The sequence below is a fragment of the Arthrobacter sp. MDB1-55 genome, assembly GCF_059092925.1.
The window spans coordinates 565,510-620,299 of record NZ_JBNHID010000002.1 but is presented as its reverse complement, the minus strand read 5'-3'; the positions used below and the strand labels follow the sequence as shown (position 1 = coordinate 620,299).

The 54,790-nt window shown below is 63.7% G+C and carries 56 protein-coding genes (2 of these 56 running past the window's edge); 23 read left to right on the top strand and 33 right to left on the bottom strand.

Annotated features, from left to right (window positions below; all coding sequences use genetic code 11):
- The 3 genes from AC5RU3_RS10230 to AC5RU3_RS10220 all read left to right on the top strand — a co-directional run.
- A protein-coding gene (locus tag AC5RU3_RS10230) for an alkene reductase (protein WP_493965439.1) crosses the window boundary here: on the top strand, window positions 1–566 show its 3' portion. The gene continues 508 nt to the left of window position 1, outside the view; only the last 566 of its 1,074 coding nucleotides appear in the window; its start codon lies beyond the left edge, outside the window; its stop codon occupies window positions 564–566.
- Between the two features lie 129 nt (window positions 567–695).
- On the top strand, window positions 696–2,351 hold the full coding sequence (locus tag AC5RU3_RS10225) for an FAD-dependent oxidoreductase (protein ID WP_493965438.1): 1,656 nt from the start codon (window positions 696–698) through the stop codon (window positions 2,349–2,351).
- Window positions 2,351–3,736, top strand: a complete 1,386-nt coding sequence (locus AC5RU3_RS10220; protein ID WP_493965437.1) for an ATP-binding protein — start codon at window positions 2,351–2,353, stop codon at window positions 3,734–3,736. Before AC5RU3_RS10225 ends, AC5RU3_RS10220 begins: the two co-directional genes overlap by 1 nt.
- 18 nt (window positions 3,737–3,754) lie before the next feature.
- Here AC5RU3_RS10220 and AC5RU3_RS10215 read toward each other — a convergent pair whose 3' ends face one another.
- From AC5RU3_RS10215 to AC5RU3_RS10190, 6 genes are all read right to left on the bottom strand, one after another.
- Window positions 3,755–3,970 carry an AsnC family protein gene (locus tag AC5RU3_RS10215; protein ID WP_493965436.1) on the bottom strand — a complete coding sequence of 72 codons (216 nt, stop codon included), beginning with the start codon at window positions 3,968–3,970 and terminating at the stop codon, window positions 3,755–3,757.
- Between the two features lie 66 nt (window positions 3,971–4,036).
- Window positions 4,037–4,849, bottom strand: coding sequence for a bifunctional allantoicase/(S)-ureidoglycine aminohydrolase (locus AC5RU3_RS10210; protein WP_458115996.1), 813 nt, complete (start codon window positions 4,847–4,849; stop codon window positions 4,037–4,039).
- 10 nt (window positions 4,850–4,859) lie between these two features.
- Window positions 4,860–6,125 carry a DUF6986 family protein gene (locus AC5RU3_RS10205; RefSeq protein ID WP_493965435.1) on the bottom strand — a complete coding sequence of 422 codons (1,266 nt, stop codon included), beginning with the start codon at window positions 6,123–6,125 and terminating at the stop codon, window positions 4,860–4,862.
- A complete protein-coding gene (aceB, locus tag AC5RU3_RS10200) occupies window positions 6,126–7,724 on the bottom strand; it encodes a malate synthase A (protein WP_493965434.1) in 1,599 nt (532 codons plus the stop codon).
- Between the two features lie 9 nt (window positions 7,725–7,733).
- Window positions 7,734–9,155, bottom strand: coding sequence for an NAD-dependent malic enzyme (locus tag AC5RU3_RS10195; protein ID WP_493965433.1), 1,422 nt, complete (start codon window positions 9,153–9,155; stop codon window positions 7,734–7,736).
- Between the two features lie 107 nt (window positions 9,156–9,262).
- Window positions 9,263–9,952, bottom strand: a complete 690-nt coding sequence (locus AC5RU3_RS10190) for a TetR/AcrR family transcriptional regulator C-terminal domain-containing protein (protein WP_493965432.1) — start codon at window positions 9,950–9,952, stop codon at window positions 9,263–9,265.
- Window positions 9,953–10,019: 67 nt separating this feature from the next.
- On the opposite strand from AC5RU3_RS10190, the gene AC5RU3_RS10185 reads away from it, so the two are divergent.
- The 5 genes from AC5RU3_RS10185 to AC5RU3_RS10165 all read left to right on the top strand — a co-directional run bounded on the left by AC5RU3_RS10185 (window position 10,020) and on the right by AC5RU3_RS10165 (window position 14,988).
- Window positions 10,020–11,048: an NAD(P)-dependent alcohol dehydrogenase gene (locus AC5RU3_RS10185; protein ID WP_493965431.1), complete on the top strand. Its 1,029-nt coding sequence runs from the start codon at window positions 10,020–10,022 to the stop codon at window positions 11,046–11,048.
- A 410-nt stretch (window positions 11,049–11,458) separates the two neighbouring features.
- Window positions 11,459–12,220, top strand: coding sequence for an IclR family transcriptional regulator (locus AC5RU3_RS10180; RefSeq protein WP_309072811.1), 762 nt, complete (start codon window positions 11,459–11,461; stop codon window positions 12,218–12,220).
- A gap of 30 nt (window positions 12,221–12,250) precedes the next feature.
- A complete protein-coding gene (locus AC5RU3_RS10175; RefSeq protein ID WP_458116019.1) occupies window positions 12,251–12,838 on the top strand; it encodes a GNAT family N-acetyltransferase in 588 nt (195 codons plus the stop codon).
- Window positions 12,839–12,870: 32 nt separating this feature from the next.
- Window positions 12,871–13,458, top strand: coding sequence for a DinB family protein (locus AC5RU3_RS10170; RefSeq protein ID WP_493965430.1), 588 nt, complete (start codon window positions 12,871–12,873; stop codon window positions 13,456–13,458).
- A gap of 141 nt (window positions 13,459–13,599) precedes the next feature.
- Window positions 13,600–14,988 carry a glycoside-pentoside-hexuronide (GPH):cation symporter gene (locus AC5RU3_RS10165; RefSeq protein WP_493965429.1) on the top strand — a complete coding sequence of 463 codons (1,389 nt, stop codon included), beginning with the start codon at window positions 13,600–13,602 and terminating at the stop codon, window positions 14,986–14,988.
- 19 nt (window positions 14,989–15,007) lie between these two features.
- On the opposite strand, the gene AC5RU3_RS10160 is transcribed toward AC5RU3_RS10165, so the two are convergent.
- The 6 genes from AC5RU3_RS10160 to uraD form a co-directional block, all read right to left on the bottom strand.
- Window positions 15,008–15,373: a VOC family protein gene (locus tag AC5RU3_RS10160; RefSeq protein ID WP_493965428.1), complete on the bottom strand. Its 366-nt coding sequence runs from the start codon at window positions 15,371–15,373 to the stop codon at window positions 15,008–15,010.
- 64 nt (window positions 15,374–15,437) lie between these two features.
- The gene (locus AC5RU3_RS10155; RefSeq protein ID WP_309072502.1) at window positions 15,438–16,787 is read right to left on the bottom strand and encodes an 8-oxoguanine deaminase; all 1,350 of its coding nucleotides are present in this window, start codon (window positions 16,785–16,787) and stop codon (window positions 15,438–15,440) included.
- 136 nt (window positions 16,788–16,923) lie between these two features.
- Window positions 16,924–18,498: a nucleobase:cation symporter-2 family protein gene (locus AC5RU3_RS10150; protein ID WP_309072501.1), complete on the bottom strand. Its 1,575-nt coding sequence runs from the start codon at window positions 18,496–18,498 to the stop codon at window positions 16,924–16,926.
- A gap of 111 nt (window positions 18,499–18,609) precedes the next feature.
- Window positions 18,610–19,572, bottom strand: a complete 963-nt coding sequence (gene pucL / locus AC5RU3_RS10145; RefSeq protein WP_309124614.1) for a factor-independent urate hydroxylase — start codon at window positions 19,570–19,572, stop codon at window positions 18,610–18,612.
- Between the two features lie 2 nt (window positions 19,573–19,574).
- Window positions 19,575–19,916 carry a hydroxyisourate hydrolase gene (gene uraH, locus AC5RU3_RS10140; protein ID WP_309072499.1) on the bottom strand — a complete coding sequence of 114 codons (342 nt, stop codon included), beginning with the start codon at window positions 19,914–19,916 and terminating at the stop codon, window positions 19,575–19,577.
- A complete protein-coding gene (gene uraD, locus AC5RU3_RS10135; RefSeq protein ID WP_493965427.1) occupies window positions 19,913–20,407 on the bottom strand; it encodes a 2-oxo-4-hydroxy-4-carboxy-5-ureidoimidazoline decarboxylase in 495 nt (164 codons plus the stop codon). Before uraD ends, uraH begins: the two co-directional genes overlap by 4 nt.
- 243 nt (window positions 20,408–20,650) lie before the next feature.
- Here uraD and AC5RU3_RS10130 point away from each other — a divergent pair, with 243 nt between their 5' ends.
- Window positions 20,651–21,667: a PHP domain-containing protein gene (locus AC5RU3_RS10130; protein ID WP_493965426.1), complete on the top strand. Its 1,017-nt coding sequence runs from the start codon at window positions 20,651–20,653 to the stop codon at window positions 21,665–21,667.
- A 77-nt stretch (window positions 21,668–21,744) separates the two neighbouring features.
- On the opposite strand, the gene aceE is transcribed toward AC5RU3_RS10130, so the two are convergent.
- Entirely contained in the window at window positions 21,745–24,459 is a 2,715-nt protein-coding gene (gene aceE, locus AC5RU3_RS10125) for a pyruvate dehydrogenase (acetyl-transferring), homodimeric type (RefSeq protein ID WP_493965425.1), read from the bottom strand.
- Between the two features lie 99 nt (window positions 24,460–24,558).
- On the opposite strand from aceE, the gene AC5RU3_RS10120 reads away from it, so the two are divergent.
- The 3 genes from AC5RU3_RS10120 (at window position 24,559) to AC5RU3_RS10110 (ending at window position 26,182) form a co-directional block, all read left to right on the top strand.
- Window positions 24,559–25,323 (top strand): SDR family oxidoreductase, encoded by a 765-nt coding sequence (locus tag AC5RU3_RS10120; RefSeq protein ID WP_493965424.1) that lies wholly within the window; start codon window positions 24,559–24,561, stop codon window positions 25,321–25,323.
- Between the two features lie 116 nt (window positions 25,324–25,439).
- Window positions 25,440–25,616 carry a hypothetical protein gene (locus tag AC5RU3_RS10115; protein WP_309124173.1) on the top strand — a complete coding sequence of 59 codons (177 nt, stop codon included), beginning with the start codon at window positions 25,440–25,442 and terminating at the stop codon, window positions 25,614–25,616.
- A gap of 182 nt (window positions 25,617–25,798) precedes the next feature.
- Complete coding sequence (locus AC5RU3_RS10110; RefSeq protein WP_309124172.1) at window positions 25,799–26,182, top strand: helix-turn-helix domain-containing protein; 384 nt, start codon at window positions 25,799–25,801, stop codon at window positions 26,180–26,182.
- On the opposite strand, the gene AC5RU3_RS10105 is transcribed toward AC5RU3_RS10110, so the two are convergent.
- Window positions 26,162–27,376, bottom strand: coding sequence for a PucR family transcriptional regulator (locus tag AC5RU3_RS10105; RefSeq protein ID WP_493965423.1), 1,215 nt, complete (start codon window positions 27,374–27,376; stop codon window positions 26,162–26,164). The two genes, AC5RU3_RS10110 and AC5RU3_RS10105, sit on opposite strands and share 21 nt — an antisense overlap.
- Before the next feature lie 294 nt (window positions 27,377–27,670).
- On the opposite strand from AC5RU3_RS10105, the gene ald reads away from it, so the two are divergent.
- The gene (ald, locus tag AC5RU3_RS10100) at window positions 27,671–28,783 is read left to right on the top strand and encodes an alanine dehydrogenase (RefSeq protein WP_309071008.1); all 1,113 of its coding nucleotides are present in this window, start codon (window positions 27,671–27,673) and stop codon (window positions 28,781–28,783) included.
- Here the strand turns inward: ald and AC5RU3_RS10095 are convergent.
- Window positions 28,780–29,802 (bottom strand): Gfo/Idh/MocA family protein, encoded by a 1,023-nt coding sequence (locus AC5RU3_RS10095; RefSeq protein WP_493965422.1) that lies wholly within the window; start codon window positions 29,800–29,802, stop codon window positions 28,780–28,782. The two genes, ald and AC5RU3_RS10095, sit on opposite strands and share 4 nt — an antisense overlap.
- Before the next feature lie 137 nt (window positions 29,803–29,939).
- Between AC5RU3_RS10095 and AC5RU3_RS10090 the strand changes: the two genes are divergently transcribed.
- Window positions 29,940–30,440: a helix-turn-helix domain-containing protein gene (locus tag AC5RU3_RS10090; RefSeq protein WP_458116034.1), complete on the top strand. Its 501-nt coding sequence runs from the start codon at window positions 29,940–29,942 to the stop codon at window positions 30,438–30,440.
- Between the two features lie 133 nt (window positions 30,441–30,573).
- On the opposite strand, the gene AC5RU3_RS10085 is transcribed toward AC5RU3_RS10090, so the two are convergent.
- The 3 genes from AC5RU3_RS10085 to AC5RU3_RS10075 form a co-directional block, all read right to left on the bottom strand.
- Window positions 30,574–30,765 carry a hypothetical protein gene (locus tag AC5RU3_RS10085; RefSeq protein ID WP_309071011.1) on the bottom strand — a complete coding sequence of 64 codons (192 nt, stop codon included), beginning with the start codon at window positions 30,763–30,765 and terminating at the stop codon, window positions 30,574–30,576.
- Window positions 30,766–30,814: 49 nt separating this feature from the next.
- Entirely contained in the window at window positions 30,815–31,774 is a 960-nt protein-coding gene (locus tag AC5RU3_RS10080) for a lantibiotic dehydratase C-terminal domain-containing protein (RefSeq protein ID WP_309071012.1), read from the bottom strand.
- 96 nt (window positions 31,775–31,870) lie between these two features.
- Window positions 31,871–32,005 (bottom strand): hypothetical protein, encoded by a 135-nt coding sequence (locus tag AC5RU3_RS10075; RefSeq protein WP_309124169.1) that lies wholly within the window; start codon window positions 32,003–32,005, stop codon window positions 31,871–31,873.
- 392 nt (window positions 32,006–32,397) lie between these two features.
- Here AC5RU3_RS10075 and AC5RU3_RS10070 point away from each other — a divergent pair, with 392 nt between their 5' ends.
- Window positions 32,398–33,366: a LuxR C-terminal-related transcriptional regulator gene (locus AC5RU3_RS10070; RefSeq protein ID WP_309071013.1), complete on the top strand. Its 969-nt coding sequence runs from the start codon at window positions 32,398–32,400 to the stop codon at window positions 33,364–33,366.
- Between the two features lie 46 nt (window positions 33,367–33,412).
- Complete coding sequence (locus AC5RU3_RS10065) at window positions 33,413–34,714, top strand: aminotransferase-like domain-containing protein (RefSeq protein WP_493965421.1); 1,302 nt, start codon at window positions 33,413–33,415, stop codon at window positions 34,712–34,714.
- A 44-nt stretch (window positions 34,715–34,758) separates the two neighbouring features.
- Here AC5RU3_RS10065 and AC5RU3_RS10060 read toward each other — a convergent pair whose 3' ends face one another.
- From AC5RU3_RS10060 to AC5RU3_RS10045, 4 genes are all read right to left on the bottom strand, one after another.
- Window positions 34,759–36,153, bottom strand: coding sequence for a dihydrolipoamide acetyltransferase family protein (locus AC5RU3_RS10060; protein ID WP_493965420.1), 1,395 nt, complete (start codon window positions 36,151–36,153; stop codon window positions 34,759–34,761).
- 10 nt (window positions 36,154–36,163) lie between these two features.
- Window positions 36,164–37,138, bottom strand: a complete 975-nt coding sequence (locus AC5RU3_RS10055) for an alpha-ketoacid dehydrogenase subunit beta (RefSeq protein WP_493965419.1) — start codon at window positions 37,136–37,138, stop codon at window positions 36,164–36,166.
- Window positions 37,138–38,310, bottom strand: coding sequence for a pyruvate dehydrogenase (acetyl-transferring) E1 component subunit alpha (gene pdhA / locus AC5RU3_RS10050; protein WP_309071017.1), 1,173 nt, complete (start codon window positions 38,308–38,310; stop codon window positions 37,138–37,140). The genes AC5RU3_RS10055 and pdhA overlap by 1 nt, the downstream gene beginning before the upstream one ends.
- A 109-nt stretch (window positions 38,311–38,419) precedes the next feature.
- Complete coding sequence (locus AC5RU3_RS10045) at window positions 38,420–39,571, bottom strand: histidinol-phosphate transaminase (RefSeq protein ID WP_309071018.1); 1,152 nt, start codon at window positions 39,569–39,571, stop codon at window positions 38,420–38,422.
- A 104-nt stretch (window positions 39,572–39,675) separates the two neighbouring features.
- Between AC5RU3_RS10045 and AC5RU3_RS10040 the strand changes: the two genes are divergently transcribed.
- Window positions 39,676–40,080 (top strand): phage holin family protein, encoded by a 405-nt coding sequence (locus tag AC5RU3_RS10040; RefSeq protein WP_493965418.1) that lies wholly within the window; start codon window positions 39,676–39,678, stop codon window positions 40,078–40,080.
- Here the strand turns inward: AC5RU3_RS10040 and AC5RU3_RS10035 are convergent.
- On the bottom strand, window positions 40,042–41,283 hold the full coding sequence (locus AC5RU3_RS10035) for a hypothetical protein (RefSeq protein ID WP_493965417.1): 1,242 nt from the start codon (window positions 41,281–41,283) through the stop codon (window positions 40,042–40,044). The genes AC5RU3_RS10040 and AC5RU3_RS10035 overlap by 39 nt on opposite strands.
- Complete coding sequence (locus tag AC5RU3_RS10030) at window positions 41,280–41,573, bottom strand: SgrR family transcriptional regulator (protein WP_309124165.1); 294 nt, start codon at window positions 41,571–41,573, stop codon at window positions 41,280–41,282. The genes AC5RU3_RS10035 and AC5RU3_RS10030 overlap by 4 nt, the downstream gene beginning before the upstream one ends.
- A 164-nt stretch (window positions 41,574–41,737) precedes the next feature.
- Here AC5RU3_RS10030 and purB point away from each other — a divergent pair, with 164 nt between their 5' ends.
- Together purB and AC5RU3_RS10020 are read left to right on the top strand one after the other, a co-directional pair.
- On the top strand, window positions 41,738–43,177 hold the full coding sequence (purB, locus tag AC5RU3_RS10025; RefSeq protein ID WP_493965416.1) for an adenylosuccinate lyase: 1,440 nt from the start codon (window positions 41,738–41,740) through the stop codon (window positions 43,175–43,177).
- A 29-nt stretch (window positions 43,178–43,206) separates the two neighbouring features.
- Window positions 43,207–44,127 carry an AEC family transporter gene (locus AC5RU3_RS10020; RefSeq protein WP_493965415.1) on the top strand — a complete coding sequence of 307 codons (921 nt, stop codon included), beginning with the start codon at window positions 43,207–43,209 and terminating at the stop codon, window positions 44,125–44,127.
- Here AC5RU3_RS10020 and AC5RU3_RS10015 read toward each other — a convergent pair.
- The 6 genes from AC5RU3_RS10015 to AC5RU3_RS09990 all read right to left on the bottom strand — a co-directional run bounded on the left by AC5RU3_RS10015 (window position 44,116) and on the right by AC5RU3_RS09990 (window position 49,782).
- Complete coding sequence (locus AC5RU3_RS10015; protein ID WP_493965414.1) at window positions 44,116–44,637, bottom strand: 2'-5' RNA ligase family protein; 522 nt, start codon at window positions 44,635–44,637, stop codon at window positions 44,116–44,118. The two genes, AC5RU3_RS10020 and AC5RU3_RS10015, sit on opposite strands and share 12 nt — an antisense overlap.
- Before the next feature lie 2 nt (window positions 44,638–44,639).
- Window positions 44,640–45,551: an FHA domain-containing protein gene (locus tag AC5RU3_RS10010; protein ID WP_493965413.1), complete on the bottom strand. Its 912-nt coding sequence runs from the start codon at window positions 45,549–45,551 to the stop codon at window positions 44,640–44,642.
- 2 nt (window positions 45,552–45,553) lie between these two features.
- Complete coding sequence (locus AC5RU3_RS10005) at window positions 45,554–45,799, bottom strand: hypothetical protein (protein WP_309071026.1); 246 nt, start codon at window positions 45,797–45,799, stop codon at window positions 45,554–45,556.
- A 116-nt stretch (window positions 45,800–45,915) separates the two neighbouring features.
- Window positions 45,916–47,382 carry a cryptochrome/photolyase family protein gene (locus AC5RU3_RS10000; RefSeq protein WP_493965412.1) on the bottom strand — a complete coding sequence of 489 codons (1,467 nt, stop codon included), beginning with the start codon at window positions 47,380–47,382 and terminating at the stop codon, window positions 45,916–45,918.
- 79 nt (window positions 47,383–47,461) lie between these two features.
- Window positions 47,462–48,187: a response regulator gene (locus AC5RU3_RS09995; protein WP_493965411.1), complete on the bottom strand. Its 726-nt coding sequence runs from the start codon at window positions 48,185–48,187 to the stop codon at window positions 47,462–47,464.
- On the bottom strand, window positions 48,184–49,782 hold the full coding sequence (locus AC5RU3_RS09990) for a sensor histidine kinase (RefSeq protein WP_458116049.1): 1,599 nt from the start codon (window positions 49,780–49,782) through the stop codon (window positions 48,184–48,186). The genes AC5RU3_RS09995 and AC5RU3_RS09990 overlap by 4 nt, the downstream gene beginning before the upstream one ends.
- Window positions 49,783–49,957: 175 nt before the next feature.
- On the opposite strand from AC5RU3_RS09990, the gene AC5RU3_RS09985 reads away from it, so the two are divergent.
- Genes AC5RU3_RS09985 through AC5RU3_RS09970 form a run of 4 tightly spaced genes read left to right on the top strand, consistent with a single transcriptional unit; the run spans window position 49,958 to window position 53,448 of the window.
- Window positions 49,958–50,953, top strand: coding sequence for a Bug family tripartite tricarboxylate transporter substrate binding protein (locus AC5RU3_RS09985; protein WP_493965410.1), 996 nt, complete (start codon window positions 49,958–49,960; stop codon window positions 50,951–50,953).
- Between the two features lie 5 nt (window positions 50,954–50,958).
- Window positions 50,959–51,507 (top strand): tripartite tricarboxylate transporter TctB family protein, encoded by a 549-nt coding sequence (locus AC5RU3_RS09980; RefSeq protein WP_309071031.1) that lies wholly within the window; start codon window positions 50,959–50,961, stop codon window positions 51,505–51,507.
- Window positions 51,500–53,059, top strand: a complete 1,560-nt coding sequence (locus AC5RU3_RS09975; RefSeq protein WP_309071032.1) for a tripartite tricarboxylate transporter permease — start codon at window positions 51,500–51,502, stop codon at window positions 53,057–53,059. The genes AC5RU3_RS09980 and AC5RU3_RS09975 overlap by 8 nt, the downstream gene beginning before the upstream one ends.
- On the top strand, window positions 53,056–53,448 hold the full coding sequence (locus AC5RU3_RS09970) for a universal stress protein (RefSeq protein ID WP_309071033.1): 393 nt from the start codon (window positions 53,056–53,058) through the stop codon (window positions 53,446–53,448). Before AC5RU3_RS09975 ends, AC5RU3_RS09970 begins: the two co-directional genes overlap by 4 nt.
- A gap of 153 nt (window positions 53,449–53,601) precedes the next feature.
- Here the strand turns inward: AC5RU3_RS09970 and AC5RU3_RS09965 are convergent, their stop codons facing one another.
- The 3 genes in view from AC5RU3_RS09965 to AC5RU3_RS09955 are tightly spaced (at most 56 nt apart) and all read right to left on the bottom strand, a layout consistent with a single transcriptional unit that may run on beyond the window.
- A complete protein-coding gene (locus AC5RU3_RS09965) occupies window positions 53,602–54,102 on the bottom strand; it encodes an SRPBCC family protein (protein WP_309071034.1) in 501 nt (166 codons plus the stop codon).
- A 26-nt stretch (window positions 54,103–54,128) separates the two neighbouring features.
- Entirely contained in the window at window positions 54,129–54,461 is a 333-nt protein-coding gene (locus tag AC5RU3_RS09960) for an ArsR/SmtB family transcription factor (RefSeq protein WP_493965409.1), read from the bottom strand.
- Window positions 54,462–54,517: 56 nt separating this feature from the next.
- On the bottom strand, window positions 54,518–54,790 hold the 3' portion of the coding sequence (locus AC5RU3_RS09955) for a dihydrofolate reductase family protein (protein ID WP_309123960.1). 267 nt of this gene lie beyond the right edge of the window; the window shows 273 of its 540 coding nt (coding positions 268–540); its start codon lies off the right edge, out of view — the gene reads right to left on this strand; the stop codon is at window positions 54,518–54,520.

Here is a 54,790-nt window from a genome sequence, read left to right as displayed (position 1 = left end):
TGCACGGCGCCAACGGTTACCTCCTGCATGAGTTCCTTTCCCCCGCCGCCAACCAGCGCGAGGACCAGTACGGCGGCTCCCCTGAGAACCGCGCCCGGTTCGTCATTGAGGTCGTGAAGGCGGTTACCGAGGCTATCGGAGCCGAGCGCGTGGGTATCCGGATCTCGCCGGAGCACAATGTGCAGGGAGCGATCGAGCCTGATCAGGACGACCTCCGCCGCACCTACTCCGCCCTGACCCGAGCGATTTCGCCTCTGGGCCTGGCTTTCCTGAGCGTTCTACACAACGACCCTTCGGGCGAGGTTGTCCGCGAGCTCCGCGAGCAGTTCAACGGTGCATTTTTGCTGAACACAGGGTTCAGCGTCATGACCACCCGCGACGAGGCGATCTCACTGGTCGAGAACGACCTGGCGGACGCCGTCGTCGTCGGCCGTCCGGCCATCGCGAACCCCGACCTGGTGCGCCGCTGGAAGGAAAACCTGCCCGAAAACGAGCCGGACATGGCCACCTTCTACACCAGCGGTGCCGAGGGCTACACGGACTATCCCGTGTACCAGTCCGTCTAGTTCGATCCATGGGTCCGCCGACCGATTCAGCGGACCCATGGACTCGCTGACCCGCTCTGGATAGGCTTTCCGCTAGGTCTCCTGAGCAGATGGGTCGTGCCACATGGCTGTAACCAGGGACATCCGGTCATGACAAAGCCGAACATCCTGACGGTCGACGATGACCCCCAGGTTTCGGCGGCGGTTGCCCGCGACCTTCGTAACAGATATGGGTCGGAATTCAGGATCCTCCGCGCAACCTCCGGTGCCGAGGCCATGGACGTCCTGGCAAAGCTGGCACTGCGGGATCAGGAGATTGCGCTGATCGCAGCGGACCAAAGAATGCCCCAGATGACCGGGATCGAGTTGATGGAGCGCGCGCGGCCGCATGCTCCAGGCGCGAAGCTCCTTCTTCTGACGGCTTACGCGGACACCGACGTCGCAATCAGGGCGATCAACGATATAGGGCTCGATCACTATCTGCTCAAACCCTGGGATCCGCCCGCTGAGCGGCTGTATCCGGTGGTGGACGACTTGCTCGATGACTGGCGCCGGGCTAACCCCGATCACACCTCCGACGTGCGGGTGATCGGTGCCCGCTGGTCGGACCGTAGCCACGAGATCAAGACGTTCCTGGCCCGCAATTATGTGCCCTACCGCTGGCACGACGTCGAAAGGGACCCTGAGGCCGCGCGCCTGCTGGATCTTGCGGGAGCAAGTACAGCCGATATGCCCGTGGTGATCCTGCCGGACGGGTCCGTGCTCTCATCGCCGTCGACCCTTGATCTGGCCTCCGCCCTGGGTCTGCGGACCGTTGCTGAGCGCCCTCTCTACGATGTCTGCATCGTAGGAGGTGGACCCGCCGGTATGGCCGCGGCCGTTTACGCAGCGTCCGAGGGGCTCAGCACCGTCGTCGTCGAGCGCGAGGCACCGGGTGGACAGGCAGGTCAGAGCGCCGCCATCGAGAATTACCTCGGCTTCCCGAAGGGCCTGAGCGGCTCCGATCTGACGCAGCGCGCCATGGCACAGGTGTCACGCTTCGGCGCAGAGGTGATACTCGCGAACGATGTGGTGGGCTTCGAGTCGCGAGGCCCGGTGCGGGCAGTGCTCTTCGGCTCGGGCGCGTTGGAGGCACGGGCCATTATTATCGCCACCGGCGTTTCCTACCGGAGGTTGGAGGCTGAAGGCGTGGATACCTTCAGCGGCCGGGGAATCTACTACGGTGCCAACGCCAGCGAAGCGAACCAGTGCGCGGGCGATGATGTCTACATCGTCGGAGCCGCCAACTCGGCCGGTCAGGCCGCCATCAACTTCTCGCGTTTCGCAAAGCGGGTGATACTCCTCGTGCGGTCAGGCACGCTCGAGACCACCATGTCCCAGTACCTCGTGCAGCGGATCCTCGCAACACCTGTGATCGAGGTCCGCTATCGGAGCGAGGTTGTAGCCGCCCGCGGAGATGGACACCTCGAGTTCCTTGAACTTGCCGACCGGGACACGGGACTGACGGAGGAAGTGGAGGCCAGTTGGCTCTTCATCTTCATTGGTGCATCTCCTCGGACCGACTGGCTGGGCGAGGAGATTGTCCGTGACAAGTTCGGTTTCATCGTCACCGGCCACGACCTGGTGAATTCCGGTAATCCCATACCCTGGCCGCTGACCCGGGCACCATTCGCGTTGGAGACGAGCGTGCCCGGTGTCTTCGCCGCCGGTGATGTCCGGCTTGACTCCATGAAGCGTGTGGCGTCAGCGGTGGGTGAGGGCGCGATGGCTGTTTACCTCGTGCACCGCTACCTGGGAACGATCTGATGCAGGCCAGCGAGCTCCGGGGAATCAGTCTCTTCAAGGGCCTCAGCGATCAACAAATTTCCGATCTCGTGGAAACGGGCACCGAGGTCCGCATTGAACCCGGCGTCATCCTGTGGAACGAAGGTGAGCCTGCAGATTGCTGGTGGGTCCTCGTTGACGGCGCCCTCGAACTGCTTCGCCACGTAGGACGCGAAGACACCGTCGTCGGGAAAATGGACGTGCCTGGACGTTGGGCCGGCGGATTCCGGGCCTGGGATGAAAGCAGCGTCTACCTGGCCACCGGTCGAGGGAGCGAGGCCGGCCGGGTCCTCCGGGTACCAGCCCCCGGATTGCGTGTGCTCTTCGCCGAGTGGTTCCCCTTCGCGGTGCACTTCATCGAGGGGTTGTACGGGACGGTACGCCGGGTCGAATCGACCATCCGGCAGCGCGAAGCGCTGGCAACGCTCGGCACGCTTTCAGCCGGACTCGCCCACGAGATCAACAATCCGGCCGCGGCGGCAACCCGCGCGGTGGAGGCTCTGGAGGATGCCTCGCGGACGATGTTCGCATCCGTGGGCAGCCTCACCCGCACAGGGATAACACCGGCCCAGTTCGCCGCTCTGGAAACCCTCCGTGCCGAAATCACGACGACGGCGGTCGTACCGGATGCGCTGACGCTCGCCGATCAGGAAGACCTCCTGATCGAATGGCTCTCCGACCGGGGGGTGGAACGTGACTGGGTTATCGGGCCGACCCTCGCCGCTGCAGGGGTGGATCTGGAGTGGTGCGAGCGCGCAGAATCCTTGTTGGCAGGACCTTCCCTGGAACCGGCACTGGAATGGGTAGCCGCTGCCCTGTCCATGGAAAAGCTGCTCTCAGAAGTAAGGGAATCCACGCGGCGGGTCTCGGAACTCGTCGCGGCGGTGAAGTCCTACTCGCAGATGGACAGGGGTTCGCGCCAGAATATCGACGTGGTCGAAGGCCTCGAAAGCACGCTGGTCATGCTGGGGCACAAGCTCCGTGATGGTGTGGAGGTTGTGCGCGAGTACAGCGATGACCTCCCCTCTATCGACGCGTACCCCGGCGAATTGAACCAGGTGTGGACCAACCTCATCGACAACGCAGTGGACGCGATGGAAGGGGTCGGGACCTTGCGCGTCGCCACCCTTCGGAACGAAAGCGGCGTGACGGTTGAAATAGGTGACACTGGTCCCGGCCTTGCTCCGTCAGTAGCCAAACGTGCTTTCGAGGCGTTCTATACAACCAAGGACGTCGGCAAAGGGACCGGCCTTGGCCTGGACATTGCCCGACGAATCGTTGTCGAACGGCATGGCGGAACAATCGACGTCGATTCCGAACCGGGCAGGACGGTATTCCGGGTCTGCCTTCCACTCGTCCAGGCTTGACGCTCAACCCCCGCCTGCTTAGCGCTTCCCGTATCTGCGGTGGACGGCCTGCTTGCTGACGCCCAGGCACTGCGCAATTGCTTCCCAGGACAGACCGGCCTGCCGAGCCGACCGAACCAGCGAGGCTTCGGTGCGGGAGACTTCCTTCTGCAGTTCCGCGACGGCATGCAATGCGTCGGCGGGACCTTTCCCATCCATTGACGCCACCAGTGTCTTCATTCGATCCACCTCCATGCGTCAACATTAGTTGACGCATGGAGGGCCGTCAACAAATGTTGACTTGCAAACGGCAACCCGGAATCAGGTCAGCTTGATCTGGCGGTTCACGTCCTTGTACAGGAGGTAGCGGAAGTTCGACGGTCCACCCGCGTAGCAGGCCTGGGGGCAGAAGGCGCGAAGTGACATGTAGTCGCCCTCCTGGACCTCCACCCAGTCCTGGTTCAGCCGGTACACGGCCTTGCCCTCGAGCACATAGAGCCCGTGCTCCATGACGTGCGTTTCAGCGAAGGGAATAACGGCGCCGGGTTCGAAGGTGACGACGTTGACATGCATGTCGTACGCCATGTCATCCGTGGGCAGCATGCGGGTGGTGCGCCACTTGTTCTCCGTCCCGGGCATGGCGCCGGGCTCAATGTCCTGTTCGTTACCGACGCGGGCCTTGGGCGTGTGCCCTGCAAGCGGCTGGTACGCCTTCCGGATCCACTGGAACTTCGCGGGCTCCGGTGCAGAGTTGGATACTTCCCATTCGGCTCCTGGGGGGATGAAAGCAAAACCGCCGGGCGTCAGATCGTGGAGTTCACCCTCGAGCTTGACGGTCAAAGCTCCCTCAAGAAGGAACACGAAGGATTCGACACCGGCTTCGGGCTCGGGGTTGGTCGAGCCGCCGCCCTGTGACACCTCAACGAGGTACTGGGCGAACGTCGTCGCGCCGCCGGCAACCGGCCGGTTCAGGATCCAGGTGCGGGTTCCGGTCCATTCGGGGAGTTCGCTGACCACAATGTCGCGAAGAACCCCGCGCGGGATCACGGTGTAGGCCTCGGTGACGACGGCGCGTCCTGTCAGCAGGTCCGTCTGCGGCGGCAGGACGGATTCGGGTGCGAAGTAATTGCTCAAAGTTCGGTCCTTAGATGTTTTCAGCTGTTTCAGGAAGTTTCCGCGGGTGCGCGAGCGCTTCCAGGTCAGGCAGGGAAATCCCAGCAAGTTCATTGACTTCTGCCTCGGTCACAGCGCCGCACAGCACGCCGCGGTGGACGAACCGCGCCAACGCGCGGGCCGTTGCAGGTTCGTCGAGGATCGAGCTCTCGATCCTGTGCACATAGTTGCGAAGCCGCGTAGCCGCGGCGGAAAGCCCTTCGCGGTAGAACGCGTACGTGGCGATGAAGCGGCTCGGCAGCTGCGCAGGGTGCAGATCCCAGCCCTGGTAGTAACCGCGCTCCAGCGAGCGCCTGACCAACCGGGCGTGCAGCGCCCACGCCGCAGACACCTGGTCGTCGCTACCGACCGGAAGGATGTTCGTGGACCCGTCCGACAGCCGGACCCCCGTACCGGCAACCGCCACCTGCATGACCTGCTTCGCATAGTCCGCGGCGGGATGCTCCATCGACTGGTACGCGGCGGCGATCTGCAGGGAATCACTGTAGTCGTACGTGCCGTAGTGCAGTGCGGACACCCGGCCCTCCGCCCGGTGGAGCAGTTGCGCAACGGGCACTGTGCCATCAGCGGCCAGGATGAGCTGCGGCGTTTCCATCTGCACCTCGAACCGAAGCCTGCCCGAAGGCAGCCCGTGCACCGCCTCGAGCCGCTGGCACGCGAACACCATGGCCTCTACCTGCGCCACCGTGGAGACCTTGGGAAGCGTCAGCACCAGTCCCTCAGGCAGCGGTCCCTCTGCAAGCAGTCCGCCGACAAAGAGGTCCAGCGTCCTCAGCGCACGACGGCGGGTCGGCTCCTCGAAGCACTTGAAACGGATTCCGATGAACGGGGGCGCGATGCCGTCCCGTACCGCCCGTGCCACCGCGATGGCGGCGCGTGCGGCGTCGGCATCCTCTTCATCGTCGGGCCGGTTGCCGTATCCATCCTCGAAGTCGAGGCGCAGGTCCTCGATCGGCTCTGTGGTGAGCTTCGCGCCCACCAGCGTGCCGACGTCGTCGTTCACGCCAAGCGCCGCGCACAGCGCGCCCATCCCGCCGGCACGTTCGACGGCGGCAACCGCTTCCCGTCCCCAGTCTCCGGGGAGCGACGGCTGGTAGCGGTCTGCGGGAACGTACACGGTATGGACGGGCTGGCGCGTTCCGCTGTCGCCCGGGTACCCGGTGCGGAGGAGCCTGTCGGTGTCCGTCAGCTTCGAGTCGATTGCGGCGTAGTCGTCGAAACCGAGCGCGAACTCCATTCAGCTCACCAGCTCATACGCGGGAAGGGTGAGAAAGTCGGTGTAGTCCTCGGAAACACAGATGTCCGCGATCAGCCGGCTGGCCGGTTCGTAGAACTTCTCGAACGCCTCATCCCCGACCTCGCCGTGCAGCCGCTCGGTTTCCTCGGCGAGGATGGTGTTCACAAGCTCCGGCGTGACCGTATTGCCGGTATCCGCGAGCACCACCTTGTTCCGGATCTGCTGCCACACCTGTGAACGGGAGATCTCTGCCGTCGCCGCGTCTTCCATGAGGTTGTGAATGGCCACGGCACCGTTCCCGGAGAGCCAGACGGCGACGTACGCGACGGCGACATAGAGGTTGGCGCGCAGGCCCACCTCGGTCACGTCGCCGTCGGCGGACTCGACGTCGAGCAACTGCTCCGCGGTCACCTCAACGTCGGGCCGCTGCCGGTCAAGCTGGTTCGGTTTGTCGCCGAGGACGGCGTCGAACACCTCCTGACAGACGGGCACCAGATCGGGGTGTGCAACCCAGGAGCCGTCGAAGCCGTCGTTGGCCTCGCGGGTCTTGTCCGCTCGGACCTTCTCGATGGCCTGGGCCGTCACTTCGGGCTCACGGCGATTCGGGATGAACGCCGCCATGCCGCCCATCGCGAAGGCACCGCGACGGTGGCAGGTCTTGACCAGAAGTTCGGTGTACGCACGCATGAACGGTGCGGTCATCACCACGGAGGCGCGGTCGGGAAGGATGAAGGATTCACCGCCGTCGCGGAAGTACTTGATGATGCTGAAGAGGTAATCCCAGCGGCCGGCGTTCAGGCCGGAAGCATGCTCGCGCAGTTCGTAGAGGATCTCGTCCATCTCGAAGGCGGCGGGGATCGTCTCGATCAGGACGGTGGCCCTGACCGAGCCCTGCGGCACTCCCACGTAGTCCTGGGCAAACACAAAAACGTCGTTCCACAACCGGGCCTCGAGATGGCTCTCCAGCTTGGGCAGGTAGTAGTACGGGCCGCTTCCGGTCTCCAGCAGGTGCTTCGCATTGTGGAAGAAGTGCAGTCCGAAGTCGACCAGGGCACCAACGGCCGGCTGCCCGTCGATAATGATGTTCTTCTCCGGCAGGTGCCAGCCGCGCGGACGGGCGACGACGACGGCGAGCGGCGCGTCCGTCCGAAGGGCATACTCCTTGCCCTCGGGGGAGGTGAAGCTCAGCGAACCGCGGGCGGCCCCGTAGAGGTTTAGCTGGGAATCCAGAACGTTGTGCCAGGTGGGAGCGCTTGCATCCTCAAGGTCCGCCAGCCATACCTTTGCACCGGAATTGAGGGCGTTGATGGCCATCTTGGCCGGTGACGCCGGTCCAGTCATCTCCACGCGGCGGTCCTGCAGTTGCGCAGGGGCCTCGGCTACGGTCCAGTTACCGCTCCGGATCTCAGCGGTCTCCGGAAGGAAGTCGAGCCTGCCGGTCTGCGCCACTTCTTCCCGCCTCACCGCGCGCGCGGCCAACCGCTCGTCACGGGTTGTGCGGAAGGTCTGGTGAAGCTTCTCCAGGAACTGGAGTGCCTCGGGGGTGAGGATCGTTTCCGAGCCGGCGACCGGCGTCGTACCTGTGAGCTCAATGGACATGTCCTGCTCCTACTCTGCTGATGCTGTGGCGGGATGCTGGGATGCCGTCGCAGCGTGGGCTGCGGCGGCAACCGCTGCAGCGACGTCGCTCGCCACGTGCGGATCAAAGACGCTGGGAATGATGAAGCTGGCGTTGAGTTCATCATCATCCACGCGAGCGGCGATTGCATCAGCTGCCGCGACCAACATTTCAGGCGTGATGTCGGAGGCGCCGGCGTCGAGCAATCCGCGGAAGAAGCCCGGGAAGGCGAGGACGTTGTTGATCTGGTTCGGGAAGTCGCTGCGGCCGGTTGCCACCACGGCAGCGTGGCGGGCGGCAACGATCGGATCGATCTCGGGATCCGGGTTTGCCATGGCGAAGACGATTGCCTGGTCCGCCATCGACGCGACCTGTTCCTCGCCGAGAATGTTGGGGCCGCTCACGCCGATGAAGACGTCCGCGCCAACCAGAGCCTCATGCAGCGATCCCGCGAAGGCGTCGTGGTTGGTGTTCTCGGCGATCCAGCGGCGATGCTCGTCAGTGTGGGTCTGCCCGCTGTGAATCGCACCCTTGCGGTCGCACGCGACGATGTTTTTCGCGCCCTGCGCCTGCAGCAGCTGGATGATCGCCGAGCCGGCGGCGCCGACACCCGAGACGACAATCCGCACGTTCTCGATCTGCTTGTCAACGACGCGCAGAGCGTTGGTCAAGGCTGCCAGGGTGACGATCGCAGTGCCGTGCTGGTCATCGTGGAACACCGGAATATCCAGTTCCTCCCGGAGCCGGTTCTCGATCTCGAAGCAACGGGGTGCAGCGATGTCCTCGAGGTTGACTCCCCCGTAGACCGGTGCGAGGGCCTTGACGATGCTGATGATCTCCTCGGTGTCCTGCGTATCGAGGCAGACGGGCCAGGCATCGACGTTGGCGAACTGCTTGAACAGCGCGGCCTTGCCCTCCATGACGGGCAGCGCGGCGGCCGGCCCTATGTTCCCCAGCCCAAGTACGGCCGAGCCGTCGGTGACCACCGCAATGGTGTTGCGCTTGACCGTAAGGCGGCGGGCGTCTTCGGGGTTTTCAGCAATCGCAAGACAGACGCGTGCGACGCCGGGAGTATAGGCCCGGGAAAGATCGTCGCGGTTGCGCAGCGGAACCTTGGGGACGACCTCCAGCTTCCCGCCGAGGTGCATCAGGAACGTACGGTCGCTCAGCTTCTTGACGTTGACGCCGTCGAGGGCGTTCAACGCGTCGCGGACGCGTTCGCCGTGCGCGGCGTCCGTGGTGTTGCAGCTGACATCGACGACGATGCTGTCGTGATGGGACTCGGTGACGTCGAGAGCCGTGATGGACGCACCCGCGGAGCCGACGGCAGCGGCCAGCTCTGCGGTAGCGGTAAAGCTCGACGGCGCCTGGACGCGCAGGGTGATGGAGTAACCGGGGCTAGGACTCGCCATTGAAGATCCTTCTGGTTATGGCCGTTCCCGGCCGCTTCATTGTTTCCGTAATACGGATATTATTATCTGTCTGATGGAAACACAAGTGCGCCGCTCAGGTAGGCGCGCTAGAGGAGAGTGCCTTCCAGGGCATCAAGGATCAGTTCGAGCCCGTAGCCGAACTCGCTGCCGTAGTCGTAACCGGGCTGCAGAACCACTTCGGTTGCGATTTCAACCATGTACGGATACTGGCCACCGGAGAACCGCTCCAGAATGGGCCCGGCTACGTCGGCAGCGGCACCGTCTCCAGCTACGGGCAGGGCCGCCTCCTGAAGTGCGAAGCCGTAGATGTAGCTGTCGAGCAGGGAATAGGCGTGCGCCGCCTGCCGGACTGAGAACCCGCCGGCACGCAGGGTGGCCAGCGTTGCCTCGTGATGCGCAAGCGTCGCCACCCCCGGAGCCTTTCGCGATTCTAAAAGACCTACGGCCCAGGGGTGCCGCTGCAGCGCGTCGCGGACGGAATAGCCCCGGAGCCGCATCTCTTCCTTCCAATGCTCCCCCGGCTTCGGCAGCTCAATCTCCGCGAACACCTGATCCACGAGGCCATCCAGGATCTCCTCCTTGTTGGCCACGTAGTAGTACAGCGACATCGGCTTGGCTCCCAGCTCCTGGGCGAGCGAGCGGATGGACAGCTTGCCGATGCCAACCCGGTCGGCGAGCGCGAGGGCTGCCGTCAGCACCCCGTCCCTGCTGAGCCGGCCTCGGGTCTGTATACCCGCGCCGTCCTTGTCAGAATCCGCATTCCTGCCTCTATCCATGTCGTACATCGTACGATACCCTCTTCGTACAGCGTACTAAACGCATAGTTCCCGGAAGGAATCCGCCATGGAAGCTCGGAAGCACCTCTCAGATCAAACATTCGAAACGCTCGGAGATGACAACACCATGCGCGCGGTGGTTCAGAACATCTACGGTGGGGCAGGCGTGCTTCGCCCTGACCGGACGCCGATTCCTGCCCCGGGGCCAAAGGCGGTACTCATTCACGTGAGCGCGGCCGGTGTTGACCGGGGTGTGTGTCACATGATGACGGGCACCCCGTATCTGGGTCGTCTGGCCTTCGGGCTTCGCAAGCCGCGCAACAGGGTGCCCGGCATGGATCTCGCCGGAACCGTCGTGTCGGTGGGATCGGCGGTGACCCGCTTCTCGCTGGGGGACGAGGTCTATGGCAGCGGGCGCGGATCTTTTGCCGAGTTCGCCGTCGCAGCTGAGGACAAGCTTGCACTCAAGCCCTCCAACCTCAACTTCGAGCAGGCAGCTTCCGTCCCTGTATCAGCGGTGACTGCACTGCAGGGGTTGCGCGATTCCGGGCGGATCAAGCAGGGGGACAGGGTGTTGATCACTGGCGCCTCAGGAGGAGTTGGCAGCTACGCGGTACAGCTCGCCAAAGCCTTCGGCGCTGAAGTGACCGGCGTGTGCAGTGCATCCAAGCTGGAGTTCGTTCGGTCCCTCGGTGCGGATCACGTCATCGACTATGCGGCAGAGGACTTGGCGGACGGCACCGGCTCCTATGACCTCATCCTGGACATCGCGGGTAACCCCTCGATCGCTCATCTCCGCCGTGCCCTTACACCCCAAGGCACCGCCGTCATTACCGGTGGAGAAGAAGGTGGGCGTTTCACCGGCGGCATTGGGCGGCAGCTTGGAGCGTTGGTCGTGTCGCGCTTCCTCAACCAGCGGCTCACCATGTTCCTCGGGATGGTTCGCGCAACCGACCTCGAGCAACTCACCGGGCTCATCGAAGCGGGCAGGGTGACCCCAGCCCTCGAGCGAAGCTTCGCACTTGATGAAGCGGCAGACGCGATTCGTTATCTCGAGTCAGGCAAGGTGCGCGGAAAGATCGTGATAGCCGTCTGAAGGTCCCAGTTTCTTCGGAGTCGGCTCTCGGTAATACGGCGCGACTAATCTTGCTGTGGATGGTCCGCCAGTTCGGCTGTCCGAGGTTCAGGCAAGTGGGCAGATCGAGGTAGACCAGCGATGGATTCGATCAGTGCCCAAGCGATCGTGTTCCGCTTGATGTCCGTGCTCTTGAAACACACTGGGGAACTGGAATAGCCCCAGTAGACACTGTGGGAGGCCTCCTCTCGGTGCTCTGCTGGACATCTGCAGATTCGGCTCGATCATCGGAAGATTCTTCGACGTCACGCGCCTCCGAGGATCAGTCAGAGAAAACTAGATTCCATCAGGCGGAATCGCGATAGAGTTAGTAGTACCCCGAGCGAGCACAACCGCCGCACGTGGGCAAGCTGAGAATCGTTAGGGAACCAATGGCAGAGAAAGCTACAGGTGGCGGTGTCCAGTCCGTTGAGCGCGTCTTCGAATTGCTGGAGCTGATCACAGACGCTGGCGGCGAAGTGACACTGAGCGAGCTGTCGTCCTCCACCGACCTCCCGCTGCCCACCATTCACCGCCTCCTGCGCACACTGGTCATGAAGGGGTATGCCCGCCAGCTCCCGAACCGCCGGTATGCCCTCGGCCCCCGTTTGATCCGCCTCGGTGAGGGCGCGAACAAGCAACTAGGAGCACTGGCGCGCCCGCAGTTGAAGATGCTGGTGGACAAGCTCGGCGAAACCTCGAACATGGCAGTACTCGATTCGGACATGGTCGTCTACATCGCCCAGGTGCCGTCGTCACACTCGATGCGCATGTTCACCGAAGTGGGCCGCCGGGCCCACACCCACGACACCGGTGTCGGGAAGGCCATCCTTGCGCAGCTCGACAATGAAACGGTGCGCAGCATAGTGGCCCGGGCGGGGATGCCCACCCCCACGGAAAAGAGCATCCGCTCGGTGGATCAGCTCCTCCAGGAACTGAACCAGATCCGCGAGCGCGGGTACTCCATCGACGAGCAGGAACAGGAGCTCGGCGTCCGGTGCTTCGCCATGGCGGTACCCAACGCTCCCACCCCCACGGCTATCTCGGTCTCGGGCCCGATCTCCCGCGTGGACGAGGGCTTCGCCGACAAGGCAGTTCCCCTGCTCCGTTCTGCCGCGCAGGCGATCTCCGACGATCTCAACCTCGCGAGCTAGGTCCTCCGGACGCGGCGTATGATGCCGTCCATGACGGTCGACATCCATCCCGCCACGGCTGACCGGTTCGACGACGTCGCGTCCCTCCTTGCGCCGAAGACACCCGGTGCTGGGGCTTGCTGGTGCCTTTCTCCCCGTCTCGCTTCTTCCGAACTCAGCAGCCTGGGGGCAGAAGGAAGACCTGGGCGAATGCGGCAACTCTGCGGGGAGGATCCCCCGCCTGGGCTCCTCGCCTATCTGGAGGGGGAACCCGTCGGATGGTGCGCTGTCGGCCCACGCGCCAGCATGGGCCGGCTCACCCGTTCGCGCACCATTCAGCAGGTGGACGACCTGCCGGTGTGGAGCGTCATCTGCTTCGTCGTGAAGGCTGGTCATCGGCGTCGTGGTGTTGCTACCCGACTGCTGCAAGAGGCCGTGGCCTTCGCTGCTTCCCGTGGTGCTCCGGTGATTGAGGGCTATCCCGTCGATGCTGAGGGTTCCCGCATCAACACAACGCTGGCCTTCGTCGGCACCACGGCGCTCTTCGAGAAGGCCGGTTTCGAGCGCATAGCGGAAACCAAGGCGACCAGCGCCGGCCGCACCCGGTGGATCATGCGCCGCGACCTTGCGGCCTCATAGTTCCTGTCGGAACCAGCCAGTAGAGTGCCACCATGGATGACAAAGAGGCACTGCACTACTACCTGCGTCTCCGACGCGCTGACCTGCTCGCCAAGGTGGACGGCCTGAGCGAATACGATTCCCGCAGGCCGCTCACTCCAACCGGGACCAATCTGCTCGGGCTGGTGAAGCACGTTGCAAGCGTGCAGCTGGGCTACTTCGGCGAGGTTTTCGGCAGGCCCGCAGGGCGGGACCTCCCCTGGTTGAACGACGACGCCGCCCCCGAGGCGGACATGTGGCTCCCCGCTGAGGAAACACGGGAGCAGATCATCGAGCTGCACCAGTTCTCCGCTGCCCACACTGATGCGACCATCGAAGCACTTCCGCTTGATGCCGTCGGTGAAGTGCCCTGGTGGTCACCGGGCAGACGCAGAGTCACCCTTCACCAGATATTGGTCCACATGTGCGTGGAAACCGCACAGCATCTCGGCCATGCGGACATCCTGCGTGAATTGATCGACGGCGCTATCGGCCGCGGCCCGGATGATCCGAACATCCCCCAGCGCAGTGCTGAAGAATGGGCTGAGCACTGGGAACGGATTGAGACGGCGGCTCGCCATGTGCGGCATGGGGCAACCTGATCGGCTGAGTCCCGTTGCTAACTTTATGAGGCCTTCACAACATCCGCCCGTGCTCCCCAAGCCCGCCGAAGAGGCGCTATGCTCTGAGAAAACGTTTTCTTAGCCGAATCCACGGCTCGTGCAGCTCAGAAGCGGGGACCCATGACAAACCGCGTGGCAGAAACCACGGTGTCCGCTCGCCTTCCGTCGCTCAGCGTCACTGCCTACGGGGCCGGCGACATCGCTAACAGCATGACCTTTTCCACCGTAGGCATGTTCCTGCTCGTGTACTACACGGATGTCGCCGGAATCCCAGCGGCCGCCGCCGGGACCGTGCTCCTGCTGGGCGGCCTCTTCAACGCAGTGGCCGACATACTTGCCGGGAGAATCGCTGACCGGAACTCTCATCGCCGGCTCGGAAAGTTCCGCCCGTTCCTCCTCCTTGGAGCTGTCCCGCTGAGCTTGTGCGTGGTCATGTTTCACATTCACGCACTCGGCACCGGGACCACTGCTGTATTCGCCTACATCTCCTACTTCGCATACTGCCTCGCCTATAGCCTGGTGAACGTGCCGTACGGAGCGCTGGCAGGAACTCTCACACGAGATCCTCGCGACCGCTCCAGGCTCGCAAGCGCCAGAACGATGGGAGGACTGGCCACCACAGCCTTCCTCGGCATCCTCATCGCGCCGCAGTTCGAGAATGGCGCCGACATCCAAACCGTCCTGACCACCCTGACCGTCGCGTTCGCCGTCATCGGAACTTTCCTTTACCTGTTCACCGCACTGGCAACACGGGAGCAGCTTCCCCCAGCGGCACCGAAGCTGTCGCTGCGACAGGCACGTGTGACGCTCGCTCGAAATGCCCCTCTGCAGGTCCTGTGCCTGAGCTCGCTGTTCTTCATGACAGCCAATGTGGTCACCAACACCGCAAAGCTGTTCTACCTCAGGGACGTCCTTGGCCGGCTGGAGCTATTCGCGTTCGTAACCGGGGCCCAGGTGGTGATAACACTTGCTCTCGCTCTCGTCACGCCGCGACTTGTACAGCGCTGGGGAAAGCGGTCCGTCTATGTTTCGGGCGGCCTCATCGGTGCTGTGGGCGGCGTTCTGGTGTTCGTCGCTCCGGAGGATCTTGTCTGGCTTGCGATGGCAGGGATGTTTTTCTCCCTGACTGGGGCCGCCGCCGTCAGCATTCTGTTGTGGGCGCTCGTAGCGGACACCGTCGAATACGGTGAATGGAGGACAGGGCACCGCACCGATGGAATCAACTATGCGCTGCTGGCCGCAACGCGGAAGGTCGGAATGGCGTTCGGGGGTGGGCTGGCGGCCTTCGCACTCGCCTGGGGCGGCTATGTCTCAGGGGCGGCAGCTCAGAGCACGACGGCGGAACTCGGCATCCGTGTTGCCGCCGGCCTCGCTCCGGCCGTCATACTCCTACTCGCGGTGGGCGTGATGAGGTGGTATTCGCTGACCGACGACGCGCACGCACGCCTTGTCCGCAGCATCCAAAAGCGCAGCCCCAGAGGGAGTACGGTCAACGAATCGCGCCCGTGACCTCCGCCCGAGAAAGTGCTCAATCGATGAAGAGGCAGAACGGATGGCCGGCGGGGTCGAGGTAGACCCGCACATCTTCCTGAGGCTGAAATGATGCCAACTCGGCGCCCTGCTCCAGTGCGTGAAGCCCTGCGGCCTCGAGGTCGTCCACGCGAATATCAAGATGAATCATCATCTGCGGGTCACCCTCGCCGGCCGGCCAGACCGGCCGCACATACCGGGATTCGGTCTGGAAGGACAGCCCGGCCCCGCCGTCGGGCGCTTTGAGCATCACCCAGTCGTCCTCCTCGAAGGTGGTCTCCCAGGTGAGCAGGCGTCTATAGAAGTCGGCAAGCGCCCGGGCGTCGGGCGAATCCAGTACAGTCGCTGAAAGCTGCAGCTTCATGGAACCTCCGGCTTGTTGTGGGTCCCCTCAGTCTTCCGCCTCTCGTCAGTCCTGAGAAGACCCCTCAGCCCACCAACCGTCGAGCGGCCGCCGAGTGCTCGGCGATCAGCGCTTCGAGATCGAGCCCGACGACGGCGCCGTCTTCTACCCGCCACTGCCCGCCCACCATCACCCGGTCGGCGCGGTCCGCACCGCACAGGAGTAACGCGGACAGAGGGTCGTGGCTCCCGGAAAATCGGAGATCATCGAGGCGGTACATCGCCAAATCTGCCTGTTTCCCCACCGCAATCTGGCCGATATCGGCACGCCCCAGGGCCGTCGCCGATCCTCGGGTGGCCCACCCCAGCACCCGCTCCGGGGTCACTTGCTCCGCGCCGTATCGCAACCGCTGGAGATAAAGGGCCTGACGGGCCTCCATCATGAGATTCGACCCGTCATTCGAGGCCGATCCATCGACTCCCAGCCCTACCGGAACCCCTGCTTCCTCCAGCTCCACGGCGCGGCAGATCCCGGAAGCCAGGCGCATATTCGACGTCGGGCAGTGTGCCACACCGACGCCGGCTGCACCCAGCCTGGACACCTCATCGTCATCGAAATGGATCCCATGAGCCAGCCAGGTTCGCGGCCCTAACCACCCCACGCTCTCGAGGTAGTCGACCGTGCGAAAGCCGAATCGCTCCCGGCAGAACTCTTCTTCATCCAGGGTCTCGGCAAGATGTGTGTGGAGCCGGACGTCATGCAGATCCGCCAGCGCCGCACTTGCCTTCATGATGTCCGTAGTGACCGAGAACGGCGAACATGGCGCGAGCGCGATCTGGATCTGTGCCCCGTTTCCCCGCTCGTGGTACCGGGAAATCAGCCGCTCGCTGTCGGCCAGAATCACCTCCGCCTCCTGTACTGTCCGCTGCGGCGGGAGACCGCCGTCGTCCTCGCCGAGAGACATCGACCCGCGGGTCAGGGTGGCGCGCATCCCGAGACGCCGGACGACTGACACCTGGACGTCGATCGAGTCCTCCATGCCGGTAGGGAACAGATAATGGTGATCGGCGGCAGTGGTGCACCCTGAGAGCAGCAGTTCGGCGAGCGCCGCCGTAGTGGCCAGCTCCAGGTCCCGTGGAGTGAGGCGCGCCCAGACCGGGTAGAGATTCACCAGCCACGGGAACAGCGGCACATTGACCACCGGAGCCCAGGCCCGCGTGAGCGTTTGATAGAAGTGGTGGTGCGTGTTGATGAGGCCGGGAAGCACTGCATGATCCCTCGCCTCGAAGACTGAATCGTACGGGACCGTGGGGCTCGCTCCTTGACCGACAAGCTCCACGATGGTGGAGCCCTCGATCACCAGCCCTCCGCCGGCGTCGTCTTCGTTTGCCGTGAAGATAGCCAACGGGTTTCGGATCCAGATTCGTACAGACATTGCGTTCTCCTTTGTGAAGGCGAAACGGCACAGGACCACCGAGACGACGGCGGCGTGTGCCGTCAGCTCAGTGGTCCTGTCTGCTGATCCAGGTAGGGATCCCTGCCTGCCTCCTGGTAGAGGCAGGCAGGAGATTTTAGTGCTGGTGGCCGGGCGGCTCGTCGCAGATCTTCCGGATGTCGTCGACGCAGCTGATCTCGCCCTTGTCCAGCTTCTCCTTGACTACAAGGTACTGGGCGGCGGTCACCACGGGGATCTCCGTGCCGTCCGCAGCGACCAGCTTGCCACCCTGGAAGCTGTCACCGTCCTGCAGCGCGGCGAGTTCGTCCTCCCGCACCATGCGCGGCGGGCTGGCGACGAAGACGGAGGCGCGCTCCGGGTTTCCAGCCTTCAGGTGGTTGAAGAGCAGGTTCATCAGTACGGCCATGATGGCCGCGGAGCTGATGCCCGAGTGGAAGATGATGCCGAACCAGGTGGGGAAGGCGTCGTAGAAGGTGGGGGCGACCACGGGGATTGTGCCGAAGGCGAGCGCTACGGCAACGATCACCAGGTTCATGTTGCCCTCGTAGTCGACCTTAGCCAGCGTGCGGATCCCGCTCGCTGCCACTGTGCCGAACAGGACGATCCCCGCACCGCCGAGCACCGGGGTCGGAACTGCCGCAACCAGGCGTCCCAGAATAGGCAGGAGCCCGAGGACAACCATGATCAGACCGCCCGCGGCGACTACGTAGCGGCTGCGAATCCCCGTGATGGCTACTAGACCCACGTTCTGGGCGAAAGCGGTCTGCGGGAAGGAGTTGAAAACGGGGGCGAGCGCGCTCGAAAGCATGTCGGCCCGCAGGCCGTCGGCGATGCGGCGGGAATCAACCTTCGTCCGGGCGATTTCACCCACGGCGAGGATGTCCGCCGTCGTCTCCGTCATGCAGACCAGGATCACGATGGTCATCGAGATGATCGCAGCGACATCGAACACCGGCCAGCCGAAGGCAAAGGGCTGCGGGAAAGCGAAGATCGCGCCGTTGCCGACGTTCGAGAAGTCAGCGAGGCCAAACAGTGCGGCGATGATGGTGCCAGCCACGATGGCAAGCAGGATCGAGAGGCGGGAAATGGCTGCGTTTCCCAGCTTGCTGAGGAGAAGCACCAGGGCGAGGGTTCCGGCGGCCAGCGCAATGTTGGTGAGGCTGCCGTAGTTGTCAGCGTTCCGGTTTCCTCCCATGGCCCAGTTGGCCGCAACGGGCATGAGCGTGAGCCCGATAGTGGTGATGATGACGCCGGTAACAACCGGCGGGAAGAACCGAATGATCTTCGCAAAGAATGGTGCGAGGACGAGACCGATCGCCGCTGCTACGAGGACCGCGCCGAACACCGTCGGCAGGCCTCCGCCACCGCTGATGATCGCGGTCATGGTGGCGACGCCGGCGAAGGAGACGCCCTGAACCAGCGGAAGCTGCGAGCCGAAGAACTTGACGCCGTAGCTTTGCAGGATGGTGGCGGCTCCACCGACGAAGAGGCAGGAGGCGATCAGGACGGCGATGTCGTCCTGCGAGACGCCCGCTGCGGTGCCGACAATGAGCGGTACCGCGATAATTCCGCCGTACATGGTGAGGACGTGCTGAAACCCGTAGGCGAATGATCGACCAAGCGGCAACCTTTCGTCCTCGGGGCGGCGCTGGGACTTGGCTTGGTGTTTCATGGAACTGACTGCTTTCATGAGTATGACTTCCTTGTCTCACATGAGTAGTTGGTTGAACGGCCGGACACGTGCAGGTGTCCGGCCGTTCGCGTTTGGGGCGGCGTTGTCAGGTTTCCGCCCCAACCGTTCTCAGCAGAATCCGGGGATGTTTGCCCAGATTGCTGCCTCGCTGGAGGAGGCACCGTCCCGCTCGCGTTCGACGGTTGCCTCGATGAGCCCGTACGGCCGGTCGGCCGCAAAGAACACTTCGCCGGGGTTGTCGAGACCGAATGGCTCGAGGTCCACGAGGAAGTGATGGTTGTTCGGCAGGGAAAGCTTGATCTCCTCGATCTCGGGGTGTGCTTCGAGCACCTGCTTGCCCATCTGGTACATCGTCTGCTGCAGTGCCAGGGAGTGGGTCTGGGCAAACGCGTCAAGGAGGATCCCGCGGACACTTGCGTAGATGGCATTGAAATCAGCAGTCGTTGCATCCGGCGTGTACCGCCAGCGGGCGGTAACGTCGGTGGCCAGGATGCGATCCGTGGTTTCCTGCAGCGTGGTGTACCGGTCACGCGGGAAGCCGTGGAACTCGGAACCGGTCGACTTCAGGACCGTAAGGTCCTGGATGCCGGCAACGATGTGCCGTACACCTTTTTCGATGAGCAGGACGGCGGTGCGGGTTTCCGACTTGTTCCGGGCGAACGCGTGATCGTGATCGTTGATGCGCTCCCAGAAATACTGCTCCGCCTGCCAGCGCCCTCCGGTGACCCAGTCAAAACTCTCGGTGAAGTGCTTGCCGAGGCGCAGCAGGAACTGCTCCGGTGATCCGATGCCATCACGGGCGAAGGCGTACACGGTGTTCTTCTGGGTGTCGGTGGCAACAACCTTCGAGTTATCGCCCTCGGTGTGAGCGGACTCAAAGTCCCCGTGCAGCTGCGAGGTGACGTTGAGGTCCTCGATCGAGTGCCGTGCGGTGTCCCGCGTGATCTTGACGAGTCGGCATTCGGCCTTCCCGTACTGGTTACGGCCCAGGACGATGCGGCCGGTACCGGCTGCGGACTCTCCTGAGGGCGTGGTTGCGGGGGTGTTTGATTCGATGGTCGGTGTCGTCATTGTCAGCTTCCTCGGTAGGTGGAATAGGCGAAGGGACTAATCAAAAGCGGCACGTGGTAGTGCTGTGCCGGGTCGGTGAGTTCAAAGATTAGGGAGACGGACGGAAAGAAGGTTTCGGTTCCGGCGGCAGCGAAGTAGCGGCCGGTTTCGAAATCGATCCGATAGGTTCCAGCCTCCACGGCCTCCGGGCCCAGGGAGGTGATGCGGCCGTCGTCGTCGGTGATTCCTCTGGCAACTTCCCACCAGCCGTCCGGCGTGTGCCTGTCCAGCCGAGCGGCTACGCCGACGGCCGGACGGCCGGTTCCGGTGTCGAGCACGTGGGTGGTGATGTGGCTGCGGTTCATACGGCAAGGACCCCCTTGAGTCGAAGGACGGCGATTTCGCGCAGTTGCTGGGAGACGATGACCAACTCCTGCTCGGGCGTATTGTGCAGGCGCTGGTTCAGCGCGGTGAGGATGTCATCGGCGCTTCGTCCTGCGGCCCGGATCAGGAAGACCCTGCCGAACTTCTCCTCGTACGCGCGATTTCCTTCGAGGAGTGCGTTTTGGGTTTCGACGGCGGTGCTGACGCCGGCCTGCTCACCGCGGGACATGGTGGCTTCAGTGGTGTTGCCCTGCGCCCGCTCCCCGATGCGCGGGTGGTGCGCCAGTGCGCCGTCGATTTCGGCTTCCGTCCACGGGTGCGCTACTGTCTCGGCAAACGCAATCAGGTCGGCTTCTGATGAGAAGGGCCGTGCATCAACAATGGCATCGATCCATCGGGGGACATCGACGCAGGGAGCGAGCTGTGCGGCGGCTTCTGCAGGGGAGCAGGTATTGAGGGTTTCAAGGCGCATGGGTGTCAGCTTTCGTTGGAGCGCTATCACCGGCGCTGAACACCCTTACCCTCGAATAAATTCGATTTGACTCGATGTTCCGGCGATAGTTAGAAACCCAGAGGGTTTCTATATTGTGGAATTTTGTTTCCGATTTGATTGTAGTCCGCGTCACACGGTCGTTGTCAAGAGTTATCCGGATCACATCATAGATCCGCACTCGCGCAGGAGGCTACCGGTGCGCGAATAGGAGAAGATGGGCCTATGAATGCCACCGATGCCCTGAACGAGATTGCCTTCTGGCTGGAACGGGAACTGGCTCCTAGCTTCAAGGTCCAGGCGTTCCGGAAGGCCGCCGCCGCGATTGCGGACCTCGACGCCGAGGAGCTCGCACAGCGTGCCCGCGACGGCCGGCTCAAGCGCATGAAGGGCATCGGCGCGCGCTCGTTTGAGGTCATCAGCCAGGCGATTTCGGGTGAGATCCCGGCCTATCTCACCGATCTTCGCGAGCGCTCGCAGACAGCTCTCGCGGACGGCGGCTCGGAACTGCGTTCCCTCCTGCGGGGCGACCTGCACAGCCACAGCGACTGGTCCGACGGCGGCAGCCCCATTCCGCTCATGGTCGAGGCGGCACGCGCCCTCAAGCACGAGTACCTTGCCCTCACCGACCACTCCCCCAACCTGAAGATCGCCAACGGCCTCACTGCCGAGCGTCTCACCGAGCAACTCGGGATCGTTCAACAGATCAACAACGACGGCGGTGACGGCTTCCGCCTGCTGAAGGGAATTGAGGTGGACATCCTTGAGGACGGCACGCTTGACCAGTCACCGGAGATGCTCGGGCAGCTGGACATCGTCGTAGCCAGTGTCCACTCCAAGCTGCGTTCGGACCGCCGCACCATGACGGCGCGCATGCTCGGCGGTATCCGCGACCCCCACACCAATGTCCTCGGGCACTGCACCGGGCGCCTCGTACAGGGTTCGCGGGGGCAGCGCCCACAATCCGAATTCGACGCACAGAGGGTCTTCGCGGCCTGCGCCGAAAACAACGTCGCCGTTGAAATCAACTCCCGACCCGAGCGTCAGGATCCTCCTGATGACCTGATCCAGGTGGCACTCGACGCAGGCTGCCTGTTCAGCATCGACAGCGACGCCCATGCGCCAGGCCAGCTCGATTTCCTCCAGTACGGCGCAGAGCGAGCCGAAGCCAACGGCGTCCCCGCGGACCGCATCATCACCACCTGGCCGTTGGACAAGCTGCTCACCTGGGCACGCTCCTGAGCTGAGGGCAGCCTGGTTCGATTTGCAGGACACACCCCATTGGCCGCGGCACGAGGGGCATGTCCTGCAAGTCAACATCAGGGGATGCTGAGAAGTGAGTACTTCTCGATGGCCTGGCGTGGTGCCTCTGGGTCGACTTCGCCCCGTTTGGCCAGAAGCTCAAGGGTGCGCACGGCGACGGAGTGGGAATCGATCTTGAAGAAACGCCGTGCAGCGGCACGCGTGTCGGAGAAACCGAAACCGTCCGCACCGAGCGTGGCGAATTCCTGCGGCACGAACTGGCGGATCTGGTCCGGCACTGCCTTCATGTAGTCCGTGACTGCCACGATGGGTCCCGGAGCGTTGCCCAGTTGCTGCGTGACGAACGGTACGCGCGTCTCGGCGCCGGGGTTGAGGAAGCCTTCCTCCTCGGCGGCGAGGGCGTCACGCCGGAGTTCATTCCAGGAAGTCACCGACCAGACATCCGCCGACACGCCCCAGTGCTCGGCAAGAAGATCCTGCGCTTCGAGCGCCCACGGCACAGCCACGCCGGAGGCGAGGATCTGGGCTTTCGGCCTGCCCCCGTCGTCATCATTGCCCTGCTTCAACTGGTACATTCCGCGGACCACCGCATCGGCGTCCAAGCCGTCCGGCAACGGCGGCTGGATGATCGGCTCGTTGTACACGGTGATGTAGTACATGACGTTTCGATCAGCGGGGGTCTCCTCTGATCCCTGCCCATACATCCGCTCGAGTCCCGCCCTCATGATGATGCCCAGTTCATAGCCGTAGGCCGGGTCGTACGTGATGACTGCGGGGTTGGTGGAGGCGAGGAGCGGTGAGTGGCCGTCAGCGTGCTGGAGGCCTTCACCGGTGAGGGTGGTGCGTCCGGCGGTGGCACCGATGATGAAACCGCGGGTCATCTGGTCACCGGCGGCCCAGAAGGAGTCGCCGGTGCGCTGGAACCCGAACATCGAGTAGAACACGTAGATCGGGATGAGCGGCTCACCCTGGGTCGCATAGGACGTTCCCGCAGCGGTGAATGCGGCAACGGCGCCGGCCTCGTTGATGCCCGGGTGAAGTATCGCTCCGGCCGGGGATTCCTTATATGCGAGCACCAGGTCGCGGTCCACCGAGAGGTAGTTCTGGCCGTTCGGGTTGTAGATCTTCGCCGTGGGGAAAAAAGCATCCATCCCGAAGGTCCTTGATTCGTCCGGCACAATCGGGACGATCCGCGAACCCACGCCCTTGTCCCTCATGAGGTCCTTCAGCAGTCGTACGAACGCCATGGTGGTGGCTGCCTGCTGCTTCCCGGATCCGCGGTTGGCAACCTCATAGGCCTTGTCTCCCGGCAGCTGCAGTTCCGCCGCACGGGAGCGGCGCTCCGGAACGAATCCACCAAGAGCCCGACGCCGGTCCAGCAGATACTGAATCTCCCTCGCATCGGTTCCCGGATGGTAGTAGGGAGGACAATAGGGATCGGCTTCCAGCGCCTCATCCGCGATAGGGATACGGAGATAGTCCCTGAACTCCTTCAGATCCTGGAGCGTGAGTTTCTTCATTTGGTGGGTCGCGTTGCGGCCCTCGAAGTGCGGTCCGAGGCCGTAGCCCTTTACGGTCTTGGCCAGGATGACGGTGGGTTTGCCCTTGAACTCGGTGGCGGCCTTGTACGCGGCGTAAACCTTGCGGTAGTCGTGCCCGCCGCGCTTGAGGTTCCAGATCTCGGCGTCGGAAAGGTCTTCAACCATGGCTTTGGTCTGCGGGGTCTTGCCGAAGAAATGATCACGGACGAACCCACCGGACTCGGCCTTGTAGGTCTGATAGTCACCATCAGCGGTCTCGTTCATGATCTTCACCAGCTCACCGGTGGTGTCCCTGGCCAGCAGGTCATCCCACTCCCGGCCCCACACGACCTTGATGACGTTCCAGCCGGCGCCGCGGAAGAACGCTTCGAGTTCCTGCATGATCTTCCCGTTACCGCGCACCGGCCCGTCAAGGCGCTGCAGGTTGCAGTTGATCACGAAGTTCAGGTTGTCCAGGCCGTCATTGGCCGCCAACTGAAGCAGACCACGCGATTCGGGTTCGTCCATCTCACCATCACCGAGGAACGCCCACACCTGCTGATCACTGGTGTCCTTAAGCCCCCGGTTATGCAGGTAACGGTTGTTCTGCGCCTGGTAGATCGCGTTCATCGGCCCGATACCCATCGACACGGTCGGGAACTCCCAGAACTCCGGCATCAACCGCGGATGCGGATAAGACGACAGGGCGTGGCCTTCCTTGGACTTCTCCTGCCGGAACCCGTCAAGATCCTCCTCGCTCAACCGGCCCTCAAGGAACGCACGCGCATACATCCCCGGTGAGGCGTGGCCCTGGAAGAACACCTGATCCCCGCCCGAGGGGTGGTCCTTACCCTTGAAGAAATGGTTGAACCCGACCTCGTACAGGGTCGCAGCCCCCGCATACGTGGAAATGTGCCCGCCGACGCCGATCTCCGGACGCTGCGCACGGTGCACCATGACCGCGGCATTCCAACGCATCCATGCCCGGTACTTCCGCTCGATCTCCTCATCCCCAGGGAACTCGGGCTCCTCATCAACCGGGATGGTATTCACATAATCGGTGGTCACAACGCTGGGAAGACCCACAGACCGGCCACCCGCACGCGCCAACAGACGCCCCAAAACCTCACGCGCACGCTCAGAACCCCGCACGTCGACCAGCTGATCAAAGGACTCAACCCACTCAGCCGTCTCCTCCGGATCCGAGTCCCCACCGGTACCCGTACCCACAATCCCCTGATCAGCAACCATGCCAAACCTGTTTTCACTAGACGGAATTATTATTCCATTACTATAGAGTCATTCCGTGTGAAGATGGGAATGCCGACCAGAAGGGCTGACAGAGACGTGATGAACGAGCCACTCCATCCCCGCCCACGGGCCGCCGTCGTCACTGGCGCGGGCTCAGGCATCGGACGTGCTGTGGCCCACGCCCTCCTGGATGCAGGCTGGGCAGTCGCCCTGGCGGGACGCCGTCGGGAGGCGTTGGAGGAAACCGCCGCCGACCGGGATCTTGCCTCCGTGGTTCCGACCGACATCACCCGGCCCGACGACGTCACGCGCCTCTTCGCACAAGTCCGCGAACGCTGGGGCAGAATCGACCTGCTCTTCAACAACGCCGGAACCTACGGCCCCGCAGGCGCGATCGATGAAATTAGCGTGGAGGACTGGACATCCACGGTGGCAACCAACCTGACCGGATCGTTCCTCTGCGCCGCAGAAGCATTCCGGAGCATGAAGAACCAGGACCCGCAGGGTGGCCGCATCATCAACAACGGCTCGATAGCCGCGCACTCTCCCCGGCCTCGATCGGTTGCCTACACTGCGACCAAGCACGCGATGACGGGACTGACCAAGTCGATTGAACTCGACGGACGTGCCTACGGCATCTCGTGCGGCCAGATCGACATCGGAAATACGCATACCGAGCTCATGACGACGCTCGGAGTGGGTGTTGGGGCGCTGCAAGCGGACGGTTCCCGCCGGGTCGAACCCACCTTCCCGGTGGAGGAAGCAGCACGCACGGTGCTGCACATGGCGGAGCTACCGGCGTCGGCCAGTATTGGCACCGTCATCATCACGGCCAGCGGCATGCCCTTTATTGGACGCGGCTGACGACTCCCGGCAGACGAAAGCCCCCCGGGTAAGTTTCCGGAGGGCTTTTCACGAATGTTGAGGGACGGTCAGCTGTACCAGAACCAACGCGGCGGGCTCCACATCGGAGGAACCTGGTGTCCATTGAAGGAACCGCAGAGGGAACAGGAATAGCTGACACTGGCGGGAAGGAGGTCGCGCCCTTCGGAGGAGACTCGCGCGGGTACGAAGTCCTCGTAAATGAGGAATTCGTCGGTTCGGCATCGATCACACCACGGAAGCGCCCCATCGCGCTCCGCAAGCTGGCCCGTTGAGGGCAGCGTGGTACTCCGACGCTCCGGATCAATTATTGTCATCGTTTGTCACCATCCAACAGCAATGATTTTCGGAAGCAACAACTAAGCTCGCTTAGTTAAGGTTTAATAACGATACCGTTTGTGCACATATTTAGGAAGTTCCTCTAAGCAATAACCGGCTGTACGGGCAAAATAGGAGGATGACCCGGCCTCGCTCCCGCATCGCCCCCGCCCTCCCAGACACGGCGCGCCGTTCGCTGGCGCGGACCCTGGCCGAGAACAACGATGTCACCGTGTTTGTGGACGGCACAGCCGTCAAGCTTCCAGGGGAGGCGAGGGACGCCGTCGTCGACCTCCTGCAACGGCTGGCGGCGGGCGATTCCGTCACGGTTTCCTCAATCGCGGAGACGATGACCACGTCCCAGGCAGCTGAGGCGGCGGGAATATCCCACACCTACCTGCGCAACCTGACCGACGCCGGGGTCATCCCGGTCGAATACCGGGGAACTCACCGTCGCATCAGACGGGACGCCATCGATGCCTGGCTGGCCTCACAGAAGAAGTCAGATGCGAGGCCGACGTGACCACCGACGCGCCTTGAGCGCCAGATGAAGCTCGAGCCGGACAGGCCCGCTCAATGGATCTGCACCGACGATTGACCGGACCCGTGACAGCCGGTTGTAGACACTGCTCCGATGCAGATGCAATTGCCGGGCGACGTCCTGCACTGAACCGTTCTTGTCATACAGAAGCTCCAGCAGCGGGAGGAGTTCATTGGCCCGGTCCGCATCCTCGAGTTCCGCGAAGTAGACAGACCGCGGCGCAGAAGCCTGCCAACCGCCACCGGCCAGGAACTGATACACGCCGATCGAGCGGTAATCGACCGCGTCCCCCAACTGCGGATCCACTGAGGCGGCCTGAACCGAGGACCTTGCCTGAGCATAGGCACCCGCCAGACCATCCGGCGCTGAGAAGGGTTCGCTGAACCCGCTGGTCAGCGAAGCGTCCATTCCCGTCAGGGCCGCCAGCCGCTTCCCGTAACGACCGCGCACCGTTGCCAGATCGGTACGGCCTGCCGGGTAGCGAAGCAGCAGGACAGAGTGCGACGCCTCGCCTGCACTGAAAACGACGACGTCGGCGCCCACCGTAGCCTGCAGCGCCGCCGTACGCCGGGCCAGCGTAGCGTCGTGGGAGTCCACCACCCCTTCGGGGGCACTCGTCGGTCGGTCGAGCAACACTGCGAGCTGCCACGGGGACGTGCCGTCGAGTTCCCGCCACCCCGCACACTCCTCCAGCGACTGGCCGTCTCCGGAAACAGCCCCAAGGAAGATCCTCTCCCGGCGGGTTCGGTGCTCGGAGCCTGCGGTGTTGTCCTCGAGCAGCAGCGCGGCGAGCCGATCAGTGTCCTCGCGCACTGAGGGCAGCTGCCTGAGGATGTGCGTTGCTGTGTCCTCACCGGCGTCCTGCTGCACCCACAGGTACCCAACGCGAAAGCCCCTCACCAGCAGGGGGACGCATACCCGCCCAAGCATCCCCAGCTCCGGGTTGGCCGGAACGGCCACGGGACGCACCGCCGTCGTGATGCCGTGCTGCCGCTGCCAGGCGTTGACGTCGTCAGGAACCTTCTTGCTCAGCAGGAAGTTGACGCGAACGCGGTCGGCTGACGACTGCTGGCTGCTGTACGCGATGAGTATGCCGTCAAGGTCTTCCAGGGAAAGCCCGCGGCCCAGCCGTTCGGCTATCCGCTCCACCTCGAGCTCGACCTGCGTTATTTGCATTCCCCCATCGTAGAAGCGCGGCGACGACACTTGGCGCTCCACAACTCGACAACTGTCGACTGGAGGACGTGTGGGTTCCATGTTAGTGGCGCCGATCACACTTCCTTCCCTTCCGCTTGCGTGTGCGGAGCAGTCGGACCGGACGACGACCCCCGCACCCGCCGTCGTCGTTCCGGTGCCTGAAAGGCGGTTGTTCCGCCCCTGTCCGCGCGGCAGCGCCGCTCGTATCCTGTAGTTGCAGGCGCCACAAGCTCCTGCCCAACTTCAGAACCCTGACAGCAGACGGAGAATCCCGTGATCATCGGCGTCCCCAAAGAAGTGAAGAACAACGAGTTTCGTGTAGCCATTACGGCTTCGGGAGTGCACGAGTTCCGCACGCACGGCCACACGGTCCTGGTGGAGCGATCCGCGGGCGTTGGTTCCAACATCACCGACGATGAATACGTTGCAGCGGGTGCAGAGATCGTCGACGACGCCGATGACGTCTGGGCGCGCGCGGACATGGTGATGAAGGTGAAGGAGCCCGTCGCCGAGGAGTACCACCGCTTCCGCAAGGGCTTGATCCTGTTCACGTACCTGCACCTCGCTGCTGAACCGAAGCTGACCCACGCTTTGATGGAATCCGGCGTGACCGCGATCGCCTACGAAACCGTCCAGGACGGTCGGGCGCTTCCCTTGCTTGCGCCGATGTCCGAGGTCGCCGGTCGCCTCTCCGTACAGGTTGGCGCGCAGGTCATGACGGCGCCCGCGGGAGGTCCCGGGCTGCTGCTGGGCGGCGTACCGGGCGTGCGTCCGGCGAAGGTGGTTGTGCTGGGCGCCGGCGTGGCCGGTACCAACGCCACGGCGATGGCTGTTGGAACCGGTGCCGACGTCACGGTCATGGACATCAACATCGCGCGGTTGCGGGAACTCGACGCGCAGTACGCCGGACGGATCCGGACCATTGTGTCCAATGCGTTCGAGATCGAGCGCGCCGTGCTCGATGCAGACCTCGTGATCGGCTCCGTTCTCATCCCGGGAGCGAAGGCACCGAAGCTGGTCACCAATGACATGGTCTCGCGCATGAAGCCGGGCAGCGTCCTTGTGGACATCGCGGTGGATCAGGGCGGCTGTTTCGAGGACTCCCACGTCACCACGCACGAGGATCCGACGTTCACGGTGCATCAGTCGCTGTTCTACTGCGTGGGCAACATGCCCGGCGCCGTCCCGAACACGTCCACCTACGCGCTGACCAACGTCACCCTCCGCTATGCCGTTGCACTGGCTGACAAGGGTGTGCGCGGCGCATTCGAGGCGATTCCCGCACTGGCGCACGGCCTGAACATTGCCGACGGCGCCGTTGCCCACCATTCCGTGTCGGAAGCGCACGGTCTGGAACTCACCGAGGACTGGCGCCAGCTGGTCTAGAAGGTGTGGGCCGCCTCAATGATCCGGTGGGCACGCAGGCTGTCCGCCGGATCCACAGGCACTTCGCCCCCATCCTGCAGGGCCGCCGCGAGGAGCTCGTAGAACGTGGGATAGGTGCCTTTCTCCGTAGGCAAACGCGTGGCCTCATGGTCGAAGCCGAGCAGGCCCCATGCGAGCCGGTCCTCCACGCCGTACCCAGGATCGGTGGGCAGCATGCCCGCATCGACAGCGGCTTCCTGCACGTCAACTCCCCACTTGGTGTACGCCGATTCCGAACCGGTGATCCGGAAGCGCGGCGCCGCCTGAGGTGCCAGCGCGTTCATCCAGAGGTGGCTGATGACGCCGGAAGAATGCCGCAGGGCGAGGAAGACGTCGTCGTCGGGCCCCTCGGCCTCACGGTGCGCAGCGCGCTCAACGTGTGCGAGCTCGGCCTCCCCGAACAGCTGCAGTGCCTGGTCGATCAGGTGGGGCCCAAGGTCGTAGAGGATGCCGCCGCCGTCTTCACTGCGGCTCGCGGCCTTCCATGGTTTGGTAACCAGAGGCTTGTACGTCTCCATCCGGGATTCGAACCGCCGCACCGTGCCGAGCTTGCCTTCCTCGAGGAGCTTCCGCACCGTCAGGAAGTCGCCGTCCCACCGCCGGTTCTGGAAGACGGTCAGCAACTGTCCCTCCTCCCGGGCGATGTCAATAAGCCGCTCACCATCGGCCGAGTCCACCACGAACGGCTTATCGACGACGACGGCTGCGCCCTCCCGCAGCGCCCGCTCCGCGAGCGGGGCGTGGGTGGCCGGCGGCGTGCTCACGACGACGAGGTCCAGGTGATCCATCTGCTGCCATAGCTCATCTACTGTGTGGACGATCCGGGCCGACGGGTACTGTTCCTGCACCTGCGAGATCCGGTCCTTGTTGGAGGTCACCACAACATCGAGCGAGTAGCGGCTGTTCGCGTTGATGAAGGGAGCGTGGAAAACACGCCCTCCCAAACCGAATCCAATGAGGGCAGTCCTGATTGTGTCCATGCCCCAACCCTAGGGCCGCAGTCCGCCTTCGGCGTGACGCGGCATTCCGACTCCGAGTTTACGGGCTGAGCGAAGCCGTACTAAGATCGTTGATCGGTCAAGCAGTGGCCACGGAATTCCTCGTACCAAGGGACCCTATGGCCACCGCACCGGAGCCCAGCGCTCAAATTTCTACAGACCTCGGCAGTGATCTGCCGGCTTCCTCTGCGCCCATCGAGACTACCCACGACGACGGCGCCCCCACAGACACACACTCCACTCGCCTCATGCTCACCACAGCAGCCCACTTTGTGCAGCAGCACCTGCACTCCCAGCTGGCTGAGTTGGGACTCACTCCGCTCGACCTCTCTGTGCTCAGTGGCTTGGCAGAGCTGCGCGAAGCTACGGCGCGGGAAATCGCCGAGCAGTGCCTCCTCTCGGAGTCGGTCAGTGAACGCTCCCTCATTGAACTTACCCAGCTTGGATTCGTCGAGACGCAGCAGGGTGTTCATAGGATCACCGACGCAGGAGCCAGCACCCTCGCCGACGCGCGCACCTTGGAGGACGCGCTTTTTGCCGAAACGAGCACAACGCTTCGCCTGGAACTCAGCTCCCTGATCAGCCGGCTACGTGACGGCGGAGTGCTTGACGCCAAGTAAGAAGCCGCTGGAGGACGTCGCCGTGGAGCAGCCTCACGGCTAGCAAGCTGAAGCAGCAGCCCGGACCCTGGGGGTCCGGGCTGCTGCTTTTGGTGGAATGTCTACGAAGTTTTGGTGGAACGTCTGCGGGAGGTCAGTGCCAAAGATTATCTGCCCAGGCCGCGTCGCGGAGGTAGTCGCGCGCCGCTCCGACTTCCCAAAGCTCCCCCTGGGAAGCAATGACGCCCATTCCGCGGAGATCCTCCACGGTGTCGGGCGAGCATCCCAATGCTTTACTCAGGTCGTGTGCGTCAGCGGCGAGGATGACATCTTTGTGGTGGGCCATGCTGCACTTTCCTTTCTCGTCTAGGTGGCGACGGTCGAGCAGGAGTTGGTCAGTTCCGGTTGAACAGGGCTCGTTCACGGTCCGCGCTCCACGTGCGGGCATACAAGCCCAGTACTGCTTCCTCACGGGAGTTGAAACCCAGGCGGTTCAGGGTCATGTGCGCCTGGTGAACAGTCAGGTGCTGGGCGCTGCGGCTTACGCGCGCCTTATCTGCCCGGTAGAGATAGGTGTCTACTGCTCGGAACCAGCGGCGTCGCCAGTTGTGAACGGCTGATTCGGCAGCGGTTGCGGCCATGAGGCTCTGGAAAGCTGGGGCTTTGGCGCTCACCTGGTTGGCCATTGCCTCGCGGACAGCAGATCCACGTGTACCGAGGTCGGGTGTGCAGGTTTTGAGATGGCTGTCCCAGTAGTAATCCCAGGAGATTCGACGGCGATCGGCCCAGCTCGCGGACCGTGAGCCCTTCATCATGCTCCGAGCGGAATCGAAAAGGATGAGTGCGGCGAAAGCCGAACGGCTGTGCATTCTTGAGAACCGTTGCGTTCCCCAGGCTGCGAGCTCCGAGGACAGCTCGAAAACTTCCTCCGCCAACTGAAGGCCCTCGACGCCGCCGTACTTGAAGAGCTCTGCTTCGAGCTGAGGGTCGGCGTCCTCGGCTCCACGGAGGTAGTAACCGCTGGTAGCAGGCGTGGAGATGGACTGGCGGTAAGGCAGGGGGGCCAATGTGCTGCTGTTGCGCTTCACGAGAACCTGGTGCACTGCCTGCAACCGCTCGATGGTGCCGGGCTGAGCAAGGATGTGTAGCCGAACCTGAACAGAAGATGGTTCTACACTCCGCGTGTAGAACCATCTTCCAGCTCGCAGTACTTGTGCCTGCGCCGCCAGCGGGGTAACCAGGTCTCCAATGATGCCGTCCGCTACATCGAAGCCGCCTGCTTGTGTGGAGAGATGCCACCATTGAGCGCTGGGTGCTGTTCGTGAGGCGGTTCGAACTGCTGTCAGCTGACTCATGGCATCCTCCTTTGGGCTAATGGTTACCCCCGCTGGGGCGAGTCTGTGGGTGTTCCGGCTTCAGCGTTGAAGGCCAGGAACTCTTTGAGGATGGACTTATTTTGGCCAGTCCCAGCTTGCGGTTACGGTCTTTGGCCAATCCCAGCTTGCTGCTCCAACTGCCGGGGTTGCCGGTGCCAGAGCCGCGGCTGCTACGAGGATGCCTGCGGCCGCGCCGATAATCTTCTTCACTGGACGTTCCCTTCCGTCAAGGTTGCGTGTGACGCGATCCCGCTCGCCGTCGAGCCGGTAGATCCCAGCATGTGTGCCACGGCTGACGGTTGTCCACTTGGGAGGGCACCCTATTCAGGACATGACCTGATGAGGACATTTGAGCCTTGGTCGCCACTCTCACAGACGCCCCCAGGGCGCCGCAATGACGCCTGAACCCGCGGATCCAGGGCTATGTGCACGGTTTTGTGGCGAGGTTTCCCTTACATGTCATTAAACTGACATGTCATGTTTTTCACGAGCGGTTTCGGCCTCTGCGCTACGGTCGGTGCAACAAACGGAGGATCGCACTCGAACACCGGGTCTGTAGGCTACCCATAAGAACTCGGTCACGTCGGAAAGGGGAACCGGGGATGCTCGACGGCATATCGATTGAGCTGTACCGCTATGCAGTTGGCAACCCCGGGTGGACGAGGTCCGCAGCCTCAGACGCACTGGGGTACACCCTACGGGAGATCGACTCGGCCATGGAAGTGCTCGTGGAGCGCCGGTTACTCAGCGAGCAGAACGGTTCTTCCCACGCCTATGTCGCTGTCTCACCGGACGTCGCCCTGGCAGATCTTGTCGATGCTGACGAGCGTGCGGTGCAGGACCTGCGGTCAAGGATCAGTGCCCGGCGTCGTGAGCTTTCCACGTTGGTGCCGACGTACCTCGATGCCCGAAAGGGCGTCATCACGAGCTCATCCGTAGAGACGCTCGAGGATCCGCACCTCATCCATAGGGTCCTGATCGACTATGGCAGGGACGTCACGGAGAAGGTGCTGATTGCCCAGCCCGGTCAGGGCTCCACGGCTGATGTGCACGAAGAGAACGTGCGTAAGGATCTCGAGCTTCTCAGCAAGGGCGTGGAGCGGAAAACGCTGTACGACATCAGCACCCGGGACCACGTGCCAACCCGCAAGGCGGTCGCGGCGATCAGCGCCGGCGGCGGACAGTTCGGCGCGCTACCCCGGGTTCCCTTGCGCATGCTCATCTTCGACCGGAAACTCGCGCTGGTAGCGCGTCAGCTCAAGCATGATGACAAAGCAGCCCTGGTGGTTCGGGATCCGCACCTGATTCACATCTTCACGCAACTGTTCGAGTTCGCGTGGGAGCTCAGCGAGCCGTTCCTCATCGATGACCCGAATCCATCCCCGCTGAACAACACCCAGCAGGCCATCCTAAAGGGTCTGGCCGCAGGTTATTCCGACGAGGTGATAGCCCGACGCCTGGACATCAACGTTCGCACCTGCCGGCGCCATATCGCCTGGATGCTGGAGACCCTGCAGGCGGACAGCCGCTTCCAGGCGGGCATCAAGGCTCACCAGGCGGGGTGGATTTAGTCAACTTCCGTTGCCTAACGGTGAACGGGTCCTCTAGACTCGACGCGTGACTTCCCAGGATGAACTGAACTCGACGCTGCTGCCTGCCGAAACGGAGGTAGCCCTCGAACGGGCGGTCGAGTCGGCTCACCGGCACGAGCACCTATTCTCGGAACGAGCCGCCAACATCAAGCAGTCCGCGGTCCGCGACGTCTTCGATATCTCCATCCGTCCAGGGCTGGTCTCACTCGCCGGCGGCAGCCCCTACCTGAAGTCGCTGCCCTTGGATGCCCTGGGCGAGACGGCCGGGCGGATCATCTCCGAGCACGGACTTGAGGCCCTGCAATACGGCGGCGGTCAGGGGATGGAGCAGCTCCGGCAGCACATCTGCGACGTGATGGCCGCGGAAGGGATCATGGACGCGGACCCGGCCGACATCGTCGTGACAACCGGCTCCCAGTCTGCCCAGGACGTCGCCGCCAAGGTCTTCTGTGATCCCGGTGACGTGATCCTCTGTGAAGACCCCACCTACGTGGGCGCGCTCAACACCTTCGAGGCTTACCAGGTGGACGTGCAGGCCATCGAGATGGATGACAAGGGGCTGGTGCCGGAGAAGCTGGAGCAGCGCATCGCGGATCTCCTCGCCGAGGGTCGTCGCATCAAGCTGCTGTACACCATCCCCAGCTTCAACAATCCCAGCGGCATCACGCTCGCTGCAGACCGGCGTCAACGCATCGTCGAGATCTGCAGGGCCAACAACATTCTCATTCTCGAAGACAACCCCTACGGCCTGCTCCGCTTCGATGGTCATCCCCTGCCGCCCATGCGGGCGGACAACCCCGACGACGTCATCTACCTCGGCTCATTCTCGAAGATTTTCGCGCCCGGGGTACGCCTTGGCTGGGCGCTTGTTCCGCGCCACCTGCACCGGCGGTTCTACCTGGCGTGTGAGGCAGTGGTGCTCTGTCCGGCGCCGCTGACCCAGATGCTTGTCTCCGCTTACCTGAGCGACTACGACTGGCAAGGGCACCTCTCCACCACCCGCTCCCTCTACAGTGAGCGGTGCTCCACCATGCTGAAGGCCCTCGCCGAGCACCTCCCGGAGGGCGTCAGTTGGACGACGCCGGACGGAGGCTTCTTCGTGTGGGTCACCCTTCCCGAAGGAGTAGACACCTACCCGCTGCTCTACCAGGCGATCGACGCCGGCGTCGTCTTCATTCCGGGCGCCGCCTTCACACCGTCGGACGAACCGTCCAACAAACTGCGCCTCGCCTTCAGCGCAGTCTCTCCGGAGGAGATCGAGGAGGGCATACGCCGCCTGGCCCCGATCCTGAAGGCTGCGATCGAAAGCAACTCCGTCAAGGCCTGAGCACCAGCGGCCGATCGGTCCGCCGGTGCTGCCGGCCATGCACGTCAGTCGAGCAGCAGGGCCGGTTCCTCAAGGATGGAGGCGACGTCGGCCATGAACCGCGCGCTCAGGTCACCATCGACCACGCGGTGATCGAAGGAGCCGCCGAGGGTAGTGATCCAGCGAGGTATGACCTCGCCGTCGAGCACCCAGGGCTTCTGCTTGATGGTGCCGAACGCCACAATCGCCACCTCACCCGGGTTGATGATCGGGGTTCCGGTATCGATGCCCAGCGCGCCGATGTTGGTGACGGTGAGCGTTCCACCCTGCATTTCCGCGGGTTGGGTCTTTCCTGCGCGGGCGCGCAGGGCGAGCTCGTTGAGCGCTACGGCCAACTCCTTGAGCGAGAGGTCCTGGGCGTCCTTGATGTTGGGCACCATGAGCCCGCGCGGTGTGGCGGCCGCGATGCCGAGGTTCATGAAGTGCTTGACCAGGATCTCCTGATCAGTCCAGGTGGCATTGACTGACGGATTACGCGCTGCTGCCCAGATCACGGCCTTCGCGAGGATCAGCAGCGGCGATACCTTGATGCCCTCGAAGTCGCGCGAAGCCTTGAGTCGCTTCACAAACTCCATGGTCCGGGAGGCGTCGACATCCACGAAGATGCTCACGTGCGGTGCGGAGAAGGCACTCTCCACCATCGCGCGGGCGGTGGCCTTGCGTACGCCCTTCACTGGAATCCGTTCCACCCGCTCGTCCTGCGGGCGGCTGGCTGCACCCCAGAACGACGGCGCGTGGTCCTGCTCGGCATCCCGTTGCGCCTGATAGCTGAGGAGGTCCTGCTTGGTGACTTCGCCGGACCCGCCGGTGGCGGGCACATCGGCCAGGTCGATGCCGAGGTCGCGGGCGGCCTTGCGCACGGGCGGCTTCGCGAGCGCCCGACGCACTGCGCCCGAGGTCGTCGGCGGAGCGTAGGCCAGCTGCGCAGCGGGAACCTGCGCTGGAGCGGGAGCGGGCGCCGTCGTCGTTGTCTGGGCGGCAACAGGGCTGGGACGGCCGGCGCGGGGCCTGCGTCGGGAGGAGTCGGCCTTCGGCCCGGTTCCCACCAGCGGCGCGCTGGTATCCGTCGATGTTGCTGGCGCCGCGGGCGGCGTGACGAGCTCGCCGGGCACATGTGCGGCGGATGGTGGCTCTCCCGTCTTGCCGGAATTCTCCAGCGGAACGTCGGAGACCGAGATGATGGGGGTTCCCACCTCAACGGTCTCCCCCTCCTGAACAAGGAGTTCAGCGACCACACCGGCGTAAGGAGAGGGAAGCTCAACCAGCGACTTGGCGGTTTCGATCTCCACGATCACGTCATTGACGGCAACAGTTGCGCCGGGCTGGACCTGCCAGCGGACAATTTCGGCTTCCGTCAGACCCTCGCCCACATCGGGGAGGTTGAAGGTGTTCAGCGTCATGGGAATCCTTCTAGTAGGCGAGGACTGTGTCGAGCGAATGCAGGATACGGTCGAGATCCGGCAGGTAGTGCTCTTCGGTGCGCGCCGTGGGATAGGGCAGGTGGAAGCCACCGACCCGCGTGACCGGCGCTTCGAGGGACAGGAAGGCACGCTCGGTGATCCGGGCTGCGATCTCTCCGCCGATGCCGCCGAAGGTCGGCGCTTCATGCGCGATCAGCAGCCGGCCGGTCTTGAGCACGGACGCTGTCACCGTGTCGAAGTCAATCGGCGAGATAGACCGCAGGTCGATGACCTCAATGCTCGAGCCGTCCTCGGCGGCAGCGTTGGCTGCAGCGAGGGCAACGGGAACCAGAGGACCGTACGCGACGATGGTGGCGTCGGTTCCCTCACGGAGGACCTCGGCCTGGAATGGACTCGCCGGCACTGCCGACACGTCCACTTCACCCTTCAGCCAGTAGCGGCGCTTGGGTTCAAGGACGATCACTGGATCCGCACAGGTGACCGCCTGCTGGATCATCCAGTACGCGTCGTGTGGGTTGGACGGTGTGATGATCCGAAGGCCCGCCGTGTGTGCGAAAAGGGCTTCGGGCGACTCGGAGTGGTGCTCAACGCTGCCGATACCGCCGCCGTAAGGAATCCGGATGACGACCGGCGCCGTGAGGAGACCATCGCTGCGAGCGTGGATCTTGGCGAGCTGGGTGGTGATCTGGTTGAAGGCCGGGAAGACAAACCCGTCGAACTGGATCTCGCAGATTGGGCGGTAGCCACGCAGCGCAAGCCCGATGGCCGTCCCAATGATCCCGGACTCGGCGAGCGGGGTATCCACAACGCGGTCCCGCCCGAACTGGGCCTTCAGGCCCTCGGTGACGCGATAGACGCCCCCGAGGTCACCGATGTCCTCGCCCATCAACAGTGAAGTGGGGTGGGCGCTAAGCGCAGCTCGAAGACCCTCGTTGATTGCCTTAGCTATGGTCATGACGGGCATCAGCGCGAACCTCCCTCGACGTCGAATCCGGCTTCATAGTCCTTCCAGGCCTGCAGTTCCTCCTGGATGAGCGGGTGCGCTTCCGCGTAGGTAGTGGCGAAGCGGTGTTCCAGCCCGGGTGCTTCCATGGACAGGACGGCCGCCCGGAGCTTTCCGGCGAGACCTTTCGCTTCCTCCTCGAGCTCCTTGAAGAAATCGTCTCCCGTGCCCGTAGCGCGCAGGCGTTCCTCGACGCGGGTCAGCGGATCGCGCGCCACCCACTGCTCTTCCTCGGCGGCGAGCCGGTACTTGGTTGGGTCATCCGCCGTGGTGTGTGCGCTCATTCGGTAGGTGAAGGCCTCGATCAGGACGGGTCCTCCCCCGTTACGGGCGCGGTCGAGCGCCCATCGGGTCACCGCCTGCACCGCCAGGACGTCATTCCCATCCACGCGGATCCCGGGGAAGCCGTACCCATGCGCGCGGTGAGCAAGCGGTACACGCGATTGAACCTCGGTCGGCACGGAGATCGCCCAGTGGTTGTTCTGGCAGAAGAAGACCACCGGTGCATTGAACGACGCTGCGAAAACCATCGATTCATGGACGTCTCCCTCGGAGCTTGCACCGTCCCCGAAGTAGGCAACCGTAGCTGCCTTGGGGAGGGCCTGATCCACGAGTTGGTCCCGCTGCATTCCCATCGCGTAGCCGACCGCATGCAGACATTGGGCGGCAAGCACCAGGGTGTAGAGGTGGAAGTTGGAGTCCTTCGGATCCCAGCCTCCATTGGTGACACCCCTGAACAGTTTGAGCAGATCCGCGTGCGCAACCCCGCGTGCGACGGCAACGCCATGCTCGCGGTAGGTCGGGAAGGCGTAATCCTGCGATTGCATGGCTCGGGCCGAACCAATCTGCGCGCCCTCCTGGCCACGCATGGGTACCCAGAGGGCAAGCTCGCCCTGGCGCTGCAGCGCAGTCGCTTCCTGATCGAATCGACGGATCAGGTACATGTCCCGGTAGAGCGCGGCCAGTTCATCGTCCGCAGGCGCATAGCCTCGAAAAGGAGAGTCTTTCAGCTCGCCTTCGGGCGTGAGCATCTGGACCATCCCTGACGGGTCGGTCGGGTGCTCGGGGAGGTGGCGCGCGTCGAGCTGATCCTCTGCATCGAACTCGGCTGCAGGCAGGCGGGGTGTTGCCATACTCTGGTTCCTCGCAGGTAATATTCCGTGGGCAGTATACTTTCGGCATGTTCATGCACTACAGTGCATGCAGCAGTCTACCTAGAGTAACGAGGACAACGCCTGCCGCCTATTTATGAACGGTCAGGACACGCGGACCGCTGGGATATCCGGCACAGAGCTCCAGGAACCGCGAGTTTGCCTCGGGTTCTCCGATGCTCACCCGGATGCCTTCGGTCCCGAAAGCTCGAACGGAGAGCGCATGCTGTTCAGCGAGCGCAGCGAACTCCGGGGTCTGTTCGCCCAGTGCGAGCCAGAGGAAGTTACCTTCCGCTTCCGGAATGTGCCACCCCAGCTCCTTCAACCGTGAGGTTACGCGGGTTCGCTCGTCGACGAGGGCCTGCACCCGCTCCCTGACCTCATCGATGTGGCGTAGCGAGGTGACCGCTGCGTGCTCGGCGATCTGCGAAACTGCGAAGGGCGTAGCGCTGACACGGAGGTGCTCCGTGAGCTCCGGCTGGGAGATGGAATACCCCACGCGCAGCCCCGCCAGGCCGTGGGCCTTGGAGAACGTACGAAGGACAATGACGTTGGGATAGTCGCGGTACAGCTGAATTCCATCAACTGCTCCGGCTTTCCGGACGAACTCCACGTACGCCTCATCCAGAACCACGACGACGTTTGACGGAACGCGCTCGAGGAAACTCCGTACTTCCTGTTCCGTGAGCGCAGGGCCTGTCGGATTATTGGGCGTGCAGAGCAGGATGACCCGGGTTCGGTCTGTGATTGCAGCTGCCATGGCGTCAAGGTCGTGCGAAGAGTCCGGGAGTAGTGGAACCCGGACACTCATGGCTCCAGCCAGCCCCACACAGATGGGGTAAGCCTCGAAGGATCGCCATGGGTAGATGACCTCGTCGGGAGCGTCGTAGTCATTTTGACCCGCGAAGGCAGCGAGTATCTGGTTAAGCGCGCCGAGGCTTCCTGCCCCGGTCACAATGTCTTCAGGCGGAACTCCAAGGAACCCGCCGAGTTCGGTGCGGAGGGTTGTTGTCATGGGGTCCGGGTAACGGTTCACCTGCGTTTGCCCGGAGATGGCTTCCAGCACCGCGGGCAACGGCGGCAGAGGGTTCTCGTTCGAGGAGAGCTTGTAGCTCTCCAGGCCTTCCACAACTACCGGCGGTTTGCCGGCTGCGTAACGGGGAAGACGGCCCAGTACGCTCCGGGGGTGAATGCGTGTTACCTCTTCCGCGGCAACATCGGCGTGGTTTTCTGGTGCGCTCATGTGCACAAGCGTACTGGGAGGCAGTCGCACAGGGGCCGGACCTGAGCAGCGGGAACTTTCATTCGACCACGGGATTTGGGCACCTCGTATGACAGCATGAGTAAATGCTCAGGTTCATCGTGAGAGTCCTTATCAATGCGCTCGCTCTGTGGGTGGCAGCGTGGTTACTTCCCGGCATAGAACTGGGTGCTGAAGCCAGCTCTGAGGTGTCCGGCAACGGCACCGTGACAAGTGTTGTGTCCTATCTCTTCGTGGGTCTGGTGTTCGGTCTGGTCAATGCGCTCGTTCGGCCGGTGGTTTCGCTTCTCTCGCTTCCGCTGACGATCATCACCCTCGGCCTGTTCACGATCATCATCAACGCGGGCATGCTCATGCTGGCCTCGTGGCTTACCTCGCTCACCCCGATTGATTTCGTCGTCGATGACTTCTTCTGGACCGCCATACTGGGAGCGATCATCATCAGTTCGGTCTCACTTGTGGCCGGGACGATCGCCGGCACGAGGCGCTGAGCCTTCCCTCATCCGGGGTTCGCTGACAGGCTCCTTCGGTGAAGCCGGCTGCGCGCCGGTGAACGGTGAACGGGTCAGCTGGAAGACGTGTCGCTTGGCAACCCCTCCCGCCACAACAGTGCCGAGAGCAGCCGTGACCGGAGCGATGGACGGGTGAGAGCTCAGGTCCACGGCCTGCGCACCCTGCCGGTAACTGTCGATTTTGTGCGCGCCTTCCCCGTGCTTCAGCTGGTGGTCGAGCACCACCGACACCTGGTTGGGCCTGTCCGCGACGGGAACCAGATTGAGAGCCGGAATGTGATCCTTCTCGTGAGCCAGGTGAAGGAAGGTGGTCCCCGTCGGCACGTCCTCCTCAGCAATGGGTGAGCCTGCCGTCAGAACAAATTCAACCGAGTAGTGGTCTCCCACTCGCCCGCTGTTCGCCAGATTCACAGCATGCATTCCTCCCTGGCTGTAACCGACAAGCACTACATGGGCGCCTTCCTCGGCACCAACTTCCTCAAGCGCGCTCGCGACAGCAGCACCCACGTATTCGCTGTCAGCCAACTTCGCTTCAACGACTCCCCCCGGACCGAAGGGAAGTTCGGGACTCCGCATCTCCGTCCCCGGAATGACCACGACATACGTCGGTTCAGATTTTCCTTGCACTTCCAGGACTTCGAAGGCAGACCCGGGCTCAGCTGCGGCATGAGGAACCTGCGACAGCAAACCCTCGACCGATCCTTGCAACACGACCGAATCGCTCCCCGTCCGCTGCAGGGTCAGCGGCGTTGATGCGTACGGTGCGGAGGGAAGAAGCTGGGCGGCTGCGTGGCTTAGGTGGTCCCTCGTGGCGATTTCAGCCAACTCATAAGCCAGCCGGCTCCTTCTGATTCTGCCTGCTGTTTCCTCCAAGTTGGAGCTGCCCTCTGCGAGCTTTTGAAGGACCGTCTGAATCTCCTCCGCGGCAGAAGCGCCAAGTGCAACGGGCATACCGGGTGACATGAGGTCATTGCCCATTCGTGCGACCGACAGCCCCAACTCCACCTGTTTGATATCCCTCCACACTCCCTCCAGGTCCTTGGCTGCGTCAGTGACGATCCGCGCGCCGGCTTCCAGCTCCTCCCACTGGAATCGGATGCCGCCCACCCCTCCGATCACCTTGGCAACGCCGTCGACATCGGGCGGGTTGTGAACCGGTGCAAGGTTGTGCCCCGCGGTCATACCTGGGAGCCGTTCAGAACCAACTGCAGTGCGCTTCCGTAGGCGTCCATCGATACCGCAGCCTCCCGCAGGCGGGCAGTTGTCACAACGAGGGAGGTGGTGCGCTCCCCAAGCAATGACCGGAAGTTACGGCCGGCCGGAGACTCCCAATCGAGGTGTTCTGCTGCCCTCAGCCGTCTCAGCACCAGGTCAATCGCTTCCGCCTGCACGCGTAACTGTCTCGCCAAGTCGCGAACCACCTCCGAAGGCTCCTGCTCATGAGCGAGCCCCGACGTCGGGCTCCGATACATGCCTTCCCCTCCTTGAGTTTGATGTACTGCCCAAAACGGTAGGTTCAGCCGGACTGCCTCCGACCACCGCCCAGGCGGTATGTGGACATCTCGCCTGCATCCGGCCGTTGTGGAGGGTCGTCACGCATGGGGCGGAAGTCCCCGCTCATGGAATGATTGGCTACATGCCGCACACTCCTTCATCCCGGGTCACCCTTGCGTCCGTTTCAATCCACCAGGGAGACAGCCAGGTCCCCATCGCACTGGGACCGCTTGACGGACGGTACCGTCCAGCCGTTGCTCCGCTGGTCGACTATCTCTCCGAGGCGGCGCTGAACCGGGACCGCGTGCACGTGGAGGTGGAGTGGCTGATTCACCTCACCCGCAAGAGCGTGCTGCCGGGCGCAGCTCCGCTCACCGGCGAACAGGAAGCAGCCCTGCGGGAAATCGTCAGCACGTTCGACGGAAGTGCAGTCAGTGAACTTGCGGAGATCGAGCGGGTCACCGTCCATGACGTCAAGGCCGTGGAATACTTCATCGGGAGCCGACTCGAAGGCATCGGCATCGCCCGCCTCAAGCCGCTGGTCCACTTCGGGTGCACCTCGGAGGACATCAACAACCTGTCCTACGCGCTCGGTGTAAAAGGCGCGGTGGAAGAAATCTGGCTTCCGGCCGCAGCCTCCCTCGTGCAGCAGGTCAAAGCGATGGCTGAGGAATCCCGGTCCGTCCCGATGCTCTCGCGCACCCATGGGCAACCGGCGACCCCCACCACTCTGGGCAAGGAATTGGCGGTTGTGGCGCACCGTCTGGAGCGGCAGCTTGAGCGCATCCGCCGCACCGAGTACCTGGGCAAGATCAATGGTGCTACCGGTACGTTCTCCGCACACGTTGCCTCGGCACCCGAAGCCGACTGGCAGAGCATCGCCCGGGAATTTGTGGAGGGACTGGGCCTGACCTGGAACCCCCTCACCACCCAGATCGAGTCCCACGACTGGCAGGCGGAGCTGTACGCCGACGTCGCGCGGTTCAACCGCATCCTCCACAACTTCTGCACAGACGTGTGGAGTTACATCTCGATAGGATACTTCGCGCAGGTGCCGGTTGCGGGAGCCACCGGGTCCTCGACCATGCCGCACAAGGTGAACCCCATCCGGTTCGAGAACGCCGAAGCCAACCTGGAAATTTCCTGCTCGCTCCTTGATGTCCTGGCGTCCACCCTTGTGACCTCCCGGTGGCAGCGTGACCTGACCGACTCCTCGTCCCAACGGAACATCGGTGTGGCCTTCGGCCATTCCCTGCTGGCAATCTCCAATGTGGCGAAGGGCCTTGAGCGATTGGATGTCGCGGAATCGGTCCTGGCCGCGGACCTCGACACCAACTGGGAGGTACTGGGTGAAGCAATCCAGATGGTGATGCGGGCAGAGGCAATCGCCGGGACCCCCGGCATGGAAGACCCCTACGAGCGGTTGAAGGACCTCACGCGCGGGCAGCGCGTGGATGCGGAGCGGATGCGTGAGTTCGTGCTTGGGCTCGGTCTCTCCGCTGAAGCACAGGAACGCCTACTGGCACTGACCCCGGGAACCTACACAGGCATCGCGGATGCCCTCGTGGATCACCTCCGCTAAACAGTCTTACTCAGGGATAGGGGCCGGCGATGGCGGGGGTGTTGATCGGCTTTGCCATCGTGGGCGTGGTCATTTTTGTCGGCTATCTTGCCGGGAGGTACGAACTTGCAGGACGCGACGCCGGCCAGGTACTCAGCCGGACGGCGTTCTTCATCACCAACCCGGCACTGCTCTTCACCATCCTCGCGACGGCTGACCTGCAGGCCGTGTTCTCGGCTTACGCGCCGGTCGCCCTGCTGGCCTCGGTGGCCTCTGCCCTGCTCTACGTCCTGCTGAGCCGGCTTTGGTTCCGGCGGAGGGCAGCAGAAACGGCGGTCGGCGCGATGACCGGGTCATTCGTCAATGCAAATAACATCGGCATCCCCATAGCCGTCTACGCCCTCGGAGATGCCACGCCCGTAGCGCCTGTCCTCCTGGTGCAGCTGCTCATCCTCGTTCCCTTCTACCTCGCGTTTCTGGACATTTCCTCGGGTGGCAAGGCGTCCTTCGCCCGAATCGCCAGCCAACCGGTGCGAAACCCGATGATCATCGCGTCCATCCTCGGGGTGCTGGTTGCGCTTACCGGTTTGGACATTCCGGAGCCGGTCTATGAACCGCTCGTCCTCCTCGGCGGAGCGGCAGTGCCGCTGGTCCTGCTCGCGTTCGGTATGTCCCTGCGTGGAAGCCGCCCCCTCGGGGCGCCGGGAGTACGGACCGAAGTCATCGTGGCTACGCTCATCAAAACCGCGTTCATGCCGGTCATCACCTACGTGCTGGCCCGCTTCGCCTTCGGCCTGGAGGACGAGCTGCTCTTCGGGGCAGTCGTCATGTCCGCCCTGCCCACCGCACAGAACACGTTCCTCTTCGCCAGCCGCTACAACCGCGGAGTCCCGATCGCGCGCGACGTAGTGGTGCTGACCTCCGCGCTGGCGGTCCCCTCGCTCATCATCGTGACCGCGCTACTGGCGTAAGGCCAGCTCCGTCGTCGTCTTTTCGTGGCTGTCCCAGCGCCGCAGTGTGGTGAGCAGGAGCTGTCCGTTGAGGGCAGGTAAAAGGTCAGTTGCCTGGGCGACCTGGCCCGCGTCCATTCCCCGAGCAAGCGTGATGTGCGGTACCCACCGGTCCGGCACACAGTTTCCGGCAACACCCGGAATGTCCATGAGGGTGTCATGCACTGCCCTATGCAGTTCCAGAAGTGCGCCGCTCACGACGCCGAGGCGCGCCAGCACCTGCCCGCGCCCGGTTCGAAAAAGCACGAGCCCCGCGATGTGGATGGGCAGCGGCAACGCCTGGGCGATTGAGGCCAGCGCGGTGTCGTGCTCGCCCGGGATGCGTGGAGCGGCCAGCAGGGTGATGTGAGGGCGGTTTGACGCGGCGGTGTGGCTGGCCTGTGAGGGCAGGCCGGCACGCCTGAGCGCGTCCCAGTCGGAGAGGAGGTGCTCCTCCCCGGGATCATCGAGGAGGAGCTCCACGCTGTCCATGGTTAGTGCGGATTCTGCCGGTAGTCACCGACACCCATTGAGCCGTCTTCCTCCACCGTGCCCGTCCGGGGATCGTACTGCGGTCGCTGATAGGCCAACTCGCCCCCGCTGCGTCCCCCGAAAGGCCTGCCGTGGTCGGCATACTCCTCGCGGAAGAAGGCGAGGCACCAGCCGCCAAGCTGCACGCGCGCGCCGGTCCTCAGGATCGATGGCCCGTCAGGCTTGACGCTGCCGCGCACCGGTCCGTGAGGGATCAGGACGTACTCGTCGTCGGCGTTGTGTTCCACTGTCGCATGAACGGGTTCCAGCCCGTCGAGCACCAGATCCGCCTCCGGTGAACCGCCGATGACCAGCTTCTCCCCGACCAGGTTCACCTCCCGCGGAATCTGGCCGTTCCAGGTGTCGGAATCCTGAACAAAGATGAGCCGTGGCCGTCCGCTGCCCGGCGTGTGGTGGGTGGTGGTCACCACCCGTCGGATGCGGCGGTTCACGGTGGGCACCAGGGGAAACGGGGTCGACGGCGGCAGCAGCGGCGCGCTCGATCCCTGCTGCCAGTTCGCTCCCCTGATGAGGGGCGCCAGCGCCGCGATGGATCCCGCGCGGATATGCGGCGATCGCGTCATGAGGCGCTGAGCCATGGAGGTTTCCACCTTCCCGATACTGACCAGCCTTCCGCTGGGCCCGGCGATCGTCACCGTCAAACCCTGGTCTGCAAGGCCCGCTGCCAGTTGCCGCACGCCGGCCAGTGAGGGGAAACCCCGGCCGCCTCCTGCTGCAGCTGGATCGTCACAGTAGATGGTGACCTCTGAGCCGGCGGCACTCACGGTGCCGTTGAGCGCCTGCGGCGTGCCGTCGTCGTCGTTCTGGTAACGGGACAGGGTCAGGTCGATGTCCAGACGGACACGCGGTGCCACGATCAGCGCCGGTGGGTGTCGGAACCCGGCGCGTCGTTGTCACTTGTGGTGACCCGCACGGTGCCGTTCAACTTCCAGGTTGCGCGCGGCGCATCCGGTCCGATGTCCCGGGGGACCTCGATGGTCATATCGATGAAGCTGTAGTTGACGGCTGCGCCTTTACCGGTGAGATAGGACCACATCTCCTCAGCGAGGTCGGCCCAGTCGCGGATACTGCGGTTGTTTTCAACAGAGGTGTTCTCAGACATGGCGAATTCCTGTACTTATTCGACTCTGTCCGGCGCCCTCTACCCGCCTGACCTGACAACCCTGAGCCTAATCGTTCCACCCCCCGCTGTGAACCCGTTCGCCGGGACCGTCTCCGTCAAGCCAGCCACCTCTGCGCCTCAAGGGAAAGCTCCTCGCGGCGGGCATCATCCATGCGATCCAGCAACCGCACGCTCATGCTGGACCGCGGGTTCCTGATCAGCAGCTCACGGTAATCGGCGACGAACTGCCAATACAGCGCGTTCCACACCGATTCCCACCCTCCCGGCCGCAGATCACTCATCTTCCGCAGGTAATTGCTGCCGCTGACGTAGGGCTTGGTGATGATGGCGTTTCCTGCAGCGAACTGGCTCATCGCGTATACATTGGGCACCATGACCCAGTCGTAGGCGTCGATGAACATGGTCATGAACCACTCGTACACGTCATCGGGATGCAGGCGGAGCAGTAGTGCGGCGTTCCCAAGCACCATCAGCCGCTCGATATGGTGGGCGTAACCGGTGGCGAGGACGCGGCGGATGACGGTGTCCACCGGTTCAATCCCCGTACTGCCGTCATACCAGGAGCGCTCCATCCGCCGGGACACCCCAAGATAATTGCTGCCTCTTACGCGCCTGCCATGCACGACGTACGAAGCCCGCATGTATTCACGCCACCCGATGATCTGGCGGATGAACCCCTCAACGCTGGCGATCGGCGTGCCGTGCCGCTCCGCGAAATCAAGAACAATGTCGACGACGTCGGCCGGCTTCAGCAGCCCGGTGTTCAGACTGGAGCTGAGCGCGGAGTGGAAGAGGAAGGACTGATTCTCCGCTATGGCGTCCTCGTAGGGTCCGAACAGCTCGAAGCGCTCGGTCAGGAAGGTCTCCAGGGCGTCGGCGGCGTCATGGTGCGTGACCGGCCAGTTGAACCCGTCGGCACTGCCGGGATTGTCGGGGAAGGCCGTGCGCACCCAACTGCGGGCGGAGGTGACGCCGTCGTCGTTCGCGTGGTTGAAGGTGGGGAGGGCAGGGACCATCAGCTTCTTCGGCAGTTTCTTCCGGTTGTCCGTGTCAAAGCTCCACCGGCCGCCGGTCGGTCCGCCGTCGGCGTCAAGGAGGATGCCCAGCCGCTTCCTTTGCCATTCGTAGAAGTTCTGCATCCGCCAGCCGCTGTGGGTGAAGTACTGACTCAGGTCCGCCCTGGTGCACAGGAACGCCGGCGTGTCCTCGACAGTTGCCTCGATCGATAATCGTCGGAGAGTCCGGGTGAGACGTTGCGACAGCCAGTCGTCGACGACGTCGTAATAGCTGCAGGACGTCGCACCGATCCGCTCCAGCACCTCTGCGAGCGCCGCCTGGCTGGACCCGGAAGCATCCGTCTCCACATACTCGACTGCTCGCCCGGATTCCCGGAGACGCCGCGCGAATGCGCGCATGCTCGCCCGGTGCAGGACCAGCTTCTGCACATGGAACCGGTACTGGCGGAAGAAGAGGTCGTCCTCCACCAGGATGAAGCGCCGCGAGGCCGGGGCGGCGAGGTGCTCCTCGAAAAGCTGGTGCGGAAAGATCAGCTGGGCGTGCATGTGCACACAGTAGTACCACTGTCGGGAACGGCTACCGTAACGGGGCGCCCCAGCTGTACCTGTGCCTCACGGCACCCCGTCAGTTGCCCGTCCAGACATAGAACTTCTCCGGCCTGCCCGCCGCCCCGTACTTCGGGACAATCCGGGCGTTGCCCTTTGTCACGAGATATTCGAGATACCTGCGGGCGCTCACCCTGGCGAGGCCCAGTTGTGCCGCCACCTCGGACGCGGAGAAGCCGACGCCGGACGAGCGGAGCGCACCAACCACGGCCTCGAGGGTGGGCTGGGAGAGGCCCTTGGGCAGCGTGGCGGTCAGGACGGCCGGCGAAACGCCGGAGCCGACTCCGCGCGGCGCCGTCGCAAGCAGGCGGTCGATGTGCTCCTGATTGAGAGGGCCGGCTGAGATCGAGCTGTGTTCCACAATGTTCGCGCGGTGGCGGACGTAGTCGTCCAGGCGCTGCATCAGGACCTTCGAATTGAAGGGCTTCACGAGGTAATGCAGCACTCCGCCCGCCATTGCGGCACGGACCGTTTCCAGTTCCCTGGCGGCGGTGATCGCGATGATGTCCACCGGATCCCCGGGCAGGTTGCGAGCGGCACGGAGTACCTCGATGCCGGACATATCGGGCAGGTGGATGTCGAGCAGCATCAGTTCCGGCCTCAGCTCCCGGACCATCTCGAGCGCCTCGCCCCCTGACTTCGCTACGCCGACGACGTCGAACCCTCCGTGCGCGAGGAGGAACCCTGAGTGCACACCGGCGATCTCGTGATCGTCGTCGACGACCAGCGTACGAATGAGGTTCACGGGGTCAGCACCCCGTGGGACCCCTGCCGCTGTGCCCCGTCGAACGGAGCAGACACTGGGCCGAGGGTCACAAGGACGTGGGCTCCGCCCAGCACCGACTCGTCGACCGTCACCGATCCTGCACGGCGCTCCGCCACTCTCTGCACCAGTGCGAGGCCGAACCCGCGTGACGCGGCCCCCGCGGACTCCTTGGTGGAAAACCCGGAGGTGAAGACCTGCGCCCGAAGACTTTCGGGGATGCCGGGGCCGTCATCGGACACTGCGATGATGCAGCCCTTGGCGTGAGAGGTCAGTTCGACGTGAATGGTTCCGTTGGAGCCCACTGCGTCAACCGCGTTGTCGATGAGATTGCCGAGTACCGTCACCGGATCAGTGGTGCCGTCTGGTTCGAAAGTTGACGATTCATCGACGATCAGTGAAATGCCCTTCTCCGCGCAGATTGTGGTTTTGGCCATCAGAAGGCTAGCGGTATCCGGGTCGCTGACGCCCGGTGACACATCACCGGATACCACCGAGCCGCCGTGGCCGGATCGGGAAATGAAGTCGACCGCCTTCTCCGTACGGCCAAGCTCCAGAAGACCTGAGATAACATGCATCTTGTTGGCGAACTCGTGCGCCTGGCTGCGAAGCGCCTGCGTGACATCCCGTGCGCCGTCGAGATCCAGCAGGAGCTGGTGCAGTTCCGTGCGGTCGCGCAACACCAGGACGCTGCCGACCCGCCGCCCATCGACGACGGCGTCACTTGAGCGGGCGAGCAGCACCCGTTCTCCCACAAGGACGGTTTCATCGGCATCACCGGCGGCTCCGAACATCTGCGCCAGAGCCGGTTCGAGTACGGAGTCGGCAGGGCTGCCGATCGCTTCATCCCCAAGGTCGAGCAATCGCTTTGCCTCGTCATTGAGCACGGCCAACCGTCCACGTTCGTCGACCGCCACTACCCCTTCGCCGATTCCGTGAAGCATTGCATCACGGGTTTCGAGGAGCACAGCGATTTCCTCAGGTTCCAGGCGGTAGATACGGCGCCAGATGAGCCGGGAAATCCAGATTGAACCGGCGGTTCCGACGAGCGCGGCCGCCACCAGCCAGGCGAGCAGCACGGGCAGGTCCTCCTGCAGGTCGGCGGCGAGCGTCGATTCCAGCGTGCCGACGGAGGCGGTGCCGATGACGGAGCCATCCGCACCGCGGATGGGCACCTTCACGCGCCAGGACTCCCCAAGCGTTCCGGTCTGGGTGCCGATGAACGTTTCACCCGAAAGTGGTACGGAGGGATCAGTGGATACCATGCGGCCGATCATGTCCGGATTCGGGTGGGAGTAGCGTATGCCGACGTCGTCTGTCACCACGACGTAGGTGACTCCCGTGGCCTGTGTGGTGAGCTCAGCAATCGGCTGGATGACCGCGCTGGGGTCCTCGTCGTCGAACGCGTCGACGACGGATGGCAGTTGTGCGATGGACTGGGCCACGCCGACCATGCGGCCCTGGTAGGCGTCGCGGATCTGCTGCTCCTGCATCCGCACGGCCACCGTTCCCGCGACCAGGACGATGATCAGCACAATCAGCAACTGCAGGAAGAACAGTTGTGATCTAAGCGACATTGACCGGATCATGCTTTCATTCTCCCACGATCGGGTGTAGTGACCCCCGCCTCCAGTGTGACCACAAAGACCACTACGCACGTTGTGACCGCATTATTTCCGTCACACCTGCCCGAACCTACGATGAACCGGAAACGTGTGGTGAGGCGCATCACACTTGAGGAAGGAAAAATCCATGAAGCTCGAAAGCACAATGAGGCGCTTGTCGACTGTAGGCGTCATCGGCGCATCGGTTCTTGCCCTGTCCGCCTGCGGCAGCACGTCCGGCGGAGGAGAGGCAGAGGCAGGCATCGACCGCCTCAACATCATCGTTCCTGCTGACCCGGGCGGCGGCTGGGACCAGACCGGCCGCGCGATGCAGAAGGATCTCCAGGAGAACGACCTCGTGGGCAACGCATCGGTCGTCAACGTGGGCGGCGCCGGCGGCACCAATGGGCTCGCCCAGCTTGCCACCGAGCAGAACCCGGACACGCTGATGGTCATGGGCTACGTCATGGTTGGCGCGGTCGAGACCAACGCTGCCCAGACCCGCATTGAGGACACCACACCCATTGCACGGCTGACGGAGGAGCCTCTGGTCGTCGTCGTACCGGCGGACTCACCTTTCCAGACCATCGATGACCTCCTTTCCGCGATCGAGAAGGACGGCCAGGGAGTTTCCATCACCGGCGGTTCAGCTGGCGGCGCGGATCACATCCTCGCGGGTCAGATGCTGAAGGAAGCCGGCATCAGCCCCGACAACCTCAACTACATCCCGTACTCCGGCGGCGGTGAATCCCTCGCGGCGCTGCTCGGCAACAAGGTGTCCGCAGGCATCTCCGGTGTCGGCGAGTACGCCGAGCAGGTCAAGGCGGGCGAATTGCGCGCGCTGGCCGTTTCGGGCGAGGAGCCCGCTACCCAGCTGCCCGACGTTCCGACCCTGACGGATGAGGGCGTCGACCTCGTGCTGACCAACTGGCGCGGCGTCGTGGCACCGGGCAACATCGATGAGGCCAAGGCCGCCGAGCTCACCGAACTCGTGACCGAGATGGCGGAAACGGAAGCCTGGAAGACCACGCTGGAAACGAACGCCTGGTCCGACGCCTTCCTCGCCGGTGAGGAATTCGAGGCCTTCCTGACCGAAGACATCGCAGCCGTCAAGACCACGCTCACCGAGATCGGTCTGCTGTAACAGCGATGAGCACTTCACTCAACGGGACGTCGGGAGGGCGCGGTACCAACGCCGCGCCCTCCCGGCCCGTCGGCGAACTGGTCTTCGCCGGACTCATCGTCTGCATCGGCATTGTCGGTTTCGTTGCCGGCGCCGGCATTCCGATCCCACCATCGGCCGGCGTCGTCGGCCCCCGGGTCTTCCCCTACCTCGTCTCGGGGATCATGGTGGCGATCGGGATCGGCCTGATCATCCAGCTGCTCCGCGGTCACACCGGCGCAGCCGAGGAAGGCGAGGACATTGATCCCGACGTCAAGACCGACTGGCTGACCGTCGGCAAGCTCGTCGGCTTCCTTGCTGTTCACATCGCGCTCATCGTCCCCCTCGGCTGGCCAGTCGCGGCAGCGGTGCTGTTCTTCGGATCTGCCTGGTCGCTCGGTGCGAAGCCGTGGTGGCGCAACGCAATCATCGCGATCGTTCTTGCGCTGATCCTTCAGTTCGTGTTCGCGGGACTCCTGGGAGTCTCGCTGCCGCCGGGATTCCTCCTGGAAGGGGTGGAGATCTTCAATGGATAACTTCCTCGCGCTGATGGAAGGCTTCAGCGTCGCGATGCAGCCAATCTACCTGCTGTACGCGTTGGGCGGCGTGCTCGTCGGCACCGCCGTCGGCGTCCTGCCGGGCATCGGCCCCGCCATGACCGTGGCGTTGCTCATGCCGATCACCTACAGCCTGGACCCGACGGCGGCGATCATCGTCTTCGCGGGCATCTACTACGGCGGCATGTACGGCGGTTCAACAACTTCCATCCTCCTGAACACTCCCGGTGAATCGGCGTCCATTGTCACGGCCCTCGAGGGCAACAAGATGGCGAAGGCCGGCCGGGGTGCGGCGGCGCTGGCGACGGCGGCAATCGGCTCCTTCATCGCCGGCACGGTAGCCACTGTGCTGCTGAGCTTCGTTGCACCCTACGTCGCGGAATTCGCCGTCCAGATCGGCCCCACCGAATACGTGGCGCTGATGATTGTCGCGTTCCTGACTGTCGGCGCGCTCCTGGGTTCCTCGGTACTGCGTGGCCTCGCGTCGCTTGGGCTTGGTCTCTTCATCGCCCTGATCGGCGTCGATGCACTCACCGCACAGCAGCGGTACACCTTCGGGAACCCGTTCCTTGCGGACGGTATCGACGTGGTGCTCGTTGCAGTGGCGCTCTTCGCCGTGGGCGAGGCGCTGTACGTGGCCTCCCGGCTCCGTCACGGTCCCGTGAAGGTCATCCCGGTGGCCGGACGCTGGACGAGCTGGATGCGCAAGGAGGACTGGAAGCGTTCGTGGAAGCCGTGGCTTCGCGGCACCTTCATCGGTTTCCCGGTGGGAACCATCCCCGCCGGCGGCGCCGACGTCGCGACATTCCTTTCCTACGCCTCCGAGCGGAAACTCGCGAAGGGTGAGCGGCGGAAGCAGTTCGGCAAGGGAGCGATCGAGGGTGTCGCCGGTCCTGAGTCGGCCAACAACGCAGCCGCAGCCGGCGTCCTCGTCCCGCTGCTGACCCTCGGCATTCCGACGACGGCAACCGCCGCCATGATGCTCGTCGCTTTCCAGCGTTACAACATCCAGCCCGGACCCCTCCTGTTCGAGGTTGAGGGCGCACTGGTGTGGGCGCTGATCGCGAGTCTGTACGTAGGCAACCTGATGCTGTTGGTCCTGAACCTGCCGCTCGTCGGCATCTGGGTGAAGATCCTGCAGATTCCCCGGCCCTACCTCTACTCCGGAATCCTCGTGTTCGCCGCGATGGGCGCCTTCTCGGTGAACTTCACTCCGGTGGATGTGTTCGTGCTGCTCGTGGTCGGCGTTCTGGGGTTCTTCATGCGCCGCTACGGCTACCCGATTGCCCCACTGGTGGTCGGCATCATTCTCGGCCCGATCTTCGAGGACCAGCTGCGACGCTCGCTGGCCATCTCGCAGGGTGATCCGATTGCCCTGGTGAGCACGCCGATAGCTGCGACGATCTACATTGTCCTGATCGTCATCTTCGCCCTTTCCTTCTGGCTCAAGAAGCGCCAGAAAGCCATGGAGTCCGAGGTGGTCGACCCCACACCGGTAGCAGTCGTTGAACAGAAAGAAGGCGGAAAATGAGTGCCGTAGTGCTGGGTTACGTCCCGAACGCGTTGGGCGACGCCGCAGCGAACGCTGCGGTGCGCGAAGCCCGTCAGCGTGGAGCGAAGCTGGTGGTGGTCAATACCACTCGTGCCGACCGCCTCGTGGATCCGGCCTTCGCCGACGACGACGACATGTCACGCCTGCAGGTCACGCTCCAGGAATCCGGTGTGGACTTCACCGTCCATCACGGCACCTCCAAGGACACCGCGGCCGAGGACGTGCTCGAGGCGGCAGAACGCAATGCGGCTGAACTGATCGTCATCGGGCTGCGTCACCGCACTCCTGTCGGCAAGCTCATCATGGGATCGACCGCACAGTCGATCCTGCTCGGCGCGGCGTGCAACGTGCTGGCCGTGAAGGGCTGAGCATTCCCCGGCTCGTGACGTGCAGGTCTGACCGCGTACGCAGAGGGGCCCCCGGTGTGTCCTGACCGACATGCCGGGGGCCTCCTTACTGCCCGCTTGTGAGGCGGCGTCGTTGCCTGCGGGACTGCGTTGTTGCTTGGGAGACAGGGTTCGCTAGACGCTGGCCCGCTCGGCGAGGATGCCGTCGATCTGGCCCATCGCCTGCTTCATGCCCTCTTCCATGCCCATCTCAAGCATCTGCTGGAGCTGGTCGGCGCTCTCGAAGCTCGATGTGACGGTCATCCGGGTGCGGCCGGCCTCCACCTCCTGCAGGGTGACAACGGCATGGGTCTCGCCCATCGCGTCCACCGGCGCTCCCGACTCGTCCGCGAAGCCGTCGTCAAATTCAAGGCGGCTGGGCGCTTCCACGGCGGTGAACTTCCACCAGCCCCTGCTGACCTCACCTTCGGGACCGGTCATGTAGTAGCTCGCCGAACCTCCCTGGCGGAAGTCATGCTTCTCGAACGTGGCCGGCCAGGTGGGCGGACCCCACCAGCGCTCGAGCTGGCGGGGATCTTCCCAGATCTGCCAGACGCGTCCGACGGCGGCGTCGAACTCCGCGACGAGCGTGAAGCTGAGAGCCTCAAGGTCCCTGTCGGTGCTGATGATGCCCATGATGTTGCCCTTTCCTGAGTTGGCTTCTAGTCCTCTGCGAGGATGTCTGTTATCCGGTCGACCCGCTGACGCCAGATCTTTTCGTACTCGTCCAGCAGTTGACGGGCTCTCCTGATGGCTTCCGGGTTAGCCCGCACGATTTGCTCCCTTCCACGTTTCTCCTTGGTGACCAACGCTGCGCGCTCGAGCACCGCTACGTGTTTCTGTACTGCCGCGAAGCTCATGGCGTAGTGGGCAGCCAGGGCCGAAACGGAATGCTCCTCGCCGATGGCACGGACCACAATGCTGCGGCGGGTGCTGTCCGCGAGAGCGTGGAACAAGAGGTCCACTTCGGAATCTGAAAGCTGATCTACAACCATTTGGTTGTAGATTACGCCCGGGCTGTGACCTCGTCAAGAAGTATGTCGACGGCGGTTCAGAGCACCGTGTAGCGGGTCTGCACCGCGCCGCCGTCGAAGGTCTTCACGTCGTCAAGCCGCAGGCGCACATCGGAGGGCACCGCACCGAAGAGCGGCTTGCCTTCACCGATGAGTATCGGGAGCCGCGTGAGCGTGAGGGTGCTGATCATGCCGGCAGCCAGGAAAGAGCGCACAGTCCTGCCGCCGTCGACATAGACGTTACGGGCGCCGTCGTCGTCAAGCATTGCGGTGACTTCCTCGAGGGAACGCGCGACACGGATACGCGGGTC

What these genes read in the sequence shown, in the direction of transcription:
- uraD (WP_493965427.1), bottom strand. Translation starts at nt 20,407, where the DNA reads ATGCGCCTTGAAACCCTCAATACCTGCTCCCCTGCAGAAGCCGCCGCA.
- AC5RU3_RS10040 (WP_493965418.1), top strand. Translation starts at nt 39,676, where the DNA reads ATGCTCAGGTTCATCGTGAGAGTCCTTATCAATGCGCTCGCTCTGTGG.
- AC5RU3_RS10060 (WP_493965420.1), bottom strand. Translation starts at nt 36,153, where the DNA reads ATGACGCTGAACACCTTCAACCTCCCCGATGTGGGCGAGGGTCTGACG.
- AC5RU3_RS10205 (WP_493965435.1), bottom strand. Translation starts at nt 6,125, where the DNA reads ATGGAGTTCGCGCTCGGTTTCGACGACTACGCCGCAATCGACTCGAAG.
- pdhA (WP_309071017.1), bottom strand. Translation starts at nt 38,310, where the DNA reads ATGGCAACACCCCGCCTGCCTGCAGCCGAGTTCGATGCAGAGGATCAG.
- AC5RU3_RS10195 (WP_493965433.1), bottom strand. Translation starts at nt 9,155, where the DNA reads ATGGCGAGTCCTAGCCCCGGTTACTCCATCACCCTGCGCGTCCAGGCG.
- AC5RU3_RS10035 (WP_493965417.1), bottom strand. Translation starts at nt 41,283, where the DNA reads ATGACCGCGGGGCACAACCTTGCACCGGTTCACAACCCGCCCGATGTC.
- AC5RU3_RS10130 (WP_493965426.1), top strand. Translation starts at nt 20,651, where the DNA reads ATGAATGCCACCGATGCCCTGAACGAGATTGCCTTCTGGCTGGAACGG.
- AC5RU3_RS10155 (WP_309072502.1), bottom strand. Translation starts at nt 16,787, where the DNA reads ATGTCTGTACGAATCTGGATCCGAAACCCGTTGGCTATCTTCACGGCA.
- AC5RU3_RS10085 (WP_309071011.1), bottom strand. Translation starts at nt 30,765, where the DNA reads ATGGCCCACCACAAAGATGTCATCCTCGCCGCTGACGCACACGACCTG.
- AC5RU3_RS10030 (WP_309124165.1), bottom strand. Translation starts at nt 41,573, where the DNA reads ATGTATCGGAGCCCGACGTCGGGGCTCGCTCATGAGCAGGAGCCTTCG.
- AC5RU3_RS10005 (WP_309071026.1), bottom strand. Translation starts at nt 45,799, where the DNA reads ATGTCTGAGAACACCTCTGTTGAAAACAACCGCAGTATCCGCGACTGG.
- AC5RU3_RS10190 (WP_493965432.1), bottom strand. Translation starts at nt 9,952, where the DNA reads ATGGATAGAGGCAGGAATGCGGATTCTGACAAGGACGGCGCGGGTATA.
- AC5RU3_RS10020 (WP_493965415.1), top strand. Translation starts at nt 43,207, where the DNA reads ATGGCGGGGGTGTTGATCGGCTTTGCCATCGTGGGCGTGGTCATTTTT.
- AC5RU3_RS09980 (WP_309071031.1), top strand. Translation starts at nt 50,959, where the DNA reads ATGAGCACTTCACTCAACGGGACGTCGGGAGGGCGCGGTACCAACGCC.
- AC5RU3_RS09975 (WP_309071032.1), top strand. Translation starts at nt 51,500, where the DNA reads ATGGATAACTTCCTCGCGCTGATGGAAGGCTTCAGCGTCGCGATGCAG.
- AC5RU3_RS10165 (WP_493965429.1), top strand. Translation starts at nt 13,600, where the DNA reads ATGACAAACCGCGTGGCAGAAACCACGGTGTCCGCTCGCCTTCCGTCG.
- pucL (WP_309124614.1), bottom strand. Translation starts at nt 19,572, where the DNA reads ATGACGACACCGACCATCGAATCAAACACCCCCGCAACCACGCCCTCA.
- AC5RU3_RS10080 (WP_309071012.1), bottom strand. Translation starts at nt 31,774, where the DNA reads ATGAGTCAGCTGACAGCAGTTCGAACCGCCTCACGAACAGCACCCAGC.
- AC5RU3_RS10215 (WP_493965436.1), bottom strand. Translation starts at nt 3,970, where the DNA reads ATGGAGGTGGATCGAATGAAGACACTGGTGGCGTCAATGGATGGGAAA.
- AC5RU3_RS10045 (WP_309071018.1), bottom strand. Translation starts at nt 39,571, where the DNA reads ATGAGCGCACCAGAAAACCACGCCGATGTTGCCGCGGAAGAGGTAACA.
- purB (WP_493965416.1), top strand. Translation starts at nt 41,738, where the DNA reads ATGCCGCACACTCCTTCATCCCGGGTCACCCTTGCGTCCGTTTCAATC.
- AC5RU3_RS10095 (WP_493965422.1), bottom strand. Translation starts at nt 29,802, where the DNA reads ATGGACACAATCAGGACTGCCCTCATTGGATTCGGTTTGGGAGGGCGT.
- AC5RU3_RS09965 (WP_309071034.1), bottom strand. Translation starts at nt 54,102, where the DNA reads ATGGGCATCATCAGCACCGACAGGGACCTTGAGGCTCTCAGCTTCACG.
- AC5RU3_RS09970 (WP_309071033.1), top strand. Translation starts at nt 53,056, where the DNA reads ATGAGTGCCGTAGTGCTGGGTTACGTCCCGAACGCGTTGGGCGACGCC.
- AC5RU3_RS09990 (WP_458116049.1), bottom strand. Translation starts at nt 49,782, where the DNA reads ATGTCGCTTAGATCACAACTGTTCTTCCTGCAGTTGCTGATTGTGCTG.
- AC5RU3_RS10105 (WP_493965423.1), bottom strand. Translation starts at nt 27,376, where the DNA reads ATGCAAATAACGCAGGTCGAGCTCGAGGTGGAGCGGATAGCCGAACGG.
- aceE (WP_493965425.1), bottom strand. Translation starts at nt 24,459, where the DNA reads ATGGTTGCTGATCAGGGGATTGTGGGTACGGGTACCGGTGGGGACTCG.
- AC5RU3_RS10185 (WP_493965431.1), top strand. Translation starts at nt 10,020, where the DNA reads ATGGAAGCTCGGAAGCACCTCTCAGATCAAACATTCGAAACGCTCGGA.
- AC5RU3_RS10180 (WP_309072811.1), top strand. Translation starts at nt 11,459, where the DNA reads ATGGCAGAGAAAGCTACAGGTGGCGGTGTCCAGTCCGTTGAGCGCGTC.
- AC5RU3_RS10150 (WP_309072501.1), bottom strand. Translation starts at nt 18,498, where the DNA reads ATGAAAGCAGTCAGTTCCATGAAACACCAAGCCAAGTCCCAGCGCCGC.
- AC5RU3_RS10120 (WP_493965424.1), top strand. Translation starts at nt 24,559, where the DNA reads ATGAACGAGCCACTCCATCCCCGCCCACGGGCCGCCGTCGTCACTGGC.
- AC5RU3_RS10000 (WP_493965412.1), bottom strand. Translation starts at nt 47,382, where the DNA reads ATGCACGCCCAGCTGATCTTTCCGCACCAGCTTTTCGAGGAGCACCTC.
- AC5RU3_RS10110 (WP_309124172.1), top strand. Translation starts at nt 25,799, where the DNA reads ATGACCCGGCCTCGCTCCCGCATCGCCCCCGCCCTCCCAGACACGGCG.
- AC5RU3_RS10170 (WP_493965430.1), top strand. Translation starts at nt 12,871, where the DNA reads ATGGATGACAAAGAGGCACTGCACTACTACCTGCGTCTCCGACGCGCT.
- AC5RU3_RS10055 (WP_493965419.1), bottom strand. Translation starts at nt 37,138, where the DNA reads ATGCCCGTCATGACCATAGCTAAGGCAATCAACGAGGGTCTTCGAGCT.
- aceB (WP_493965434.1), bottom strand. Translation starts at nt 7,724, where the DNA reads ATGTCCATTGAGCTCACAGGTACGACGCCGGTCGCCGGCTCGGAAACG.
- AC5RU3_RS10175 (WP_458116019.1), top strand. Translation starts at nt 12,251, where the DNA reads ATGACGGTCGACATCCATCCCGCCACGGCTGACCGGTTCGACGACGTC.
- AC5RU3_RS10220 (WP_493965437.1), top strand. Translation starts at nt 2,351, where the DNA reads ATGCAGGCCAGCGAGCTCCGGGGAATCAGTCTCTTCAAGGGCCTCAGC.
- AC5RU3_RS10015 (WP_493965414.1), bottom strand. Translation starts at nt 44,637, where the DNA reads ATGGACAGCGTGGAGCTCCTCCTCGATGATCCCGGGGAGGAGCACCTC.
- AC5RU3_RS09960 (WP_493965409.1), bottom strand. Translation starts at nt 54,461, where the DNA reads ATGGTTGTAGATCAGCTTTCAGATTCCGAAGTGGACCTCTTGTTCCAC.
- uraH (WP_309072499.1), bottom strand. Translation starts at nt 19,916, where the DNA reads ATGAACCGCAGCCACATCACCACCCACGTGCTCGACACCGGAACCGGC.
- AC5RU3_RS10160 (WP_493965428.1), bottom strand. Translation starts at nt 15,373, where the DNA reads ATGAAGCTGCAGCTTTCAGCGACTGTACTGGATTCGCCCGACGCCCGG.
- AC5RU3_RS10225 (WP_493965438.1), top strand. Translation starts at nt 696, where the DNA reads ATGACAAAGCCGAACATCCTGACGGTCGACGATGACCCCCAGGTTTCG.
- AC5RU3_RS09985 (WP_493965410.1), top strand. Translation starts at nt 49,958, where the DNA reads ATGAAGCTCGAAAGCACAATGAGGCGCTTGTCGACTGTAGGCGTCATC.
- AC5RU3_RS10090 (WP_458116034.1), top strand. Translation starts at nt 29,940, where the DNA reads ATGGCCACCGCACCGGAGCCCAGCGCTCAAATTTCTACAGACCTCGGC.
- AC5RU3_RS10070 (WP_309071013.1), top strand. Translation starts at nt 32,398, where the DNA reads ATGCTCGACGGCATATCGATTGAGCTGTACCGCTATGCAGTTGGCAAC.